Below are 40,840 nucleotides of genomic sequence, written 5' to 3'. Positions count from 1 at the left end.
CCAACATGGACGCCATCGGCCCCCACCACTTCCATATCGGGTCTTACCTGCGATTGAAAATTCATCGTCAGTATCCTTTCCCAAAGCCAGTGATCCACGGCATGTTCAGGAAACCAGCGGGCTGGGCGATTGTTCCGCGCCTCAGGCAAATGTGACTAATGGCCCCAGCCGCGCCTGTGGCGAACCGGGGCAGCCCGATCACTTGCCCCAGTCACTTACCCCAGTCACTTACCCCAGTTTTCGTCGCGCATTTCGTGCAGGCGGCTGGCGGTACGCTCAAACTCGAATGCGCCCTCGCCCTCGGCATACAGGTGGTCGGGGACATCGGCGGCGCTGGCAAACAGCTTGACCTTGGCTTCGTAAAGCGCGTCGATCAGCGTCACGAAACGCTTGGCCTCGTTGAAATTCGAGGCGCTCAACCTTGGGATCCCCTCGATCATGATCACATCCAAGGCCTCGGCAACCGCAAGGTAATCCGCCGGTCCCAGCGCACGTCCGCACAGATCCCAAAAGCCCACACGCCCAATGCGGCCGACATGTTTGGGGATCTCGACCTGCCGCCCCATGACCTCGATCAGCAAAGGCGTTGCGGGTTGGCCCTGCGTCAGATCAGCCCAGATCGCCTCCAGAGCCTGGTGGGCATCTTTATCGGCCGGTGCAAACCAAACCTGGCCACCTTCGTGGCGCCCCTGCCGGTGATCTTGGGTCGAGACCAGCTCGACCACATCCATACGATCGCGGATCATGGCAATGAACGGCAGGAAAAGCTGACGGTTCAGGCCGTTTTTATACAGATCCTCGGGCACGCGATTCGAGGTGGTGACAATGGTCACGCCGCGCTCGAACAGCACCTGAAACAGCCTGCCCACGATCATCGCATCAGCAATATCGGTGATCTGCATTTCATCGAAACACAAAAGCCGGACCTGATCTGCGATCTCATTGGCAACAGGGACCACCGCATCGGCCATGCCCTTTTGCCGCGCGCGGTTCAGGCCGGCTTGGACCTCTTGCATGAATTCGTGGAAATGGACCCGCCGCTTGGCCGACAAAGGGGCGCAATCCATGATCATATCCATGAGCATGGATTTACCGCGCCCGACACCGCCCCATAGATACAGCCCCCTTTGCGCGGCAACCACCGGCGGCGCGGCGCGCGTCAGGCGGGCCAGCCAGCCGCCTTTGGCGCTTGGCGCGGCTGGGGCGGACGCGGCAAGCCGGGCGACCAGCGCATCAAGAGCAGGAAGAACCGCGCGTTGCGCGGGATCAGGTTGCAGAGCGCCGGCGGCAACGCGGGCCTCATAGGCTTGGGTCACGCTTGTCATGCCTCCACCTGCCAAAGTGTGGCGCGACCTGCAAGGGGCGGCTTAGGGTTGCGCCAGCCTTTTCCTGCCCTGCCCTGCCCCGGCATAGAGGGGAAAGGCCAATGGAAAAGAGGCAAGGCCCGCTGGCCCCGCCCCTCTTTATTCTGCCTAAGCCCCGGCTCTTCAGCGCAAACCGGCTCGTCGGCCCAGCCTCGCCATTCAGCCCAGCCGGTTTGTGCTGACCAAATGGCCCTAGCCGATCGAGCGGTTGCGCGTCTCGACACCGATCAGCAAGGTCATGGCCGCGCCCAAGATCATCAGCGCAGCAAACAGGCCAATGGCCACGCCAAACCCCTGCGCGATCACCGAGCCCAGCAACGAGGGGGCAAGCAATCCCCCCACCCGTGCCACGGCCCCAGCCATGCCCATTCCCGAGCCGCGCAAGCCGGTCGGGTACAGCTCGGGCGTATAGGCATAAAGCGCGCCCCAGGTGCCCAGAAAGGCAAAGCTCATCAGCAAAAGCGATCCCGCAACCAAAACCGTGCTGCTGGCGATCGTGAACAGCAGACAACCCAGCGCCGACAGGATCAGGAACATCTGCAAGGTCGGACGCCGCCCCCAGGTCTCGACCCCATGCGCGGCCAGCGCATAGCCGGGGATCTGCGCCAGTGCCATCACCACCAAAAAGCCATAGCCGCGCACAAAGCCAAAGCCCGACCCCGCCAATTGCGGCGGCAACCAGACAAAGACCCCGTAGTAGGAAAGCGAGACCAGAAACCAAACCGCCAGGATGGCCAGCGTCCGCCGCCGCAGCACCGGGCCGAACAGGCCGCCCGGCGTGGTTTCTGTGGGTGTGGGGACGATCCGGACATTGGCGGGCAAGGGTTCGGCGCCGTTGACCTGCAACACGCGGTCAATGACCTCGCGCGCTTCGGCGTCGCGGCCCGTCTTGATCAGATACATCGGAGATTCCGGCACCCAAAGCCGCAGCCAGACCCCAATCAATGCGGGAACGGTGGAAACGGCGAAAATCCAGCGCCAGGCATCCGCCTCAAGGTAAACGCTGGTCAACCAGGCTGTGACGGCGACAATAATCGTGCCGATCGCCCAAAAGCCCTCTAGCCAGACCAACCAGCGCCCGCGGTTTTTGGGCGGCAGATATTCCGCCATCATGGCATAATCGACAGGCAGCGTGCCCCCCACGCCCATGCCGGTCAAAAAGCGCAGCACCAACAGCACGCCAAAGCTGGGCGCAAAGACCGATAGCACCCCAAAAAGCGCCTCGCAGGCGACGGTCAGCAACAAGACGTTGCGCCGTCCAACCCGGTCGGCGATCCGACCAAAAAGCGATGCGCCGACAAACATGCCCAGAAAAAACAGCGTACCGGTCTGAAGCGCCTGCGGCACGGTCAAATCAAAGCTGGCCGCGATCGAGGCGGCCGTAAAGCCAATGGCGATGACCTGCATCGCATCTGCGGTCCAGACCAGTCCGAAAATGCCCAAAAGCCTTCGCTGAAAGCGCCCCGCCCCCGCGCGCGCCAATGCGTCGTCGATCATTAGGTCCATCAAGCTTTCCTCCCGTTCGCGGCGACTGTGCGAGACTTGTAGGGTCCGCGATGATCTTGTCCAGAAAAGACTGGGCCATCTGGCCCTTTCGCAAGAAAAAAGCCGCCCCCGAAGGGACGGCTTCATGCGGCGCCAGGTGGCTGTGCCTGATCTAGCGCAGCCCCTCGCAAAAGCTTTTGATGCGGGCACAAGCATCCGCCAGCACCTCATCCGAGGTTGCGTAAGAGATGCGGAAATGCGGCGAAAGACCAAAGGCCGCGCCAAAGACCACCGCAACGCCAGTTTCGTTCAAAAGCGCGGTTGCGAAAGCCTCGTCATCCGAAATCACCGCCCCACCGGCCGAGGTCTTGCCAATCAGATCGCGGATCGAGGGATAGACATAAAACGCCCCCTCGGGTTTGGGGCAGATGATGCCGGGGCATTCGCTTAGTCCCGCAACGACCAGATCGCGGCGACGCTCAAAGACGGCGCGGCTTTGCGAAATGTAATCCTGCGGACCTTCCAGCGCCGCCAGCGCAGCATATTGGCTGATCGAGGAGGGGTTCGAGGTCGATTGCGATTGCAGCTTGCTCATGGCCTTGATCAGCACCTCGGGTGCCGCGCCATATCCAATGCGCCAGCCGGTCATGGCATAGGCTTTGGACACGCCATTCATCGTCAGCGTGCGCTCTTTCAGCTTGGGCTCGATCTGCGCGATGGTCGAGAATTTGAAATCGTCGAAAACCAGATGCTCGTAGATGTCATCGGCCAGAACCCAGACATTGGGGTGGCGCAGCAAAACATCGGCCAAGGCGCGCAGGTGATCCGCGCTATAGCCCGCCCCGGTCGGGTTCGAGGGCGAGTTCAGGATCACCCATTTCGTCTTGTCGGTAATCGCTGCCTCTAGCTGTTCGGGCGAGATGCGATAGCCGTGCTGCATCTCGGCCTCGATCGCGACAGGCGTGCCACCGGCAAGCAGCACCATATCAGGGTAACTTACCCAATAAGGCGCGGGAATGATGACCTCATCGCCCGGGTTGAGCGTCGCCATCAGCGCATTATAAAGGATCTGCTTGCCGCCGGTGCCGACGGTGATCTGCGCGGGGGTGTAATCCAGCCCATTCTCGCGCTTGAACTTGGCACAGATCGCCTTCTTGAGTTCGGGAATACCGTCGACAGCGGTATAGCGGGTATGGCCCGCATCGATCGCCGCCTTGGCGGCCTCGCGGATATGGGCGGGGGTGTCGAAATCCGGCTCTCCGGCCGAAAGGCTGATGATGTCACGACCTTCCGCGGCCAGTTCGCGGGCGCGGTTGGTGATGGCGATGGTCGGCGAGGGTTTGACGCGGGCGAGCGTCTGGGACAAAAAGCTCATCGGACATTCCTGCAACTGATGCGGCTTTCTTCTAGGCCGGTTGGGGGTGGCAGGCAACCGGGGTGAAAGATCGTGACTCAAGACGAAGCAAGACTGAAACGGCTGTCGATGCGCAGCTGGCGGCGCGGGACCAAGGAAATGGACCTGATCCTTGGCCCCTTCTCGGACAGCGAACTTGGCAAGCTGAACGACGCCGAACTTGAGCTATACGAGGGGCTTTTGAACGAAAATGACCAGGATCTTTATCCTTGGATCACCGCCAGATCGCGCGGCGAAGCCCCCGGCCCCACCGAATTTGTCGCGCTTTTGGATCGAATCGCAGCATTTTCACTAAATAGACTGCGCCGCTAAGCCGTATTTTCGCAGCAATTAACCGAAGATTGGGGAAATTATCGCAGATTGGTTCGTGAATGTTCTTTCACGGAAATGCAGATGTCCCGCAATATTGCTCAGGCCATGCGCCCTACTCTCGCCCACGACCGGGCTGGATCCTATATCGAAAGCCTTCAGATTCTGGAACGCCTGCACCGGCTGCTGCTTGATCTGGTCAAGGACGAATTCGAAAGGCTTGGTCGTGACGATCTGACCCCGGTTCAGGCATTGATCCTGTACAACCTCGGCACGGCAGAGGTATCGGCAGGCGAATTACGCTCGAGGGGGATCTATCAAGGTTCAAACGTGTCGTATAATTTGAAAAAGCTGGTGCAAATGGGCTTTGTCAGCCACGAGCGCAGCGAGGCAGATCGCCGTTCCGTCCGTGTGCGGCTGACGCCGCAGGGCGAATATATCCGCGACACGATCACCAACCTTTTCGCAAGCCATGCCGATGACCTAGAGGCGTCGGGCATCCTGGACAGCCCCGCGATCGAAGAGGTGAACCTGCAATGGCGCCGCATCGAACGCTTCTGGACCGAACGTATCCGCTATATTTACTGATCCAGCGCCCGCAGCCGTGCCAGGGCGGTCTCGTTCAGGCGAAAGTGCCCCGTTTGCGGATAGCGCATCAAGGCATCCTCTTCCCGGGTGCCGGCGCCGATGTTGTGAATGACCAAGGGATGCTCGCCAATACTGCGGTCGCTGACAATCATGATATGCGGCAGGTTGCCCGGCAGCACCGAAGTCACGATATCACCGGGAAGATATTGCGCATCCTGGGGCAGCTTGGCACCTATCCGCGTCAGAAATGTGATCAGATTGGGGACGCGGCGATGGTCGATATTGGCATCGGGACGCTTTAGGCCCCAGTTCGTTGGATAGCTGGCAAATGCAGCCTTCATATCGTGGTTCACGGCACGTTGCAGGTCGATTTGCGCGCCATCGCGCAAGGCGCGAATGACGACATCTGTGCAGACTCCGCGATCTCGGGGCACGTCACCACCGGGAAAGGCAAGGCTGGAATAGGCCGGGTCATAGCTGACCGTGACGCCAACCTGTCCCCGTGCGGCATTGATGGTCGAGCGCAGCCAGGGGCTGATCATTGCAGGCGCGGGCGGTTGATTGACCAAACCCAAATCCAGCGCAGGCTGGTCTTGCCCCCCGGGGCGCGCCATCGGCCTGACATCCTGAATGGCCCGCTCGGCTCCCGCAGCAAGGGGGCAAAGCAAGGCCAGAACTGCCAATCCTATAATGTGTCGCAATGACCCTCCTCCGAGATGATCACCAGTGCCCGGTATTGGCCATGCTGGCCCAGGGCTCTTGCGGCGGCAGGTGATCCCCCTCTTGCAGCAATTCGATCGAGATATTGTCGGGGCTGCGCACAAAAGCCATATGCCCGTCGCGCGGGGGGCGGTTGATGGTCACGCCCGCATCCATCAGCTTTTGGCAAAGCTCGTAAATATTCTCGACCCGGTAAGCGAGATGGCCAAAATGGCGGCTATCCGAGGGCAGCCCGTCATCGCCATCCCAGTTAAAGGTCAGCTCGACCGGGCAATCCGGCTGGCCGGGCGGTGCCATGAACACCAGCGAAAAGCGCCCCTTTTCATTGTCGATGCGGCGCGTCTCTTGCAGGCCCAGCAGGCTGTAAAATGCCATCGACTTTTCAAGATCCGCAACCCGGACCATCGTGTGCAAATAACGGATGTTCATCTTGCCCCCCTTGGCTTTGGCCAAAGACTGGCACAGCCCCTTGGTGGTTGGCAATGGCGGGGCCAACCGGCCCCTGCCTTAATTTTGACGCAGATATTCCGTCAAGACGCAGCCGGGATCTTGGGCACGCAACTCGACGCGACCGATCATGCGCCATTGCGCAGCAGGAAAGTCAGGGAAAAAAGCATCGGCCCCCTCGACGGCAAGATCGACCTCGGTGATCAGCAGCCGATCGGCGACAGGCAAAAGGCTGCGATAGATTTCGGCCCCCCCGATTCCATAGACGCGGCGATAGGCCGAAGCATAGGCGAAATCCACGGCTTCAAACGGGCTGGAAAAGACATGCTCGGTCAAGGTCCGGTCCCGCGAGATTACGCAATTCAAGCGCGACTTCAAAGGCTTGACCGGAAGGCTTTCCCAGGTCCTGCGCCCCATGATCAGCGCCCCGCCGGTCGTCTCGCGCTGAAACGAGGCCAAATCTTCGGGGGCAAACCACGGAATATCGTTATCGCGGCCGATCGCGCCATTGCGGTCACGCGCAACAATCAGGGTCAGTGTCATACCGCCACCGGCGCCTTGATCGCGGGATCGGGATCATAATCCAAAAATTCGAAATCCTCATATTTGAAATCAAAGATCGAGCTGACATCACGCGTCAGGCGCAGCCGCGGCAAGGGCTTGGGCTGGCGAGCAAGCTGGGTGTGCACCTGATCCAGGTGGTTGCTGTAAATATGGGCATCGCCGATGGAATGGATGAAATCGCCCGGCTCATAGCCCGTCACATGCGCCAGCATCACCTGCAACAGCGCATAAGAGGCGATATTGAAAGGAACGCCAAGAAACATATCCGCCGAGCGCTGATAAAGCTGAAGATGCAATTTACCGGCCAGAATCCGGACCTGCCACAGGGTATGGCAGGGCGGCAGTGCCATTTGCGGCACCTCGGCGGGGTTCCATGCCGAAACGATCAGGCGGCGGCTGTCGGGGCTTTGGCGGATCGCCTTGATCAGATCGTCGATCTGATCGACCTGATCGGCGAAATAAAGCGGGCGTCCATCCGTTTCTAGGTCGGTTTCGACCAGTTTGGGAAAATGGCGCCATTGATGGCCATAGACCGGGCCAAGATCGCCCTTCTCATCGGCCCATTCATCCCAGATCGACACACCGTTTTCTTTGAGATAGCCGATATTGGTGCTGCCCGACAAAAACCACAGCAGCTCGTGAATGATCGATTTCAGGTGCAACTTCTTGGTGGTGACCAGCGGAAAGCCATTCGCCAAGGGATAACGGCACTGCAATCCGAAATAGGAAATCGTACCCGTTCCGGTGCGGTCGCTTGACGGATGCCCCTGTTCCAGCACCGTGCGAAGTGCCTCGTGATATTGCTGCAATTGCTCACCCCGACTGTCTGAATTCGTCTTGCCTGCGCGACCGGTGGTACGCCACCGCGTTGATGTCATCGCATGATGGCCAGCCGGTGCGCCTGCCCTGCTTATCGCGTTTCTAGCAACTTCACCCGTCGCCTGAAACCCATCAGGTGAGGGGCCACGGCAAGCCATGTCTGCCTTGGTACCAAATCCGGCCACATGGTTGCGGACGCGGTCGAAAAGCCACCCCGCACAAAGCAGATGGCCGCCCCAAAAGGCGGCCATCTTGATCCGAAACCTATGGGCCTTTCGCCCGGCGCGCTACATTGCCGTCCAACCGCCATCGACCGAGATCGTCGTGCCCGTAATCTGATCGGCAGCCGAAGAGCATAAAAAGACCGCCGTGCCGCCGATCTGGCTGGTGGTGGCGAATTCTCCGGTGGGTTGGCGCTGAAGCATGACCTTGGCGACGACATCTTCGCGGCTCATGTTGTGGGTCTTCATCTGATCGGGGATCTGCTTTTCGACGATGGGGGTCAAAACATAGCCCGGACAGATGGCATTAGCGGTAATGTGATCGCGCGCACATTCCAGCGCCGTCGTCTTGGTAAAGCCGACGATGCCGTGCTTGGCGGCCACATAGGCAGATTTGAACTCTGACGCGCGCAGACCATGGGCGGACGCGATATTGATCACGCGCCCCCAGCCCGACTTGCGCATCATCGGCAATGCGACGGCCGTGGTATGAAAGGCCGAAGACAGGTTGATCGCAATGATCGCATCCCATTTATCGACCGGGAATGTGTCGATCGGCGCGACATATTGAATGCCCGCATTATTAACCAAGATGTCGCAGACCCCGGCCTTTTCGATCAGGGCGCGGCATTCGGCCCCCTTGGACATATCCGCCTGAATATAGCGGACATTGACGCCGTAATCGCTGGCAATACTTGCGGCCAGCGCGTGATCTTCGGCGGTGTCGGTAAAGCTGTTGATCACCAGATCGGCGCCTGCGCGGGCCAGCTCATGCGCAATGCCAAGGCCAATCCCAGAGTTGGAACCAGTCACGACCGCCGTTTTGCCCTTAAGGAATTTCTCGAACATCGCAAAGCCTCGCATCACGTTTGCACATGCAGCATAACCGCATTCCCAAGAGCGAAGTTCCAGATAAAAAAACGCCCGCACAAGGCGGGCGCTAAGTCATGAGGCAGGTTTCATACAGGCAAGAAACCTATCGAGCAGTGCCTTATCTATAAGCTTTTTCCCTTATGAGTCCAAGGAGGAAGTTTGCTACTGGGTTAAGCCGGGGTTAATCTGCCCTCTCAATCGAGCGAATTAAGAAAAACCGGACAGGACTCGGATGCGATTCTTTAAAATTTCTAACGAATCCGCGATTCTGCGCATTCTGGTGACAATTATCGGTGTTGCAGGGATGCCTCTGACAAGCCTTGCCGAACCATCCCATGCCATTGCAATCTTTGGAGAACCGGCCCTGAAGCCAGGGTTCGAATCCCTTCCCTATTCCCGGGCGGATGCCCCCAAAGGCGGCACGATTCGCTTTGCCGAGCCGGGTAGTTTCGACTCACTCAAGCCCTGGGTGCTAAAAGGCAACCCCGTCTGGGCGGTCGGGGTGCATGTCGCAGAAAGCCTGATGTATCGCTCGATCGATGAGCCTTTTACCCTTTATGGGTTGCTGGCCGAAAGCGTCGAGGCCGCGCCCGATGGGTCATGGGTCGAATTTACTTTGCGCCCCGAAGCGCGCTTTTCGGATGGCTCACCCGTCACGCTGGATGATGTGATCTGGTCTTATGAAACCCTGGGCACACAGGGACATCCGCGCTACCGCGCTGTCTGGTCGCGCGTGGCCAAGACCGAGGCCACAGGCCCCCGCACCGTGCGCTTTACCTTTACCGAGACGGACCGCGAGCTGCCCTTGCTGATGGGGCTACGCCCGATCCTGAAAAAAGCGCAATGGGAGGGCAAAGACTTTAGCCAGTCGGGCCTTGAGGTTCCCATCGGCTCGGGCCCCTATGTCATCGATCAGGTCGATCCCGGTCGCAGCATCACCTTTCGCCGCAATCCCGATTACTGGGGCAAGGATTTGCCGGTCAATCGCGGGCTGAACAATATGGACCGGCTGCGCTATGATTACTTCACCGATGCCAATACCATGTTCGAAGCCTTCAAGGCCGGCGAGGTCGATGTCTGGCGCGAGCTGGTAGCCGCCAAATGGGAGCGCGATTTCGACTTTCCTGCCCTGCGCGAGGGGCGCGTGGTCAAAGACGAAATCCCGCACCATCGGCCGTCGGGCATCATGGGATTGGTGATGAATACGCGCAATCCGCTGTTTCAGGACTGGCGCGTCAGGCAGGCCATGATCGAGGCCTTCAACTTTCGCTTCATCAACCAGACCCTGACCGGCGGAAAAGATCCACGGGTCAGCAGCTATTTCTCGAATTCGGATCTGGGGATGGATCATGGGCCCGCCCGCGGCCGCGAGGCCGAAATCCTTGCCCCCTTTGCCGCCGATCTGCCGCCCGGCACCATCGAGGGCTATACCCTGCCCGAGGGCGGCGTTCGCGCGCTGAACCGCGACGGCATCCGGCGCGCTTTGGCGCTGCTAGAAGAGGCGGGCTGGCGGGTTCATGAGGATGGCGTCCTGCGCAATGATCAGGGTGCGCCCTTTCGCTTCGAGATCTTGCTTAATCAGGCAGGCTCGGCGATGCGCACCAGTTCTGAAACACGTCAGATCGTCGATATCTATGCCGAATCTTTGCGCAATCTGGGGATCAGCCCCAGCGTCACCTTGCTTGATTCGGCCCAATTCATCGAGCGGACCAACAATTATCAATTCGATATGACCTGGTATGAACGCGCGCTTTCGCTGTCTCCGGGCAATGAACAGCGGCTTTACTGGGGTCACGATGGCGTGACTCAGCCGGGGACGAAAAACTGGATGGGGATGGATTCCCCCGCCGCCGAAGCCGCCATCAATGCCATGCTGAGCGCAGATTCACCCGAGAATTACCGCGCTGCGGTGCGGGCACTGGACCGTGTTCTGACGGCCGGGCGCTATGTTGTCCCGGTCAGCTATGCGCAGATTTCGCGCTTGGCCCATAGCGCTGACCTGCATTATCCTAAACGCATACCGCTTTATGGCGATTGGCCGGGGTTCCTGCCCGAACTCTGGTGGCAAGAGGAGAAGGAATGAAGAGAGTGTTCACCGCCGCAGTTCTGGCGACCCTCACACTGTCTGGATGCAATACGATTGCAGGCGTTGGCGAGGATATCACTGGCGCATCGCGCATGGTCCAGACCAATGTCGGCAGCGGAGGAGGCTATTGATGAAATGGCAGCAAGTTCAGGATAATTGGAGCGCTTTTTACGAGGCAATCGCCGAGAAATGGCCCGATGTCGATGAAACCGAGCTAGATGAAATCGACGGGGATCAGCGCGCTTTTATCACCTATATCGCCGAAGTCACCGAACAGGACCCGCGCGAGGCGCGCGAGGAGATCCGCGAATGGCTGTCGGGCGAGATCCCCTCGGACATCGTCATGGACCCCAGCCATGACAATCGCTCGATGGCGCTGTCGTCGAAATTCGTCCCCGAAGGCGAGGATGAATATGATGATGATGCGCGTTTTGGCGATGACGACGAGGATCCGGACGACGAGGACTGAGGCTCGGCCCTAGGTTCTGGCGCCAGGTTCTGGCCGTGAGCTGACGAAAGCTTATCTGCGTGGCGGAAGCCGCGAGGGGCAAGCCTATCCGATGCGCGGCCCTGTGCCATTTAAGGGCGCGAAGATCAGGCTTTGTGCCAAAGAAGCGCTTTTGCCTGGCTCAGGTGTCTTTGATGGAACGGCACTTGGGGCTGGGGGCTGACCGCCCCCATCAACCCCATGGGGTTGATCCCCCCGTGGATATTTAAAGTGGATATTTAAACATGAGAGACAGCACCTAGAGCCGGTGCTTGCACATCTTCAGGCTGCGAGTTCGACCCATACGGGGACATGATCGCTTGGCTTTTCCGCCGCGCGCTGATCGCGGTCCACGCCGGCATCCTGCATCAGATCAGCCGCTTGCGGGCTAAGAAACAGGTGATCGATGCGAATGCCATTGTTCTTTTCCCAAGCGCCTGCCTGATAGTCCCAGAAGGTGAAGGGCCCTTTGGCAAGGTCAAGGTTGCGGATCCGAAGGGCGTCGGTCCAGCCTTGATATTCAATGCGGCGCAAGCTGGCGCGGCTTTGGGGTAGGTAAAGCGCGTCGGTCAGCCATTTTTCCGGGAAGGCAACATCGGCAGGCTGTGGGATGACATTGTAATCCCCCAGCATCACCACCGGCATCTCGGTTTTGAGAAGCGCCTGAGCGTGTCGGTTCAGACGCTCCATCCAGGCAAGCTTGTAATCATATTTCGGCCCCGGTGCGGGATTGCCATTGGGCAGATACATCCCGGCAATGCGCACCGAGCGGCTGCCCGTGACTGTGGCCTCGATCCAGCGCGACTGAAGGTCGTCTTCATCGCCGGGAAGGCCGCGGGTGACGTCCTCGAGCGGCAGTTTTGACAAGATTGCAACGCCGTTGAAGCCCTTTTGGCCAAAGGTTTCAACGTTCCAGCCAAGATCCTCGAGCATTTCGCGCGGGAAGGTCTCATCCTGGGTTTTGATTTCCTGCAAGACAACGACATCTGGCGCAGAGGCTGCAAGCCAATCGGTCAATTGCTGGATACGGGCGCGCACGCCATTGATATTGAAACTCGCGATCTTCATGATGGCACCATATCCCGGAACCGGGGAGAGAGGCAAATGAAGTTCACAGAAACCGCTCCGGTTCTGCGCATCTTTGATGCGGGCAAGGCCTATGGATTTTATTGTGGTTTTCTGGGGATGAGCTGGGATTGGGAGCATCGCTTTCATGAACATGCGCCGCTTTATGTGCAGGTCAGCCGGGCGGGATTGGTCCTGCACCTAAGCGAGCATCACGGCGATGCCACACCCGGCTCAACGGTTTTCGTGCGTATGCTGGGCCTAAGCGATTTTCACGCCGAGATCATCGCCCGCGACTATCCGTTCAACCGGCCCGGCATCGAGACGATGCCCTGGGGCCGGATGATGACGGTGATCGATCCCTTCATGAACACGTTGCGCTTTAACGAGGATCCTGCACCGGATTAAGCGGGCCGTGCGGGGCTGTCACGATCAGCCTGTCGATGCGCATGGCGTCCATATCGGCGACCTCGAAATGCCAACCCGCGAATTCGAATGTGTCACCCGTGCGCGGGATCTGTCCAAGAATATTCAGAACCAGCCCTGCAACGGTCGAATAATCCCCCTCGGGCAGGGGCTGAGGAAAGCCAGTTTCGCTGGCAAATTCATCGGCACTTTCCGAGCCCGCCACCAGCCAACTGCCGTCGCTGCGCCGCACGATATCAGGCTCGTCGCCATCACCATCGTCGAAATCGCCCGCGATCGCCTCGAGCAGGTCCATCGTGGTGATCACACCCTGAAAATGGCCCAGCTCATCATAGACAAACACCATCCGCTCGGGGGTTTTGCGCATGATTTCGACCACCGACATCGCCTTGGCACTGTCGAGCACCATGGGCGCGTCACGCAAAAGGCCAAGAAGATCAGGCGCGTCGTTGCCGATCAGATCACGGATCGCGACGACACCGATGATATTATCCTCGGAACCGTCACAGACCGGCATGCGCGAGGCACGCGCATTGCGGGCCTTTTCTAAGATCACCTCGGGGCTGTCTTGCACATCGACGGTTTCGACATCGCGGCGCGGTGTCATCATGGCGCGGGCGGTACGATCGGCGACGCGCATCACCCCCGCGATCATGCCACGCTCATCAGGCAGCAGCACGCCCACGCGCGTGGCCTCGGCGATGGTCATGCGCACGTCTTCATCGGTGATGTCGTCGTCATCCTTCGCCTCGACCCCGATCAGCCGCAAAATAAGCTTGGTCGAGCCATTGAGCAGCCACACCAGCGGCGTGGCGATCTTGGCGATAATGCGCATCGCCGGGGCGACCCTTGCGGCGATTTCCTCGGGGCGGGCCATCGCGATCTGCTTGGGGACCAATTCGCCAACCACCAACGAAAGATAGGTGATTGCTGCAACCACAAGGCCCACGCCCAAGGGGCTGGCCAAGCTCAGGGGAACCCCCGCCCGGGCCAGCGCATCCGATGCACGCAAGCCCAGTGTAGCGCCAGAAACCGCGCCATTCAGAATGCCCACAAGCGTGATGCCAACCTGAACCGCAGACAGGAAACGGCCCGGCTCTTCGCGCAATTGCTGGGCGATCCGCGCACCCCGGCTGCCTTTTTCGACCATCGAGGCCAATCGCACAGGGCGCGACGAGACCACGGCAAGTTCGGCCATAGCCAAAAGGCCATTCACCACTGTCAGAACAAGGATGACGCCTATTTCAATCCACATCAGATCGAGAACGACGTCCCACAGCCGCAAGACGAGGTCGCATTGGGGTTCTCGATGGTAAAGCGCGCACCGATCAACTCATCTGCGAAATCGATCACTGCGCCAGTCAGAAAGGGCAGCGAGACCGGGTCGATCACGACCGATTGGCCTTGCTGCTGCAAGACCAGATCATCATCGGCCAGGTCATCCAGGCGGATGTCATATTGAAAGCCCGAGCATCCCCCACCCAAAACGGCGACGCGCAAAGGGCGCACCGGTCCGGTTTCGTTGATCTCGGCCAGCCGGGTAAAAGCCCGGTCTGTCACTTTTGGGGGCAAGTTGAGTGCCACGTTCATGAGGCGTTCCCATTTCCGTCTAGGAGACTCGAATATAGGCTTTGCAGTGAACAGCTGCAAGGAATGCCATGTCCGCAATCTATGCCTGCCAGCCCGATGACAGCCGCGGCCGCCGCTGGCCCGAGACGATTTCGACCTTTCGCAGCCCATGGCAGCGTGATCGCGACCGCATCATCCACTCCAGCGCGTTCCGTCGCCTCAAGCATAAAACCCAGGTGTTCGTGGAACATGAGGGCGATTATTACCGCACCCGGCTGACCCATACGATCGAGGTGGCACAGGTCGCGCGCACCATCGCGGGGGCGCTGCGCCTGAACCAAGACCTGGCCGAGACGGTGGCGTTGGCCCATGATCTGGGTCACCCGCCCTTTGGCCATACCGGCGAAGATGCGCTGGCCGCGTTGATGGCGCCCTATGGCGGCTTTGACCATAATGCGCAGGCCTTGCGTATCGTGACCAAGCTTGAGCGCCATTACGCCGATTTCGACGGGCTGAACCTGACGTGGGAAAGCCTTGAAGGGATCGCCAAGCATAATGGCCCCATCACCGGCCCCCTGCCCTATGCCTTGGCCGATGTGAATGCCGAATGGGATCTAGAGCTGCACACCAATGCCAGCGCCGAGGCGCAGGTGGCGGCTGTGGCTGATGATGTCGCCTATAACCATCACGATCTGCATGACGGGCTACGTGCGGGGCTCTTCACCGAGGATGATCTGGCCGAGCTGCCCGTGATTGGCGAGGCCTTTGCCCAGGTCGATGCCAGACATCCCGGCCTTGAGCCCATGCGCCGCCGCCACGAGGCGCTGCGCCGGGTTTTTGGCGTCATGGTCGAAGATGTGATCGCCGTGGCGCAAAACCGCCTTAGCAGCCTGCAACCGCAGTCCGCACAGGATATCCGCGATATGGAGGGGCCGATCATCCGCTTTTCCAAGCCGCTGTATCAAAACCTCAAGGCGCTCAAAAGTTTTCTGTTCAAACGCATGTACCGCGCCCCTTCGGTCGTGGTCGAGCGCCAGCGCGTCACCGAAATGTTGAACGGTCTGTTTCCGCTTTATCTGGAGGATCCGGGCAAGCTGCCACAGGATTGGCGCATCTTTGCCGATGCGGCGGCGGATCAGACCGAGCTGGCGCGGGTCGTGCTGGATTATGTCGCAGGCATGACCGACCGCTTTGCCATCCAAGAGGCCGAACGGCTGCTTGGCTAGGCCGCGCGGCGCAGTTACGGCTTGGGCAGTCTGCGATGCCCAAGCCCCTGCAGCCTCTTGGCGGGGACAGCCCTGGCGTGGATCTGGACTAAATAGCGGCGATTAAAGAAAAATCAGCCCCATGCCAGCCACGGCCAGCAATGCCCCTGCCCAAGCGATCAACGAGGGGCGCTGGCCAGTCACCACCCATAGAACCGGCAAAATCAAGACGGGTGACAGCGCCGATAGCGTCGAGACGATCCCGACATATCCGCCCTGCAGGGCAAACATCAGCATGGTCATCCCGATAACCATGGCGATCAGCCCCGACAGCGCGCTAAGGCCCAAAATGCGCGGTGTCACCGGTCCGCGCTGGCGGATGGCGGAAATCGGCAGCGTCATCAGCGCAGTGATGCAGACCACCGCCACCCCCACCCGGATCAGCGAGGCCACATAGGGATCAAACCCCGACGCCATGACCGGGCGGGCAATCAACGAGCCGACCGCTTGGCCGCTGGCCGCGATCAGGCCAAAGCCAACGGCCAACCAGATCGGACCATGCACGGCCTCGAAACGATGCCCGCCCGAGCGGCCAGTGCGGCCCAACACGGCCATTGCCACTCCGCAAGTGGTCAAAAACACGCCCAATACGGCCCGAAAGCTAAGATCCTCGCCCAGAACTGCCCAACCCAGTATGGCTGCGATCGGCGCATTCAGCGCGAAAAGCGCGCCCGACCGACGCGGTCCAAGCCGTACCAGCGCCACGTAAAGCATGGTATCGCCGATGAAGATGCCGATGACCCCCGACAGGGCCAGTCGCAGAAAATCCTCGCTGCTGACCCCGTGCCAGCGCCCGGTCGCGATCACGATCACCGCCAGCATCGCCGTGACCATGGCCTCGCGTAGACGGTTGAAACCAAATGGCCCCAGGGCATCGGCAGCGTCTTTGGATAGCATGCCCGTCACCGCCCAGCACAGGGCAGCCCCAAGGGCAGCAAGTTCGTAAATCGGCATCTGACAGCACCTCCGCGCGTTCCGATAGGCGCTTGAATGAACCCGCACAAGCCTGCGCGCGTTTGCCCTGTGATTCAGCTTTTGATGTGACAGGAGGAAATGATGATCACCAAGACAGGTTCAGCGCATTGGCAAGGCGATCTCAAGACCGGCAATGGCCAGATCTCGACGCAGTCAGGCGCATTGAAGGATCAGCCCTATGGCTTCAACACTCGCTTTGAAGGCAAGCCCGGCACCAACCCCGAGGAATTGATTGGCGCCGCGCATGCCTCGTGCTTTTCGATGGCGCTGGCCAATATGCTGACCGAAGCAGGGATCGGCGGCGTCAGCATCGACACCTCAAGTGCCATCGGCCTTGATAAGGATGCCAGCGGCTTTGTCATCAAGACCGCCCATCTGACCACGCGCATTCACGCCGATGCCGAGCCCGAGAAAATTCTGGAAATCGCCCGGCAGGCCAAGGCAGGTTGCCCGGTCTCTCGCGTGATGAATGCCGAAATTACCATGGATGCAACGGTGGTCTGATGCTGATCCGGTATGGCTACCGGATCTCGATCGAGACCACGGGGCCGCTTGCGCTGATTACCCAGATGACAGCCCGCCCCGAGCGGCGGATGGATCTGCGGCACGATGAAACGTTGCGCAGTTGGCCCGAGGTTGCCAAATCCACCTATACCGATGGATTTGGCAATCTTTGCACCCGAATGACGGCGCCGGGCGGGCTGTTCGTGATGGAAAGCGATGCGCTGATCGCTGACAGCGGCCTGCCCGATCCCATCGCGCAAGACGCCCAAGAGATCCCCGTTTCGCAGCTTCCTGACGAGGTCCTGATCTATTTGCTGGCCTCGCGCTATTGCGAAACCGATCTGATGGGTGATTTCGCCTGGGAGACGTTTGGCGCATTGCCCCCGGGCTGGGCGCGCGTTCAAGCGGTGGTGGATTGGGTCCATGCCAATATGCGGTTTGACTATCAAGCGGCCAATCCACGCCGCACCGCCTATGGCGCCTTGCAAGATCGCGCGGGGGTCTGTCGCGACTTTGCCCATCTGGCAATCACGATATGCCGCTGCCTGAATATTCCCGCGCGCTATGTGAATGGCTATCTGGGCGATATCGGCATCCCGCCCGAGCCCGTGCCGATGGATTTTGCCGCTTGGATGCAGGTCTGGCTTTCAGGCCGCTGGTGGACTTTTGATCCGCGCAATCACATCCCAAGGGTGGGCCGGATCGTCGTGGGCGTGGGTCGCGACGCCACCGATGTCGCATTGGTGTCCAGCTTTGGCCAGCATCGCCTCAAAGAATTCAAGGTCTGGACCGATGAGGTGACCGAGACCGCCCCATAGGCGATCCCGGCCAGAGGCTTAGACCATCATTTCCTTGGTCGCCGTCAGGCGCAGGTCCGGATAATCGCGCTGAACGCGGTCGATGTCCCACTGCAGTCGGGTCAGATAGACCATGTCGCCGTCGTGATCTTGCGAGATGTGCTGTTTGTTGGTGTTCACAAAGGCCTCGACCTTGTCCTTTGGTCCCGACAACCAGCGCGCCGAGGTGAATTGCGAGGGCTCGAAACGAACCGGCAGGCCGTATTCGATCTCGATCCGGCTGGCCAGAACCTCGAACTGCAATGCACCGACGACACCCACGATAAAGCCCGAACCGATCATCGGCTTAAAGACTTTCGCAGCCCCCTCTTCGGCAAATTGCATCAGCGCCTTTTCCAGATGCTTGGCCTTCATCGGATCGCCCGCACGCACGGTTTGCAGCAATTCGGGCGCAAAGCTTGGAATGCCGGTAAAGCGCAGGATCTCGCCCTCGGTCAAAGCATCGCCAATGCGCAGCTGGCCATGGTTGGGAATGCCGATGATGTCGCCGGCCCAAGCCTCTTCGGCCAATTCGCGGTCGGCGGCCAAAAACAGAACCGGGTTCGACACGGCCATCGGCTTTTTGGTCCGCACATGCAGCAATTTCATGCCGCGTTCAAAATGCCCCGAGGCCATGCGCACAAAGGCCACCCGGTCGCGGTGCTTGGGGTCCATATTGGCCTGAACCTTGAAAACGAAACCGGCAACGCGGCTTTCCTCCGGGTTCACAACCCGTTCGGCGGCCTTTTGCGGCTGGGGCGCGGGGCCAAAATCGCCGATCCCGTTCATCAGCTCGCGCACGCCAAAGCTGTTGATCGCCGATCCGAACCAGATCGGGGTCATATGCCCTTCAAGAAAGGATTGCGCGTTGAAGGCCGGCAAAAGCTCGCGGGCCATTTCGACCTCTTCGCGCAGCTTGGCCAGCATATCGGCGGGAATGTGTTCGGCGAGTTTTGGGTCATCAAGACCTTCGATCTTGATCGATTCCGCGACCTTGTTGCGGTCGGCCCGGTCCATCAGCTCGAGCCGGTCGTTCAAAATATCGTAGCAGCCCAGAAAATCGCGACCCGATCCGATGGGCCAGCTGGCAGGCGCCACGTCGATCGCCAGATTCTCCTGAATCTCATCGATGATCTCGAATGTGTCGCGCGCCTCGCGGTCCATCTTGTTACAGAAGGTCAGGATCGGCAGATCGCGCAGACGGCAAACCTCGAACAGCTTGCGGGTCTGCGATTCGACACCTTTTGCGCCGTCAATCACCATGATCGCCGCGTCCACCGCAGTCAGCGTGCGATAGGTATCTTCGGAAAAGTCGCTGTGGCCGGGGGTGTCGACCAGATTGAAGCGATATTGCCCGTATTCAAAGCTCATGGCCGAGGCCGAGACCGAAATGCCGCGGTCCTGCTCCATCTTCATGAAGTCCGAGCGCGTCCGTCGCGCCTCGCCTTTTGCGCGCACCTGTCCAGCCATCTGAATGGCGCCGCCGAAAAGCAGAAACTTCTCGGTCAGGGTGGTTTTACCGGCGTCCGGATGCGCGATGATCGCGAAAGTCCGGCGGCGGGCGATTTCGGGCGGGAGCGAGGCACGGTTTTCCATCTGCGCCCTTTAGCGCGCCGCGCGTCCAGCCTCAAACAAATTGTTCGCGGATCAGCCGTTCCTCAAGTCCGTGACCGGGATCAAACAGCAAACGGTGCTGAACGGTGTCATCAGAGCTGACCTCGACCCACAAAACCGAGCTGACCCCGCGCGAATCCGCATCCGCCATCACCGGGCGCTTTTGCGGGTCAAGCACATCAAAGCGCACCTTGGCCGCCTTGGGCAAAATCGCACCGCGCCAGCGTCTGGGACGAAAAGCCGCGATCGGGGTCAGTGCCAGCACATCCGAGCCGATCGGCAAGATCGGTCCATTGGCCGAATAGTTATACGCGGTCGAGCCCGCAGGCGTCGACAATATCGCACCATCGCAGACCAGCTCGGCCAGCCGCTCGCGGCCATCGATGGAAATCGCCAATCGCGCAGCCTGAGAGCCCGCCCTCAAAAGGCCGACCTCATTGATGGCCAGCCCGCGATAGATCTCGCCCTCAACCGTCTCGGCCGTCATCGCCAGCGGATTGATCACGGTCTCTTCGGCTTCGTGAATGCGGCGGGGCAGATCATCAATGTCGAATTCATTCATCAAGAAGCCGACGGTGCCGCGATTCATCCCGTAGACGGGAAGGCCGCCGTTTTGATGCATGACACTTAGCATCAGGCCATCGCCCCCCAAAGCCACGACGACATCGGCCTGATCCAGTGCCACATGACCATAGCGTTTCGACAGCAGGTAATTCGCCGCCTCGGCACTTTCGGTGCCGCTTGAAATGAAGTGAAGTTTCATAACGCCCCGCTTGCCCTCTTCCGCCCTGTAAGACCTAGGACGTGCCGGCCTAGTATCTACCGCTGACCCGTCGCAACCGTCCTAGCAAACTTGACCGAAAGCCGATAGAACCTCGACGAGCGAAACCGCAACCGCATCACGAGAGGATATAAGGGCGCGATGACCGATACCGGATTCTTCACCGAGGCACTAGAGACCCGCGACAACGCCATTTTCACCGCAATCGGCCAAGAACTTGGCCGTCAGCGCGATGAGATCGAGCTGATCGCATCCGAAAACATCGTCAGCCGCGCCGTGCTGGAGGCACAGGGCTCGGTTCTGACCAACAAATATGCCGAAGGTTATCCGGGCAAGCGCTATTACGGCGGCTGCCAATATGTCGACATCGTCGAGACGCTTGCGATCGATCGCGCCAAAGAACTGTTTGGCTGCGAATTCGCCAACGTTCAGCCCAACTCGGGCAGCCAGATGAACCAGGCCGTCTTCCTGGCGCTTTTGCAGCCGGGCGATACCTTCATGGGGCTGGACCTGAACTCGGGCGGGCACCTGACGCATGGCTCGCCGGTGAACATGTCGGGCAAGTGGTTCAATGTCGTCAGCTACGGCGTGCGTCAGCAAGACCAGCTTCTGGACATGGAAGAAGTGCGCCAAAAGGCCCATGCCTCCAAGCCCAAACTGATCGTTGCGGGCGGCACCGCCTATAGCCGCGTCTGGGATTGGGCCGAGTTCCGCAAGATCGCGGATGAGGTTGGCGCTTATCTGATGGTCGACATGGCCCATATTGCGGGTCTTGTTGCGGGTGGCCAGCACCCCTCGCCGTTGCCCCATGCCCATGTCGTGACCACCACGACCCATAAATCGCTGCGCGGTCCGCGCGGCGGCATGGTTCTGACCAATGACGCGGATATCGCGAAAAAGATCAACTCGGCGGTGTTCCCCGGCCTTCAGGGCGGTCCGCTGATGCATGTCATCGCCGCCAAAGCCGTGGCTTTCGGCGAGGCTTTGCGCCCCGACTTCAAGGATTATGCAGCTCAGGTCGTGAAAAACGCACAAGCCATGGCTGATGAGCTGATGAAGGGCGGCATCGATATCGTCTCGGGCGGCACCGACAACCACCTGTGCCTGGCCGACCTGCGCCCCAAAGGCGTGACCGGCAAAGCGACCGAGGCTGCTCTGGGCCGCGCTCATATCACCTGCAACAAGAACGGCGTGCCGTTTGACCCTGAAAAGCCGTTCGTGACGTCGGGTGTTCGCCTTGGCGCACCGGCCGGCACCACGCGCGGGTTCAAAGAAGCAGAATTCCGTCAGATTGCACGTTGGATCGTCGAAGTCGTCGACGGTCTGGCCGCCAATGGCGAAGCTGGTAATGCCGAGGTTGAGGCCAAGGTCAAAGCCGAAGTCGAAGCCTTGTGCCAGCGTTTCCCGCTTTATCAGGGCATGTAAGCCCATTGGGCCGGTCATTTCCGGCCCAAATACGACCCCTCTGTCGCGGCCTAGATCTGGCCGCGACGGATCATCACCCAAAGCGTGATGGCGCCGATCAATAGCAATGCCAGCGCAAGACTTGCGCCAAGGCTGATCGCCCGACCCTGCAAACGCGCACCCTTGCCGATTGGCTTCAAATAGCCGACCAAGGCAAGATACGCTTTCTCAACCTTTTGAAAATCTTGCTGTTTTCCTAGTTTCGGCTGGTTGATCCGCTGATCAGCCTGGGCCAGAACCTGTGCCTGCCTGCGCAATTTGCGTGGCAAGGCCCCGCCCCTTTTGCGCAGCATCACCGCCAGATCGGCGGATTGCCCCCGCCGCAATCCCCCAAAACGCGACGCCATCAGCGCCGCTACCTCATCGGCCTTGCTGCGGATATCTTCGATCACGGTCCCTGCCTTTCCCTTGTCGCGGGCAAAATAGCGCGACTGGTCCAGCGCCGCCAGTACCGCTAAATTGCCGAAAAAGGGGAAGCGAGATGCTGCATTTTTCAACGATGGGCGAGGCCACCGATCTGCCTCCGGTGCTGCTGGCGCATGGGCTTTATGGTGCGGGAAAAAACCTTGGCGGCATTGCCAGGCGGCTATCGGCTGACCGGCTGGTCATTTCGGTCGATATGCGCAACCACGGCGACAGCTTTCACAGTGCCGATCACTCTTATCGCGCCTTGGCCTCGGATCTGGCCGAGTTGATTGCTGCAAACGGCGGTATCGTCGATCTGGTCGGACATTCGATGGGCGGCAAGGCTGCGATGGTCACCGCACTGACGCGCCCCGAACTGATCCGCCGCCTTGTCGCGCTGGATATTGCGCCCGTTGCCTATGGTCACAGCCAGCTTGGCCTGATCGATGCAATGGAAGCAATGGACCTGAACCAGCTTAAGTTGCGATCAGAGGCTGATCGCCGCCTGGCCGCGCGGATCAAGGATCCCGGCGTTCGCGCATTTTTGCTGCAATCGCTGGATCTGAAGGTCGAGCCGGCGCAATGGAAAATGAACCTTGCTGCTTTGCGCGCCAATATGGATCAGATCGTCGGATGGCCGAATGGTCTTGTGCCCGGCGCCTTTTCCGGCCCGGTCATGGTCCTTGCGGGGGATCAATCCGATTATTGCCAGCCTGATGGTGTCGCGGCCATTCGCCATTATTTCCCCCAGGCCGAGATCGACTTCATCCAAGGCACCGGCCATTGGCTGCATGCAGAAAAACCAGAAATCATCGGTGAGCGTCTGGCCCGCTTTCTAAGCTGAGCCCTGCCCCTGATCACAGCGCAGCGACAATCGCGCTTCGGCTGTATCGCCGGGAATGCGGGTGCGCAGGCTGTTGGGAATGACCCGACAGCCTGTCGTCTGCTCGGCCGCCCGCTCCATCAGGGCGGGAACGGCTGCGCGCGCGCTGCGGGTCAAATAGCCAAGGCGGATCACCTCGGCATCGGCCCCCTTGTGAAAAACCGCGAATCGGATGCCCTCGAGCGTGATGTCGTGACGCACCGCCCCAAAAAATTCCGGTGCAGGAGAGGCGCAGGCCGCAAGCAAAAGGGTAAGGGCAAGATATCTGATCATGGCGCCAGATTATCACCCGCCAGTTAAGCCAAAGTTAAAGCTTTTGGGTCAACGTAAGGCACAGGCAAACATCTTGCCAAACCCTGACATGGGCAGCCCTGCCCCCTAAAACCGGAGCCAGACATGCGCGCCTTTTTATCCTGCCTTTTGGCCCTGTCCCTTGTGGGACTTGCGGCCTGTCAAACTGGGCAAGGGACGCAAGGCCAGCTGCAATCCGGGCACAAAGCCATAACCACGCCGGGGAAAACCTATAGTTCAGACCCGCGCCCCTAAGGGGATGGCCACCTGCCGCGCAAAAAGAAAGGGCGCCGAAGCGCCCCGTCTTAATTGTCCATCTTGAGCGCCTGAATAAAGGCAGTCTGCGGGATTTCGACCTTGCCGAACTGGCGCATCTTCTTTTTCCCGGCCTTCTGCTTTTCCAGCAGCTTCTTTTTACGCGTCGCGTCGCCGCCATAACATTTCGCGGTCACATCCTTGCGCATGGCCGCCAATGTCTCGCGGGCAATGACCCGGCCGCCGATCGCGGCCTGGATCGGGATCTTGAACATATGTCGCGGGATCAGGTCTTTCAGCTTTTCGACCATGACACGGCCACGCGCCTCGGCGCGGTCGCGGTGGACCATGATCGACAAGGCATCGACCGGCTCGTCATTCACAAGGATCGACATCTTGACCAGATGGTCCTCGCGGTATTCCGAGATCTGATAGTCGAAGCTGGCGTAACCTTTGGTTACCGATTTGAGACGGTCGTAGAAATCGAAAACGACCTCGGCCAGCGGCAGGTCATATACCGCCATCGCACGCGAACCGGCATAGGTCAGATCCAGCTGGATACCGCGACGGTCCTGGCACAGTTTCAAAACATCGCCCAGATACTCATCCGGGACCATGATCGTGGCCTTGATGCGCGGCTCTTCGATGTGATCGACATAAGTCAGGTCGGGCATGTCGGCGGGGTTGTGCAGATCGCGCACCTCGCCGTCTTTCATGTGCAACTTGAACACAACCGACGGCGCGGTGGTGATCAGGTCCAGATCATATTCACGCTCAAGCCGGTCGCGGATCACCTCTAGGTGCAGCAGCCCCAGAAAGCCGCAACGGAAGCCGAAACCAAGGGCTGCCGAGGTTTCCATCTCGTACGAGAAGCTTGCATCGTTAAGCGCCAGCTTTTCGATCGCATCGCGCAGATCGTCGAAATCAGCGGCATCGACAGGGAAAAGACCACAGAAAACAACGGGCTGTGCGGGTTTGAAGCCTGGCAACGGCTCGACCGCGCCTTTGCGTTCATGGGTGATCGTATCGCCGACACGTGTGTCACGCACCTGCTTGATCGAAGCCGTAAAGACGCCGATTTCACCCGGTCCAAGTTCGGCAATATCCTGCATCTGCGGGCGCAGAACCGCCAGCTTATCGATGCCATAGACTGCGTTGGTCTGCATCATCTTGATGCGGTCGCCCTTTTTGACCACGCCGTCCATGACGCGGATCATGACGACAACGCCCAGATAGGCATCATACCAGCTATCGACCAACATGGCCTTGAGCGGCGCATCGCGCTCGCCTTTGGGCGCGGGCAAACGGGTCACGATCGCCTCGAGGACATCGGGGATGCCCAGACCGGTCTTGGCCGAGATCTCGACGGCATCAGATGCGTCGATGCCGATGACGTCCTCGATCTGTTCCTTGACGCGCGCGGGTTCGGCCGCAGGAAGGTCGATCTTGTTCAGAACCGGCACGATCTCGTGGCCAGCATCAATTGCCTGATAGACGTTGGCAAGGGTCTGCGCCTCGACCCCTTGGGTCGCATCCACGACCAAAAGCGAGCCCTCGACCGCGCGCATCGAGCGCGAGACTTCATAGGCAAAGTCGACGTGGCCGGGGGTGTCGATCAGGTTCAGGATATAGCGCTTGCCATCCTTGGCGGGATATTCGATCCGCACCGTGTTGGCTTTGATGGTGATGCCGCGCTCACGCTCGATATCCATGCTGTCTAGCATCTGGGATTTCATGTCGCGTTCGGCGACCGTCCCCGTCAGCTGGATCAGACGATCGGCAAGCGTGGATTTCCCGTGGTCGATATGGGCCACGATCGAAAAATTTCGGATGAGATCAAGGTCGGTCATGGCGAGCCTATACAGGGCGAGAGGCGTTGCGGAAAGAGGTTTCGAGCAAAGTCAGCCCCGCGTCGTGACAAAGCCCGCCTCGCGCAATTTGCGCTGGCGAAGCTTGGCCTCGCGCCACATGGCATAACCGCCCGAACCCACGATGATCGTAGCGCCGATCAGGGTCAGAAGGTCGGGGTGTTCCCCGAAGATAATCACGGCCAGAATCAGGGCAAAGACCAGGCGCGCATAGCGATAGGGCGCCAAAGCCGAGGCCTCGCCGACGCGCGTTGCGGCAACAAGCATGGCATATCCGCCCACACCCACCGCCATACAGCCTGCAAATAGCAGGCATTGAAACGCCGTGGGCATCACGAATGTCTGCCCCAGAACAAAGCCAAGTGCCAGCGCAGCAAGGGTGATCGCCGCAAAGGCCGAGGCAGCAAGTTGATCGGAATGGATGGCTGCCGGAACATGGCGCGTGGCCAGATCGCGCAGCGCAAGTCCGACGACCGCCAAAAGCGCGAATAGCGATACCGGCTGGAACCCCTCCATTCCGGGGCGCACAACCAGCAAGACTCCCAAAAAGCCCAGGATGATTGCGGTCCAACGACGCCAACCCACGGGCTCGCCCATCAAGGCAGCGCCCATCACGATCGCCAAAGGCAGCGCCTGCATGATCGCCGAGGTCGTCGACAGCTCGGTTAGTGCCAATGCAACCACGATCCCGATCGAGCCGATCATTTCGCCGATATTGCGCACCACCACGATCGGGCGGACCAGATCGGTCGTCCACAGCTTGCCGCCCTTGATCTTGAGCATGGCTGTAAAGGACAAAAAGCCCAAGACGCCAATGATGGTCAAAACCTCGGCATAGGGCAGCTCTTGCGACAGCAGCTTGATGAACATGTCTTCGGCCGCAAACAAGATCATGGAAATGACCATCAGAATCGCGCCGCGGAAATTCTCGCTGACCATTTGCTTGCCTGAAACCTGAACGGGAGAAGATATTGCAGTTTGTATATCTTGCTGTGACGATAAGCGCATGTCCCGTCAAGGGATCGCATATCGAAAGGAGCCGTGATGAAGTTCATCGTGAACGACATGAGCTGCGGACACTGCACCGCCGCCATCGAAAAGGCCGTCGCCGAGGCTGGCGGCACCGCCAAGGCCGATCTGGGCACCCATACCGTCCAGGTCGAGGGGTTGGACCCCGCCGTGGCCGAGCAAGTGATTCGCGAGGCTGGATATTCCCCCCTGCCCGCATAAGGAAAGTCCTCGGGCCGCAGCGGAAAATCTTGGGCTTGACTCGTATAGGTTCAACGACTTGCACCCAGTCACGCTTTGATTGAGCGAGATTAACGCTTCTGTTATCTTATTCAGGTTACGAAAGGCGGAGCAAAGAGGGCGCAAGGCCCCTTCCGCTGGGGCTAGTCCGAGGAGACAGAGATGATGAACCGCCTGACGATTGCCGCGATTGCGGTGGTCCTGACAACGCCATTTGCCGTCGCCGGACCAATTGATTCCGCCTGTGTGAAATCCGATCGCGGCGCGCGCAATGCGCCGCTATGTGGCTGCATTCAGCAGGTTGCTGATATGACGCTGTCGCGCTCGGATCAGCGCCGTGCCGCGCGCTTCTTTGTCGATGCCCAACAGGCTCAAGACGCGCGCATGGCCAAAAGCGATTCTGAAAACGCCTTTTGGGCACGCTACAAGAACTTCGCCAATACGGCCGAAGCCTATTGCGCAAACTGATCTGTAATGCGGATCGCCGTTCTGACCGGGGCGGGGATTTCCGCTGAAAGCGGGCTGCGTACCTTTCGCGCAAGTGACGGCCTATGGGAGGATCACCGCATCGAAGATGTGGCAACCCCCGAGGCCTTTCAGCGCGACCCCGAACTTGTGCACCGCTTTTACAATCAGCGCCGCCAGGACGCCGCAGCCGCCCAGCCCAATGCCGCCCATCAGGCATTGGCCAAGCTGGCACGTCACGTCAACTTGACGCTGATCACTCAAAATGTTGACGATCTGCATGAACGTGGCGGCTCAGATCGCGTCATTCACATGCATGGTTCTTTGGCAGGTGCGCTTTGCGCGGGCTGCGATCATCGCTGGCCCGCCCCATTGACCATGCATCCTGCGGACCGCTGCCCCGCATGTGCCAAACCACTAACGCGGCCAGATATCGTCTGGTTCGGCGAGATGCCCTATCAGATGGAAACCATCTGGGAGGCCGTAGCAAAGGCCGATATTTTCGCAGCAATCGGCACCTCGGGGCAGGTTTATCCGGCGGCGGGGCTGGCCCAGCACGCACGTCGCTGCGGTGCCCATACGGTCGAACTGAACCTTGCAACCTCGGCAGTCAGTCGCGATTTCGACACCCATTACGAGGGGTTGGCCAGCATGGCCGTGCCCGAATGGGTCGAGACGGTCATTGCCATGGGACAGCGCTAGGCCCGCCCACCACGCCGCTGGCAGGCCACCGCAGCTGTAACGGGCTCAAGCATGCCCGCGTCAGGGGGCGTCAGGGCGCATCAGCAATGAGACACGCTCGGCCACGAACCAGGTAATGCCGTATTCGACCGGCACGCCACGCGGATCGGCATTGACCCCACGCGTCACAATCAGCGCCGCGCCTTCGCGCAAATGCAGCCGCGTGGCTTGGGCCAGGCTGGCTGTCTCGGCATCCAGACGCGTTTCAAACCTTGTGTAATCCGTGACCCCGACATGGGCCAACGCCTCGGTGACCGATGACAGGCGCCGCAACGCCTCGTCAAAGCCGGGCAATCGCGCCGCCGGAAAGGCCGAGCGAAAAGCCGCAATCGGCTCATCATCGGCGGTCGAGATCCCCTCGGCCACGAAGACCTGAGCGCCCGTTGGCAGGGCCAGGGCTTCTGCCTCAGCTTTGGTGGCCACTTGCAAGCGCACAAAATCCAGCCGCCTGCCCGGCAATCTGCCCGCCAGAGCAAGGTTTTGGTGAAAGCGCACGCGATTTCCCAACGGATATTCCACGGGCCGCATGGCCACAAACACCCCCGCCCCGCGCCGCGAGCGCACCAGCCCTGCCTCGTCCCCTTCAGCAACAGCGCGCCTGACCGTATGGCGATTGACCCCGAACCTCAGTGACAGCTCTGCCTCGGTCGGCAGCTGATCGCCCGGCCGCAAAGATCCCTCGGTCAGATCGATTTTCAGCGCATCTCGGATCGATTGCCAAATCGCAGGGCGTGGGGCTGTCATGTAAAATTCACAACTCTGTTGTTGAGAAGGGATGCGGCGCGGGTTAGTACTTGTCTAGTTGTATAGATAGCTGGACAGACTCACAAGATGTCTATTGCCCCTCAGATGACACGACGCGATTGGATGGGTCTGCTTGCGCGCAGCAAGCCCGCTCGTCTGACCGCACTCTTTCCCGAAATTCCCGCCCATAGCCTGACACGCGCCCCCGAAATTGGCACGGTCATGGTGCAGGGCCGCAGCGGAGGAACCGGCGCGCCCTTTAATCTGGGCGAGGTCACGGTCACGCGCTGCACCCTGCGCCTTGGCGATGGCCGCATCGGACATGCCTATGTGCAGGGCCGCGACAAGATGCATGCCACACGGGCCGCCGCGCTGGATGCCCTGCTGCAAGGCAACGAAGGCGCCGATCTGCACCGCGATGTGCTGGCGCCTTTGGCCCAGGATGAGGCCGATGCGCGGCAGGCCTTGGCCGAGAAAGCGGCAGCCACCCGCGTTGATTTCTTCACCCTTGTACGAGGAGAGGATGCATGAGCCTGCATGATAGCGCCCTAAGCGGCGGCTTCACTGACCCGGCATCGCAATCTGCCCGCGCCTTTCGCGAGGTTTTGCAGGCCCTGTCACGCCCCGGCCAACCCCGACTGATCGAGGGTGCGGCCCCGCCCGCCCCGCTTTCACCCTCAGGCGGCACCTTGGCCTTGGTGCTTTTTGACCGCACCACGCCTGTCCTTCTGGCGGGGACGCATGATTGCGCATCGCTGCGCGACTGGCTGACCTTTCACACCGGTGCACCCTTGACCCAAGACCCCGCAGAGGCCGCCTTCGCATTGGGTGATTGGTCGTCGCTGCACCCGTTGCTGGCCCGGTTTGCGATCGGCACCCCGGAATATCCCGACCGGGCAACCACGGTGATCGTGGATGGACCAATCGATGCGCGGCCCGTGACGCTGTCGGGACCGGGGTTGGCCGCTCCTTTGGCCTTTGCTTTGCCCGAGCCTGCATTTTTTGCCCAGAACGGGGCCCAGTTTCCGCTGGGGCTGGATTTCTTCTTTACCCAAGGGGCACAGGTCACCGGCCTGCCCCGCTCTAGCCGGATCGAGGTGCGCTGATGTATGTCGCAGTCAAAGGCGGCGAAAAGGCGATTGCCGCCGCGCATCGCTGGCTGGCCGATGAAACCCGAGGGGATCGGCAAGAGCCCCGCCTGAACCCCACACAGATCGCCGATCAGCTTGCGCTTGGCGTCGCCCGCGTCATGGCCGAGGGCTCGCTTTACGACCCCGAGCTGGCCGCGCTTGCCATTGCACAAGCGCGCGGCGATCTGATCGAGGCCATTTTCCTGATCCGTGCCTATCGCACGACCTTGCCGCGTTTTGGAAATTCAGCCCCGATCGATAGCGCGGAAATGGCCGTCAGCCGGCGGATCTCGGCGACGTTCAAGGATGTACCGGGCGGCCAGATTCTTGGGCCGACCTTTGATTACACCCACCGCTTGCTGGATTTCGCGGCAATGGCCAATGGCGATGTCGCGCCAGCCCAGCGCGAGGCAGCGACCCCCGCCACGGTGCCACATGTGCTGGATTTCCTGAACAAGGACGGGGTCATTCAAGATGAGCCGCGCGAAGACACCCCCCCTCCGGATCTGACGCGCGCACCCCTAGAGTTGCCGGCCAATCGCGCCTTGCGCCTGCAGGCCTTGGCCCGCGCCGATGAGGGATTCTTATTGGGCCTGGCCTATTCGACCCAGCGCGGCTACGCGCGCAACCATGCCTTTGTCGGTGAATTGCGCATCGGCGAGGTTGCGGTCTCGCTGGATATTCCCGAATTGGGTTTCGCCATCGATTTTGGCGTGATCGAGGTCACGGAATGCGAGACGGTCAACCAGTTTGGTGGCTCGAAAAAAGAACCGCCGCAGTTCACGCGTGGCTACGGGCTGAGCTTTGGCCAGACCGAGCGCAAGGCGATTTCGATCGCGCTGGTGGATCGGGCTTTGCGCTGGGAGGAACTGGGCGAGGATTTCGCCGGGGCGCCCGCTCAGGATGAAGAATTCGTTCTCAGCCATTGTGACAATGTGCAGGCAACGGGTTTTCTGGAACATATCAAACTGCCGCATTATGTGGATTTCCAGTCCGAACTGGAGCTGATCCGTCGTTTGCGGCGCGAAGCGCAAGAGGCCCTCAATGCGTGACGACGCCTATAACTTCGCTTATCTGGATGAAGATACCAAGCGCATGATCCGTCGTGCGATCCTGAAAGGGATTGCCATTCCGGGCTATCAGGTGCCCTTCGCCAGTCGTGAAATGCCGATGCCCTATGGCTGGGGCACAGGGGGCGTGCAAGTGACCGCCGCCTGCCTGATGCCTGAAGATGTGTTAAAAGTGATCGATCAAGGCGCGGATGACACGACCAACGCCGTATCGATCCGCAGCTTTGTCGCCCGGACGGCGGGGATTGCCACCACAGAGCATACCGCCGATGCCACCGTCATTCAGACCCGCCACCGCATCCCCGAACATCCGCTGAGCCAGGATCAGATCCTGGTTTATCAGGTGCCGATCCCCGAACCTCTGCGCTTTCTTGAGCCGCGCGAGACCGAAACCCGCCGCATGCATGCCTTGGAGGATTACGGGCTGATGCATGTGCGCCTTTATGAAGATATCGCGCGTCACGGCGCCATCGCCACCGCCTATGCCTATCCGGTAAAAGTGGCCGATCGCTATGTCATGGACCCTTCGCCGATCCCGAAATTTGATAACCCCAAACTGTCCATGAACCCCGCCGTGCAGCTTTTTGGTGCGGGCCGAGAGCAGCGCATTTATGCTCTGCCGCCCTTTACCAAAGTCGAGAGCCTTGATTTTGAGGATTACCCATTCGAGGCCAGCAAGGCCGAGCATGACTGCGCAATCTGCGGCGCGCGCGACAGCTATCTGGACGAAGTAATCACCGATGACACGGGCGGGCGAATGTTTGTCTGCTCGGATACGGATTACTGCGCCTCGCGCATGGAGGAACGGGCATGAACATGGCACTGGCCGGAGCCTCCGGCGGGGATATTTCAGGCATGAGAGAGGATGCGCGAGCCATGACAGATGAGACATCGCCTGCCCCATTGTTGCGGGTCGAAGGTGTGACCAAGCTTTATGGCGGCCGAGTTGGTTGCCGCGATGTCAGCTTCGATCTGTGGCCGGGCGAAGTCATGGGGATCGTCGGGGAAAGCGGCTCGGGGAAATCGACGCTGTTGTCTTGTTTGGCGGGTCATCTGACCCCAGACCACGGACGTGTGATTTATGGCGGGCGTGACACGCTGAGCATGGCCGAAACCGAGCGGCGCCACCTTGGGCGCACGGATTGGGCGTTTGTTCATCAAAACCCCCGTGATGGTTTGCGCATGGGCGTCAGCGCTGGGGGCAATGTCGGTGAGCGGCTGATGGCCATTGGTGCGCGCAATTACGGCGCCATCCGCAGCACCGCCGAGGATTGGCTGGGTCGGGTCGAGATCGATCCGGGGCGAATTGACGATCGGCCGCGACAGTTCTCGGGGGGGATGCAGCAACGGTTGCAAATCGCGCGCAATCTGGTGACTGGTCCGAAGCTGGTGTTTATGGATGAGCCGACGGGCGGGCTGGATGTCAGCGTTCAGGCGCGGCTTTTGGATCTGCTGCGCGGTCTGGTTCGGCGGATGGGACTTTCAGCGGTGATCGTCACCCATGACCTTGCAGTGGTTCGTCTTTTGGCCGACCGCATCATGGTGATGAAAGGTGGCCATGTCGTCGAGGCAGGTTTGACCGATCAGGTTCTTGATGATCCGCGCCACGCTTATACCCAGCTTCTTGTCTCTTCAGTCCTGCAGGTGTGACATGATCCAAATCTCTCAGGCAGGAAAAGAATTCATCCTGCACAATCAAGGCGGTGTCGTGCTGCCGGTTCTGGCCGGTGCCGATCTTTGCGTGAAGGCGGGCGAATGTGTCGGATTGACCGGGGCCTCGGGCTCGGGGAAGTCGACGCTGATGCGCATGGTTTGGGGCAATTACCGCACAGATCAAGGGGCGGTGGTTGTGGGCGATCTGGATCTGGCGACAGCCGAGCCGCGCCAGATCATTGCCTTGCGCCGCCAGACCCTGGGCTATGTCAGCCAGTTTTTGCGCGTTGTACCCCGCGTTCCCACCATCGAGGTCGTGGCCGAGCCCTTGTTGAACCTTGGCGTGGCGGAGCAGTCCGCACGGGATCGCGCGGCCGAGCTGTTGACGCGGCTCAACATTCCCGAGCGGCTTTGGTCGCTTTCGCCCACGACCTTTTCGGGTGGTGAGCAGCAAAGGGTCAATATTGCGCGCGGCTTTGCCCATCCCTATCCGGTCTTGCTGCTGGATGAACCCACAGCCAGCCTGGATGCCGCCAACCGCGAGACCGTGCTGACGCTGATCGAAGAGGCCAAGATGCGTGGCGCCGCGATTCTGGGGATCTTTCACGACGAGCCGGCACGGGCGCGCGTCTGTGACCATCTGGTCGATGTCACCGCCTTCACGCCAAGGCGCGCGGCATGAGCGCAGGTCTTGCCATAGCCGTCGTCGGGCCATCCGGCGCCGGCAAGGATACGTTGATGAGCGCGGCCGCCCAGGCCGAGCCAAAGCTGTATCCGGTGCGCCGTATCATCACCCGCGACGCTGATGCCGGAGGCGAGGATTTCGAGCCTGTCACCCAGGGCGAATTTCTGCGTCGAAAAGCGGCGGGGGATTTCGCTTTGTCTTGGGGCGCACATGGGTTGTTTTACGCCATACCCAATCATGCGCGTGATCTGGCCGCGTCAGGGACCGACGTGATGATGAACCTGTCACGCGGCGCCCTGGCTGAGGCAAGCGTGATCTTTCCGCGATTGCTTGTGCTTTACATCCAGGCCCGCCCCGAGATACTGGCCGCTCGGCTTGCCGCCCGCGGTCGAGAGACGGCGCAAGACATTGCTGCCCGAATTGAGCGCGCCAGCAAATGGGCAGATGGGCTGCCACTGCCTGTGACCACCATCGATAATTCGGACGGGTTAGAGCCCGCCCTGAACCAGTTTTTGACCGCCATCCGCAAGGCAAGACCATGACCCGCACCATCCTCGCCAATGCCCGCCTGATCCTGCCCGATGCCGTCGTAACTGGTGGTATCGTGATCGAAAATGGCCTGATCGCCGAGATATTCACAGGCTCTGCCCTGCCCGAGGGCGCGATTGATCTGGGGGGGGATTATCTTGCTCCGGGTATGGTCGAGCTGCACACCGACAATCTTGAGGGGCACCTGCAGCCCCGTCCGGGTGTGAACTGGCCCCATGCCAGTGCCATCCTGGCCCATGATGCCGAGCTTGCGGGCTGCGGCATCACCACGGTTTTCGATGCGATGCGCGTGGGCTCGATCACTTCGGAAAATCAGACCGATTACGCCAAATACGCCCGCGCCCTTGCGACCGAGCTGATGGAGATCCGTGGCAAGAATGCCCTAAGGATCAGCCATTTCCTGCATCTGCGCGCCGAGGTCTGTTCCGAGACGTTGATCGACGAGATCGACGAATTTGGCCCCGATGACCGCGTCGGCATCATCAGCCTGATGGACCATACCCCCGGACAGCGCCAATTTCGCGATGTCTCGAAGCTGGCGCAATATGTGAAGGGAAAGCACGGGCTGGATGACGCGGGCTTTGAGGCCCATGTCGCCCATCTGCAAGAGTTGCGGGCGCGCTTTGGCGATCTTCACGAGGCGCATGCCGTGGCCAAGGCCAAGGCGCTTGGCGCGGTTCTGGCCAGCCATGACGATACCACCAGCGAACACGTTGCGACCTCGGCCAGCTACGGCATCCAGCTGGCGGAATTCCCAACCACAGCCGAAGCCGCAAAGGCCTGTCACGATCATGGGATCATGGTGATGATGGGCGCGCCCAATCTGATCCGGGGTGGGTCGCATTCGGGCAACGTCTCGGCGGCGGAACTGGCGCGAAACGGGCATCTTGACGTGTTGTCGTCAGATTACGTGCCCGCAGGTCTGCTACCCGGGGCCATGATCCTGGCCAGGATTTGGGACGATCTGCCCCGTGCGATCGCCACCGTCAGCGCCAATCCTGCGCAGGCGACCGGGCTGACGGATCGTGGCCAGATCAAGACCGGTCTGCGCGCCGATCTGATCCGCTTTGGCATGTTGGAAGAAACGCCGGTTTTGCGTGAAACCTGGGTCAAAGGCTCGCGCGTCTAAATCAAAGGCAATGTCATGACGAAGGCCAGAGCGGCAATGCTCTGGCCTTTTTTATGTTGGCGGTAATTTGACATGACCCAAGCAAGGCGCGATCCGCCTGGCGCATTGGCACGGCTGCTTGGGTCAGATCCCCGCCTGTCTCCCGATTGGGACCGCAGCCGCGACCATCGCGACTGCTGTTATCGTCGCGATAGGTAGCCACCGGCGGGCAGCCGCTGCCCGAGCCATTTTTGCGATGCTCGCTTTTTTTGCGATCATGATCGCGACGGTCGCGGTCATGGCGGTCACGATCATGACGATGGTCGCGGTCACCCTTGTGGGCATGATCCTTGTTTTTGTTGTGCCCCTTGGCCCAACCGGGCCGGGTCACACAGCGGCGCTCGGTATGGTGGGCGCGTTTGGGGGAAACCTCACGGCCATGACGATCCACATGCACCGTATAGCATTCGCGGTGGTGGGGCTTGGATTGGTTATCCCGTGCCAGTGTCGGCGTCGCCATCGTCGCTAGAATAGTGGCCGTTAGGATCGAGATAAGGGCAAGTTTGCGTTTCACGACGCGGCCTTTCTGCTGTTTCAGTCTCCGTCTTATCATTTGCTCAGAGCAGCTATTTTTTGTGGTGACAATTGCGACAGCAGCCGTTGGCGCGCGAATTCCTGCCGACGGCCACAATCAGCCGATGCGTGCCTAGCGCCAAGATTTACCAAAAACTCCAAATATTTAAGCAATTCCGACACATAACCCGGGCTTGCGCCATTGCGCCCGCGCCACAACTAAAGGATGATCGCAGCCTTAATACGAGCCGGAGAAGTAAATTGACGATCGAGAAGCCCAGTGATGCAGTGCAACTTAGCGAACTGCTGCGGGCCGGATATGGCGTCGAGGATATCGCCCAGATCAAAGGTATCCCGGTCACCGAGGTCCGAATGATTGTCAGTATCCTGCGCGAGCGCGGAGAGCTGAAATCCATGATCAGCGCCGCCCATATCGCCAAGAGCAAAGCCGCAACCAAGGCCTGAATTGCGCGGCATGTGTCAGCCGATCATGCCCAACACCTTTGCATCCCCTGCCCTCTGCCTTGGCCACATATCGATTGTGGCTTGGGATCGCGATCACCTTGGCCGTGCGCACCGCCATGCGCGGACACAGCCCCCTTAAAACCGAAGGGTTTTTCGCCGGTCATTGCCTGCATTTGCAGCGCGCCGAGGTGGGCGATCTATCCAGACAGATAAAAGGGATAATTCGACGCGGCCATCCGCCCTTGGCGTTCATGTCGCAAGCGGTGATCCGTTTTGCGCGTCAGAGCCATCGACAAGGGACCATCAGTAATGCCCGGCCACAGGTCGCTGTTGCAGCGATCTGCCGGTCAGGCTTTTGGTCTTTGGTTTTAGGGGGACCATGGTAGCGGAGGAGGGTTTCAACCGATCCCCCCGCCTGCCCGATCCCGTGTTCATACTGCGTTACGCTGCATAACCTCAGATGGAGCGCATGATGCAGACCGCCCTCACCACGCCCCTCGCGGGCGACCGTCAACACGTCCCGACCGATCAGGCAGCGCCGGAGCGCGTGTTCATTGTATGGCCAAGTGACAACGGGTGCGGGCTCGCCTTCACTGTGCCTAGCAAATCTGGCCAAATGCGAACCGAATACATCCGCGCCGATCTCTCCGCCCCCCCTGCGCCTGCCCGCGAACGGTGCGGGAGCTGCGGCGCGTTTGGTCGCAAATGCTACGGCAATGGCCCGGAAGGCCCTGACTGCGACGAGTGGATCGGGGAAACAGACGGTCGAGCCTGCTGTTATGCGTGCTATGGGTCCGCCCCCGCGCCTGCCGAGGTCGAGGGGATGGTTGCAGCGCTGATCAAGGCGGATCGTGGCCATGATCCGGGCACGTTGTTCACCGAAGCCGCCACCGCCATGACCGCGCAGCAAGCCGAGATCGAGCGGCTGCGGGGTGAGGTAGCCGAGGAAAGTGCTATGCTTGAACAGTCGTTTCAGGCCTCTGAAGACCTTGCCGTCATGCTCGCCAAAGCCAACGCCCGCGCCGAGAAGGCAGAGGCCGAGCGGGATGAACTCATCGCGGCAATCGGAGATTGGGCGCGACCGACCGGATCCAACGGAATGACAACCCCGTCAGAGCATCACCCGCTCATAGTTGCCCGAGCGAAACTCAAGGGGGACGTGTGATGGTGGACGGCTTTGACGACGATATGACCCGTTGCCCGTGCTGTGATGGCGAAGGCTATTTTTACCATGGCGACGAACCGAAAAGCCCATGGGGTGACGCGGCCACCATCGCCCGCCTGACCGCAGAGCTTACCCAAGCGCGGGCAGAGGCCGTGGCGGCGTATGAGAGCGCTGTCTGGCAAGTCCGGTCATCAGTTCCGGGGCACATGCTTGTGGGTGATACCGAGCGCATTTGCGATGCCATCCGCGCCCTCGCCACCGAACCCGGCACCACCGCCCTTGCCGAGATCATCCGTCGGGCTGCCGCCGCAGAGACGCGGGCCTGTGCGGAGGTGGCCGCGAATTGGTGGATGAATCCACAATGTGAGCGACCGGACATCGCCATCCTCGCCCGCATCGACCAGCGCAAGGGGGCGGGCGAATGAGCATCCAAATTGATCTGTGGGCAGGAGAGTTACACCAGAGGCTCGCCTCTACCGCTTATACCGATAGCTGGTTGGAGGCGGCAGGTATCATTCAAGAGGCCGTGGAAGCGGGGATGCTCGCAAACGTCGTCCACTCAGATTTCATAGCCCCAGAACATAAACAAAAAGCTGCGCTTGCTGCTATAATCGCCAAGGAACTCCGCCAATGACCACCACCCCAACCGACGCCGCACGGGTAAGCGGCACGATCAAGGCGCTGGATCGCCCCAGCCCAGAAAACTCAACTTGGACCATTTGCCCTGAAACTCTGATCGCCATACGTGACGCTGCTGAGGGCCGGTGCGATGAACTGGACCTTGAGCACGTCGAGGCAATCGCTCTCGCAGTAGAGGCTAGAATCCTCGCCGCGATCCAGCCACACCCCGAGCCGAAAAACCCCGACGACGAGGCTGTTGATCGGTTCGCAGCGGCCATGAAAACCAAGCTGCGGAAAAAGCGCGCCGAAGGACGCAGCGGCTGGGATGGGCCGGAATGCGATGCGAATATCCTGACACGATTACTGCGCGAGCATGTCGAGAAAGGCGATCCACTGGACGTTGGCAATATCTCCATGATGCTGCACCAGCGCGGCGAGCGCATACAGACAGCCCCGGAGCCGCAGCCTGTGGCGTGGATTCACACCATGCACTATGAGCCGGGATGCGGTGAAATGGTGTCAGTGACGCTTGATCCAGATCACCCTTTCGGGGTTCCCGGTAAGGATTTCGGAGCCAGTTACGCAGTGACTTCGCAGCCCCTTTACGCCACCCCGTCCAGCGCGGGCACGGTGAGCGTCGAGGCTGCGATTGGGGCTATTTCAGGGGTTCCAACACTCAGAACTAATATGTTCGGCCCGAAATACATCTTGCGTGACGAGGCCTTTACCGCCCTGCGCGCCCTTGCTGGGGAGGGAGAGCGGTGACGGACGAGCATCACCTTGAGCCAATCAGCACCGTCGAGGTCGCGGCGCTGCTGGTCACCTGCGGCATGTGCGGCAGCGGCGTCCTGATCGAGTATGAGGCATTGGATACCGAGGCCGGTCGCGTGGAGCCAGAGCACGCTTTCGAGGACTGCCCTGAATGCGGGTTCGGCATGGACGCGACCGCCGCAACATTCTCGGCAATGCTGGCTGCGCGGGAGGGAGAGCGGTGAGCGAGATTGCTGAACCATACCGGACCATGTTCCGCAACGCCAAGATCCAGATCGCTATCAGGGAAGCCACGCAGCCGCACTATTCACGGATCATGGGACTGTTCATAAATGGAGAACACACGCCAATGACCCGCGATGATGTTGCCCGCGATTTCGGCGAGGCCGCTGCCACGAAATGGGAAGGCATCCGGGCCGCGATCGCTGAGTTCCTGGACGCGACAGAATGACCGCGCCAGCCCGCTACGGCAACCGGCGCGTGCCGAAGATGCTGGCCGAGATCAACGCCCTTCGCCGCGTCATTGCGGCCGAGGGCACGCCGAACATCCAAGACGCTTGGGACAAGGTCGAAGAGCATATCGACTTTGCCTATGGGCGGGTGGCACAGGGTACAACCAGAGGTGGTTCACCTGATTCCGACGGCTAGATATGTGTCAATTTGCGCAATAAATAGCTCAACAAACCTTCCATTTGTCTATCCATTTAGGCAGCTTCCTCAGCGCTAGATATGCGGGTTATACCTTAGTCGTAGTTGTAACGATCTAGTTGTTTTATTCAGTGCCGTGGTAACGAGTCGGCAGTGGACTACGCCTAAGAAACGCGTTTCAACTGACCGGCTTGTGTCTGCTGTCTGCGTAAGCCGGTCAGCCAAATCCGCCTTCACATTTCCGACACACCCGCCATAGAAGCCGCGCTTCAGGTTCCCTAACCTACGAGCGTGACCAGGTGCGGTATTGGCTTCCGCTGCGACGGCCGATGCACCGAGAGGATCTTTGTCGAAGTTAGCGCGCATCGAGGTACCGCCGCGTCAAAGAAGTCACAGCGAAGCTTCTTCAAATCCCGTTCCCTGAAAATCCATACAAATCAACGGACATATCTTGCATATTGATAATGTCTATATTAGTCCTCCCCCATCTGTCTGACTAATTGAAAGAGCTACGATGGTTGACAAAACGATAGATGCAAACGTCTTTGGATCATTTTACGAGAACGTGGGCAATAACGGCTCGGATGATCGTGTCACGGTAAATATTGGGCCCAACTTTAGTGGAACAATTACGGTTGACTCACAGCCTAGCGACGGCGAATACGACAGCACGATCATTAACATCCCCGAGGGCTGGACCCTCAAGATCGTAAACATTAACGAGGATAGCAGTACAGAGAACCCTTCCTACAAGGATTTCTCATACGAAGTCCTCAATGCAGATGGTCAGTCGGTCGGTACGTTGAGCATCCGCGCGAACAATATCCAGGGTGCGCCTTGTTTTGTGACGGGAACCCTGATCGAAACCTCAAGTGGTGCCGTCCCAGTTGAAGCAATCGCGGTTGGCCAGCACGTATGGACAAAAGATCGCGGTCTGCAGGAAGTTAGATGGATTGGTCGCCGACACATTTCCACGCAGTCGCTTGCTGCATGCCCAGACCTGCTGCCGATTCGTATTCAGGCTGGAGCGCTCGGTAACAACACCCCCACTTCTGACCTGCTGGTTTCCCCGCAACACCGCATCTTGGTTCGCTCCCAGATTGCTCAAAAGCTCTTTGCAACTGACGAGGTGCTCGTAGCCGCGAAGCAGCTACTGCAGGTCCAGGGCATCGATATCGCGAAAGATCTTAACGAGGTGGAATACTTCCACATTTTGTTCGAAAATCACGAGGTCGTTCTTTCCAACGGCGCCGAAACCGAGTCACTGTATACCGGTCCAGAGGCTCTCAAGCTCGTTGGCCCCGCTGCTCGTGCCGAGATTTTCAAGCTTTTCCCAGAGCTTGAAGACCGCGATTACACAACCGCCCCTGCGCGCCAGCTGTTGTCCGGCCGACAAGCTCGGAAGCTTGCTGTTCGCCATGTGCAACACGATAAACCTTTAGTCATGTAAAAGATGTTGAAGATGGGCCGCAGTCGCGGCCCATCTTTAGTCGAAAGCGCCGGCCCGCCCCAGCACACCGGACAGCTGATCCAGCCCCGCTCCTTTCGCAATTTCCTGCAGCTTGGCCTTCGCCAGATTTCCCAGCACCTCTGCCCGCGCATCAAGGCAGATCACCGCGTCGGGCA

The 40,840-nt window shown here is 59.9% G+C and carries 51 protein-coding genes; 31 read left to right on the top strand and 20 right to left on the bottom strand.

Going from position 1 to position 40,840, the window contains the following annotated elements; translation table 11 throughout:
* Window positions 1–224: 224 nt before the first annotated feature.
* From zapE to RTS12_RS07880, 3 genes are all read right to left on the bottom strand, one after another.
* On the bottom strand, window positions 225–1,325 hold the full coding sequence (zapE, locus tag RTS12_RS07890) for a cell division protein ZapE (protein ID WP_312527170.1): 1,101 nt from the start codon (window positions 1,323–1,325) through the stop codon (window positions 225–227).
* Window positions 1,326–1,556: 231 nt separating this feature from the next.
* The gene (locus RTS12_RS07885) at window positions 1,557–2,870 is read right to left on the bottom strand and encodes an MFS transporter (protein WP_312527169.1); all 1,314 of its coding nucleotides are present in this window, start codon (window positions 2,868–2,870) and stop codon (window positions 1,557–1,559) included.
* 151 nt (window positions 2,871–3,021) lie between these two features.
* The gene (locus RTS12_RS07880) at window positions 3,022–4,224 is read right to left on the bottom strand and encodes a pyridoxal phosphate-dependent aminotransferase (RefSeq protein ID WP_312527167.1); all 1,203 of its coding nucleotides are present in this window, start codon (window positions 4,222–4,224) and stop codon (window positions 3,022–3,024) included.
* A 69-nt stretch (window positions 4,225–4,293) separates the two neighbouring features.
* On the opposite strand from RTS12_RS07880, the gene RTS12_RS07875 reads away from it, so the two are divergent.
* Together RTS12_RS07875 and RTS12_RS07870 are read left to right on the top strand one after the other, a co-directional pair.
* Window positions 4,294–4,575, top strand: a complete 282-nt coding sequence (locus RTS12_RS07875) for a succinate dehydrogenase assembly factor 2 (protein ID WP_312527176.1) — start codon at window positions 4,294–4,296, stop codon at window positions 4,573–4,575.
* Window positions 4,576–4,656: 81 nt separating this feature from the next.
* Entirely contained in the window at window positions 4,657–5,160 is a 504-nt protein-coding gene (locus RTS12_RS07870) for a winged helix DNA-binding protein (protein WP_312527165.1), read from the top strand.
* Here the strand turns inward: RTS12_RS07870 and RTS12_RS07865 are convergent.
* The 5 genes from RTS12_RS07865 to RTS12_RS07845 all read right to left on the bottom strand — a co-directional run bounded on the left by RTS12_RS07865 (window position 5,154) and on the right by RTS12_RS07845 (window position 8,780).
* Window positions 5,154–5,861: a DUF1287 domain-containing protein gene (locus RTS12_RS07865; protein WP_312527163.1), complete on the bottom strand. Its 708-nt coding sequence runs from the start codon at window positions 5,859–5,861 to the stop codon at window positions 5,154–5,156. The genes RTS12_RS07870 and RTS12_RS07865 overlap by 7 nt on opposite strands.
* Window positions 5,862–5,880: 19 nt before the next feature.
* Entirely contained in the window at window positions 5,881–6,309 is a 429-nt protein-coding gene (locus RTS12_RS07860; protein ID WP_312527162.1) for a VOC family protein, read from the bottom strand.
* A gap of 78 nt (window positions 6,310–6,387) precedes the next feature.
* Window positions 6,388–6,870, bottom strand: a complete 483-nt coding sequence (locus tag RTS12_RS07855; RefSeq protein WP_312527160.1) for a dihydrofolate reductase — start codon at window positions 6,868–6,870, stop codon at window positions 6,388–6,390.
* Window positions 6,867–7,700 (bottom strand): thymidylate synthase, encoded by an 834-nt coding sequence (locus tag RTS12_RS07850; RefSeq protein ID WP_312527174.1) that lies wholly within the window; start codon window positions 7,698–7,700, stop codon window positions 6,867–6,869. The genes RTS12_RS07855 and RTS12_RS07850 overlap by 4 nt, the downstream gene beginning before the upstream one ends.
* Before the next feature lie 297 nt (window positions 7,701–7,997).
* Window positions 7,998–8,780 (bottom strand): 3-hydroxybutyrate dehydrogenase, encoded by a 783-nt coding sequence (locus RTS12_RS07845; protein ID WP_312527157.1) that lies wholly within the window; start codon window positions 8,778–8,780, stop codon window positions 7,998–8,000.
* 256 nt (window positions 8,781–9,036) lie between these two features.
* Between RTS12_RS07845 and RTS12_RS07840 the strand changes: the two genes are divergently transcribed.
* From RTS12_RS07840 to RTS12_RS07830, 3 genes are read left to right on the top strand one after another with little or no spacing between them, the layout of a single operon-like run.
* On the top strand, window positions 9,037–10,887 hold the full coding sequence (locus RTS12_RS07840) for an extracellular solute-binding protein (RefSeq protein ID WP_312527155.1): 1,851 nt from the start codon (window positions 9,037–9,039) through the stop codon (window positions 10,885–10,887).
* A complete protein-coding gene (locus RTS12_RS07835; protein WP_312527152.1) occupies window positions 10,884–11,021 on the top strand; it encodes a hypothetical protein in 138 nt (45 codons plus the stop codon). Before RTS12_RS07840 ends, RTS12_RS07835 begins: the two co-directional genes overlap by 4 nt.
* Window positions 11,021–11,359, top strand: coding sequence for a hypothetical protein (locus RTS12_RS07830; RefSeq protein ID WP_312527150.1), 339 nt, complete (start codon window positions 11,021–11,023; stop codon window positions 11,357–11,359). Before RTS12_RS07835 ends, RTS12_RS07830 begins: the two co-directional genes overlap by 1 nt.
* A gap of 300 nt (window positions 11,360–11,659) precedes the next feature.
* Here RTS12_RS07830 and xth read toward each other — a convergent pair whose 3' ends face one another.
* The gene (xth, locus tag RTS12_RS07825; RefSeq protein ID WP_312527147.1) at window positions 11,660–12,445 is read right to left on the bottom strand and encodes an exodeoxyribonuclease III; all 786 of its coding nucleotides are present in this window, start codon (window positions 12,443–12,445) and stop codon (window positions 11,660–11,662) included.
* A 36-nt stretch (window positions 12,446–12,481) separates the two neighbouring features.
* Here xth and RTS12_RS07820 point away from each other — a divergent pair, with 36 nt between their 5' ends.
* Window positions 12,482–12,850, top strand: a complete 369-nt coding sequence (locus tag RTS12_RS07820) for a glyoxalase superfamily protein (protein ID WP_312527144.1) — start codon at window positions 12,482–12,484, stop codon at window positions 12,848–12,850.
* On the opposite strand, the gene RTS12_RS07815 is transcribed toward RTS12_RS07820, so the two are convergent.
* Complete coding sequence (locus tag RTS12_RS07815; RefSeq protein ID WP_312527142.1) at window positions 12,825–14,123, bottom strand: hemolysin family protein; 1,299 nt, start codon at window positions 14,121–14,123, stop codon at window positions 12,825–12,827. The genes RTS12_RS07820 and RTS12_RS07815 overlap by 26 nt on opposite strands.
* Window positions 14,123–14,458, bottom strand: a complete 336-nt coding sequence (locus tag RTS12_RS07810; RefSeq protein WP_312527140.1) for an iron-sulfur cluster assembly accessory protein — start codon at window positions 14,456–14,458, stop codon at window positions 14,123–14,125. The genes RTS12_RS07815 and RTS12_RS07810 overlap by 1 nt, the downstream gene beginning before the upstream one ends.
* A gap of 68 nt (window positions 14,459–14,526) precedes the next feature.
* Here RTS12_RS07810 and RTS12_RS07805 point away from each other — a divergent pair, with 68 nt between their 5' ends.
* Window positions 14,527–15,663, top strand: a complete 1,137-nt coding sequence (locus tag RTS12_RS07805) for a deoxyguanosinetriphosphate triphosphohydrolase (protein ID WP_312527139.1) — start codon at window positions 14,527–14,529, stop codon at window positions 15,661–15,663.
* 102 nt (window positions 15,664–15,765) lie between these two features.
* Here RTS12_RS07805 and RTS12_RS07800 read toward each other — a convergent pair whose 3' ends face one another.
* Complete coding sequence (locus RTS12_RS07800) at window positions 15,766–16,656, bottom strand: DMT family transporter (RefSeq protein WP_312527137.1); 891 nt, start codon at window positions 16,654–16,656, stop codon at window positions 15,766–15,768.
* Window positions 16,657–16,755: 99 nt separating this feature from the next.
* On the opposite strand from RTS12_RS07800, the gene RTS12_RS07795 reads away from it, so the two are divergent.
* Window positions 16,756–17,181, top strand: a complete 426-nt coding sequence (locus RTS12_RS07795; RefSeq protein ID WP_409455676.1) for an OsmC family protein — start codon at window positions 16,756–16,758, stop codon at window positions 17,179–17,181.
* Complete coding sequence (locus RTS12_RS07790) at window positions 17,181–17,999, top strand: transglutaminase family protein (protein ID WP_312527133.1); 819 nt, start codon at window positions 17,181–17,183, stop codon at window positions 17,997–17,999. The genes RTS12_RS07795 and RTS12_RS07790 overlap by 1 nt, the downstream gene beginning before the upstream one ends.
* Before the next feature lie 18 nt (window positions 18,000–18,017).
* On the opposite strand, the gene RTS12_RS07785 is transcribed toward RTS12_RS07790, so the two are convergent.
* Both RTS12_RS07785 and RTS12_RS07780 read right to left on the bottom strand, forming a co-directional pair.
* Window positions 18,018–19,613 (bottom strand): peptide chain release factor 3, encoded by a 1,596-nt coding sequence (locus RTS12_RS07785; RefSeq protein ID WP_312527131.1) that lies wholly within the window; start codon window positions 19,611–19,613, stop codon window positions 18,018–18,020.
* A 31-nt stretch (window positions 19,614–19,644) separates the two neighbouring features.
* Window positions 19,645–20,394, bottom strand: a complete 750-nt coding sequence (locus RTS12_RS07780; RefSeq protein WP_312527129.1) for an NAD kinase — start codon at window positions 20,392–20,394, stop codon at window positions 19,645–19,647.
* A 159-nt stretch (window positions 20,395–20,553) separates the two neighbouring features.
* Between RTS12_RS07780 and glyA the strand changes: the two genes are divergently transcribed.
* On the top strand, window positions 20,554–21,837 hold the full coding sequence (gene glyA / locus RTS12_RS07775; RefSeq protein ID WP_312527127.1) for a serine hydroxymethyltransferase: 1,284 nt from the start codon (window positions 20,554–20,556) through the stop codon (window positions 21,835–21,837).
* A 50-nt stretch (window positions 21,838–21,887) separates the two neighbouring features.
* Here the strand turns inward: glyA and RTS12_RS07770 are convergent, their stop codons facing one another.
* A complete protein-coding gene (locus tag RTS12_RS07770; protein ID WP_312527125.1) occupies window positions 21,888–22,268 on the bottom strand; it encodes a hypothetical protein in 381 nt (126 codons plus the stop codon).
* An 89-nt stretch (window positions 22,269–22,357) separates the two neighbouring features.
* Here RTS12_RS07770 and RTS12_RS07765 point away from each other — a divergent pair, with 89 nt between their 5' ends.
* Window positions 22,358–23,125: an alpha/beta fold hydrolase gene (locus tag RTS12_RS07765; RefSeq protein WP_312527122.1), complete on the top strand. Its 768-nt coding sequence runs from the start codon at window positions 22,358–22,360 to the stop codon at window positions 23,123–23,125.
* On the opposite strand, the gene RTS12_RS07760 is transcribed toward RTS12_RS07765, so the two are convergent.
* The 3 genes from RTS12_RS07760 to RTS12_RS07750 all read right to left on the bottom strand — a co-directional run bounded on the left by RTS12_RS07760 (window position 23,117) and on the right by RTS12_RS07750 (window position 26,517).
* Complete coding sequence (locus RTS12_RS07760) at window positions 23,117–23,437, bottom strand: hypothetical protein (RefSeq protein WP_312527120.1); 321 nt, start codon at window positions 23,435–23,437, stop codon at window positions 23,117–23,119. The two genes, RTS12_RS07765 and RTS12_RS07760, sit on opposite strands and share 9 nt — an antisense overlap.
* A gap of 323 nt (window positions 23,438–23,760) precedes the next feature.
* Window positions 23,761–25,560 carry a translation elongation factor 4 gene (gene lepA / locus RTS12_RS07755; RefSeq protein WP_312527118.1) on the bottom strand — a complete coding sequence of 600 codons (1,800 nt, stop codon included), beginning with the start codon at window positions 25,558–25,560 and terminating at the stop codon, window positions 23,761–23,763.
* Between the two features lie 51 nt (window positions 25,561–25,611).
* Window positions 25,612–26,517 carry a DMT family transporter gene (locus RTS12_RS07750; RefSeq protein WP_312527116.1) on the bottom strand — a complete coding sequence of 302 codons (906 nt, stop codon included), beginning with the start codon at window positions 26,515–26,517 and terminating at the stop codon, window positions 25,612–25,614.
* Between the two features lie 105 nt (window positions 26,518–26,622).
* On the opposite strand from RTS12_RS07750, the gene RTS12_RS07745 reads away from it, so the two are divergent.
* From RTS12_RS07745 to RTS12_RS07735, 3 genes are all read left to right on the top strand, one after another.
* Window positions 26,623–26,808, top strand: a complete 186-nt coding sequence (locus RTS12_RS07745; protein WP_312527114.1) for a heavy-metal-associated domain-containing protein — start codon at window positions 26,623–26,625, stop codon at window positions 26,806–26,808.
* Between the two features lie 180 nt (window positions 26,809–26,988).
* The gene (locus RTS12_RS07740; RefSeq protein WP_409455675.1) at window positions 26,989–27,294 is read left to right on the top strand and encodes a hypothetical protein; all 306 of its coding nucleotides are present in this window, start codon (window positions 26,989–26,991) and stop codon (window positions 27,292–27,294) included.
* 6 nt (window positions 27,295–27,300) lie between these two features.
* Window positions 27,301–27,993, top strand: coding sequence for an NAD-dependent deacylase (locus tag RTS12_RS07735; RefSeq protein WP_312527112.1), 693 nt, complete (start codon window positions 27,301–27,303; stop codon window positions 27,991–27,993).
* A gap of 60 nt (window positions 27,994–28,053) precedes the next feature.
* Here RTS12_RS07735 and phnF read toward each other — a convergent pair whose 3' ends face one another.
* On the bottom strand, window positions 28,054–28,776 hold the full coding sequence (gene phnF / locus RTS12_RS07730; protein WP_312527110.1) for a phosphonate metabolism transcriptional regulator PhnF: 723 nt from the start codon (window positions 28,774–28,776) through the stop codon (window positions 28,054–28,056).
* Between the two features lie 87 nt (window positions 28,777–28,863).
* Between phnF and phnG the strand changes: the two genes are divergently transcribed.
* From phnG to RTS12_RS07690, 8 genes are all read left to right on the top strand, one after another.
* Window positions 28,864–29,307, top strand: coding sequence for a phosphonate C-P lyase system protein PhnG (phnG, locus tag RTS12_RS07725; RefSeq protein WP_312527108.1), 444 nt, complete (start codon window positions 28,864–28,866; stop codon window positions 29,305–29,307).
* Window positions 29,304–29,882 carry a phosphonate C-P lyase system protein PhnH gene (gene phnH / locus RTS12_RS07720; RefSeq protein ID WP_312527106.1) on the top strand — a complete coding sequence of 193 codons (579 nt, stop codon included), beginning with the start codon at window positions 29,304–29,306 and terminating at the stop codon, window positions 29,880–29,882. Before phnG ends, phnH begins: the two co-directional genes overlap by 4 nt.
* Window positions 29,882–30,958 carry a carbon-phosphorus lyase complex subunit PhnI gene (locus RTS12_RS07715; protein ID WP_312527104.1) on the top strand — a complete coding sequence of 359 codons (1,077 nt, stop codon included), beginning with the start codon at window positions 29,882–29,884 and terminating at the stop codon, window positions 30,956–30,958. The genes phnH and RTS12_RS07715 overlap by 1 nt, the downstream gene beginning before the upstream one ends.
* Entirely contained in the window at window positions 30,951–31,790 is an 840-nt protein-coding gene (locus RTS12_RS07710; RefSeq protein ID WP_312527102.1) for an alpha-D-ribose 1-methylphosphonate 5-phosphate C-P-lyase PhnJ, read from the top strand. Before RTS12_RS07715 ends, RTS12_RS07710 begins: the two co-directional genes overlap by 8 nt.
* Window positions 31,791–31,852: 62 nt before the next feature.
* The gene (gene phnK, locus RTS12_RS07705; RefSeq protein WP_312527098.1) at window positions 31,853–32,626 is read left to right on the top strand and encodes a phosphonate C-P lyase system protein PhnK; all 774 of its coding nucleotides are present in this window, start codon (window positions 31,853–31,855) and stop codon (window positions 32,624–32,626) included.
* Between the two features lies 1 nt (window position 32,627).
* A complete protein-coding gene (gene phnL, locus RTS12_RS07700; protein WP_312527097.1) occupies window positions 32,628–33,311 on the top strand; it encodes a phosphonate C-P lyase system protein PhnL in 684 nt (227 codons plus the stop codon).
* Window positions 33,308–33,856: a phosphonate metabolism protein/1,5-bisphosphokinase (PRPP-forming) PhnN gene (gene phnN, locus RTS12_RS07695; RefSeq protein ID WP_312527095.1), complete on the top strand. Its 549-nt coding sequence runs from the start codon at window positions 33,308–33,310 to the stop codon at window positions 33,854–33,856. Before phnL ends, phnN begins: the two co-directional genes overlap by 4 nt.
* Window positions 33,853–34,992 (top strand): alpha-D-ribose 1-methylphosphonate 5-triphosphate diphosphatase, encoded by a 1,140-nt coding sequence (locus RTS12_RS07690; protein WP_312527093.1) that lies wholly within the window; start codon window positions 33,853–33,855, stop codon window positions 34,990–34,992. Before phnN ends, RTS12_RS07690 begins: the two co-directional genes overlap by 4 nt.
* Before the next feature lie 13 nt (window positions 34,993–35,005).
* Here RTS12_RS07690 and RTS12_RS07685 read toward each other — a convergent pair whose 3' ends face one another.
* On the bottom strand, window positions 35,006–35,545 hold the full coding sequence (locus tag RTS12_RS07685) for a hypothetical protein (protein WP_312527091.1): 540 nt from the start codon (window positions 35,543–35,545) through the stop codon (window positions 35,006–35,008).
* Window positions 35,546–35,805: 260 nt separating this feature from the next.
* Here RTS12_RS07685 and RTS12_RS07680 point away from each other — a divergent pair, with 260 nt between their 5' ends.
* The 9 genes from RTS12_RS07680 to RTS12_RS07640 all read left to right on the top strand — a co-directional run bounded on the left by RTS12_RS07680 (window position 35,806) and on the right by RTS12_RS07640 (window position 40,664).
* A complete protein-coding gene (locus RTS12_RS07680; protein WP_312527089.1) occupies window positions 35,806–36,009 on the top strand; it encodes a hypothetical protein in 204 nt (67 codons plus the stop codon).
* 823 nt (window positions 36,010–36,832) lie between these two features.
* A complete protein-coding gene (locus RTS12_RS07675; RefSeq protein ID WP_312527087.1) occupies window positions 36,833–37,174 on the top strand; it encodes a hypothetical protein in 342 nt (113 codons plus the stop codon).
* Window positions 37,174–37,599: a hypothetical protein gene (locus RTS12_RS07670; RefSeq protein ID WP_312527085.1), complete on the top strand. Its 426-nt coding sequence runs from the start codon at window positions 37,174–37,176 to the stop codon at window positions 37,597–37,599. Before RTS12_RS07675 ends, RTS12_RS07670 begins: the two co-directional genes overlap by 1 nt.
* Window positions 37,596–37,808 (top strand): hypothetical protein, encoded by a 213-nt coding sequence (locus RTS12_RS07665; protein ID WP_312527083.1) that lies wholly within the window; start codon window positions 37,596–37,598, stop codon window positions 37,806–37,808. The genes RTS12_RS07670 and RTS12_RS07665 overlap by 4 nt, the downstream gene beginning before the upstream one ends.
* A complete protein-coding gene (locus tag RTS12_RS07660; RefSeq protein ID WP_312527081.1) occupies window positions 37,805–38,560 on the top strand; it encodes a hypothetical protein in 756 nt (251 codons plus the stop codon). Before RTS12_RS07665 ends, RTS12_RS07660 begins: the two co-directional genes overlap by 4 nt.
* Entirely contained in the window at window positions 38,557–38,790 is a 234-nt protein-coding gene (locus RTS12_RS07655; RefSeq protein ID WP_312527079.1) for a hypothetical protein, read from the top strand. Before RTS12_RS07660 ends, RTS12_RS07655 begins: the two co-directional genes overlap by 4 nt.
* On the top strand, window positions 38,787–39,017 hold the full coding sequence (locus tag RTS12_RS07650) for a hypothetical protein (protein WP_312527077.1): 231 nt from the start codon (window positions 38,787–38,789) through the stop codon (window positions 39,015–39,017). Before RTS12_RS07655 ends, RTS12_RS07650 begins: the two co-directional genes overlap by 4 nt.
* Window positions 39,014–39,214 carry a hypothetical protein gene (locus tag RTS12_RS07645; protein ID WP_312527075.1) on the top strand — a complete coding sequence of 67 codons (201 nt, stop codon included), beginning with the start codon at window positions 39,014–39,016 and terminating at the stop codon, window positions 39,212–39,214. Before RTS12_RS07650 ends, RTS12_RS07645 begins: the two co-directional genes overlap by 4 nt.
* 514 nt (window positions 39,215–39,728) lie before the next feature.
* Window positions 39,729–40,664: a Hint domain-containing protein gene (locus RTS12_RS07640; protein ID WP_312527073.1), complete on the top strand. Its 936-nt coding sequence runs from the start codon at window positions 39,729–39,731 to the stop codon at window positions 40,662–40,664.
* The last annotated feature ends 176 nt before the right edge of the window (window positions 40,665–40,840 follow it).

It is taken from the genome of Paracoccus sp. (in: a-proteobacteria) (assembly GCF_032007265.1).
Taxonomy (GTDB): Bacteria; Pseudomonadota; Alphaproteobacteria; order Rhodobacterales; family Rhodobacteraceae; genus Paracoccus.
This window is presented reverse-complemented; position numbering and strand designations above follow the sequence as displayed.

What these genes read in the sequence shown, in the direction of transcription:
- zapE (WP_312527170.1), bottom strand. Translation starts at nt 1,325, where the DNA reads ATGACAAGCGTGACCCAAGCCTATGAGGCCCGCGTTGCCGCCGGCGCT.
- RTS12_RS07885 (WP_312527169.1), bottom strand. Translation starts at nt 2,870, where the DNA reads ATGGACCTAATGATCGACGACGCATTGGCGCGCGCGGGGGCGGGGCGC.
- RTS12_RS07880 (WP_312527167.1), bottom strand. Translation starts at nt 4,224, where the DNA reads ATGAGCTTTTTGTCCCAGACGCTCGCCCGCGTCAAACCCTCGCCGACC.
- RTS12_RS07870 (WP_312527165.1), top strand. Translation starts at nt 4,657, where the DNA reads ATGTCCCGCAATATTGCTCAGGCCATGCGCCCTACTCTCGCCCACGAC.
- RTS12_RS07860 (WP_312527162.1), bottom strand. Translation starts at nt 6,309, where the DNA reads ATGAACATCCGTTATTTGCACACGATGGTCCGGGTTGCGGATCTTGAA.
- RTS12_RS07855 (WP_312527160.1), bottom strand. Translation starts at nt 6,870, where the DNA reads ATGACACTGACCCTGATTGTTGCGCGTGACCGCAATGGCGCGATCGGC.
- RTS12_RS07845 (WP_312527157.1), bottom strand. Translation starts at nt 8,780, where the DNA reads ATGTTCGAGAAATTCCTTAAGGGCAAAACGGCGGTCGTGACTGGTTCC.
- RTS12_RS07840 (WP_312527155.1), top strand. Translation starts at nt 9,037, where the DNA reads ATGCGATTCTTTAAAATTTCTAACGAATCCGCGATTCTGCGCATTCTG.
- RTS12_RS07835 (WP_312527152.1), top strand. Translation starts at nt 10,884, where the DNA reads ATGAAGAGAGTGTTCACCGCCGCAGTTCTGGCGACCCTCACACTGTCT.
- RTS12_RS07830 (WP_312527150.1), top strand. Translation starts at nt 11,021, where the DNA reads ATGAAATGGCAGCAAGTTCAGGATAATTGGAGCGCTTTTTACGAGGCA.
- xth (WP_312527147.1), bottom strand. Translation starts at nt 12,445, where the DNA reads ATGAAGATCGCGAGTTTCAATATCAATGGCGTGCGCGCCCGTATCCAG.
- RTS12_RS07820 (WP_312527144.1), top strand. Translation starts at nt 12,482, where the DNA reads ATGAAGTTCACAGAAACCGCTCCGGTTCTGCGCATCTTTGATGCGGGC.
- RTS12_RS07815 (WP_312527142.1), bottom strand. Translation starts at nt 14,123, where the DNA reads ATGTGGATTGAAATAGGCGTCATCCTTGTTCTGACAGTGGTGAATGGC.
- RTS12_RS07810 (WP_312527140.1), bottom strand. Translation starts at nt 14,458, where the DNA reads ATGAACGTGGCACTCAACTTGCCCCCAAAAGTGACAGACCGGGCTTTT.
- RTS12_RS07805 (WP_312527139.1), top strand. Translation starts at nt 14,527, where the DNA reads ATGTCCGCAATCTATGCCTGCCAGCCCGATGACAGCCGCGGCCGCCGC.
- RTS12_RS07800 (WP_312527137.1), bottom strand. Translation starts at nt 16,656, where the DNA reads ATGCCGATTTACGAACTTGCTGCCCTTGGGGCTGCCCTGTGCTGGGCG.
- RTS12_RS07795 (WP_409455676.1), top strand. Translation starts at nt 16,756, where the DNA reads ATGATGATCACCAAGACAGGTTCAGCGCATTGGCAAGGCGATCTCAAG.
- RTS12_RS07790 (WP_312527133.1), top strand. Translation starts at nt 17,181, where the DNA reads ATGCTGATCCGGTATGGCTACCGGATCTCGATCGAGACCACGGGGCCG.
- RTS12_RS07785 (WP_312527131.1), bottom strand. Translation starts at nt 19,613, where the DNA reads ATGGAAAACCGTGCCTCGCTCCCGCCCGAAATCGCCCGCCGCCGGACT.
- RTS12_RS07780 (WP_312527129.1), bottom strand. Translation starts at nt 20,394, where the DNA reads ATGAAACTTCACTTCATTTCAAGCGGCACCGAAAGTGCCGAGGCGGCG.
- glyA (WP_312527127.1), top strand. Translation starts at nt 20,554, where the DNA reads ATGACCGATACCGGATTCTTCACCGAGGCACTAGAGACCCGCGACAAC.
- RTS12_RS07765 (WP_312527122.1), top strand. Translation starts at nt 22,358, where the DNA reads ATGCTGCATTTTTCAACGATGGGCGAGGCCACCGATCTGCCTCCGGTG.
- RTS12_RS07760 (WP_312527120.1), bottom strand. Translation starts at nt 23,437, where the DNA reads ATGATCAGATATCTTGCCCTTACCCTTTTGCTTGCGGCCTGCGCCTCT.
- lepA (WP_312527118.1), bottom strand. Translation starts at nt 25,560, where the DNA reads ATGACCGACCTTGATCTCATCCGAAATTTTTCGATCGTGGCCCATATC.
- RTS12_RS07750 (WP_312527116.1), bottom strand. Translation starts at nt 26,517, where the DNA reads ATGGTCAGCGAGAATTTCCGCGGCGCGATTCTGATGGTCATTTCCATG.
- RTS12_RS07745 (WP_312527114.1), top strand. Translation starts at nt 26,623, where the DNA reads ATGAAGTTCATCGTGAACGACATGAGCTGCGGACACTGCACCGCCGCC.
- RTS12_RS07740 (WP_409455675.1), top strand. Translation starts at nt 26,989, where the DNA reads ATGATGAACCGCCTGACGATTGCCGCGATTGCGGTGGTCCTGACAACG.
- RTS12_RS07735 (WP_312527112.1), top strand. Translation starts at nt 27,301, where the DNA reads ATGCGGATCGCCGTTCTGACCGGGGCGGGGATTTCCGCTGAAAGCGGG.
- phnF (WP_312527110.1), bottom strand. Translation starts at nt 28,776, where the DNA reads ATGACAGCCCCACGCCCTGCGATTTGGCAATCGATCCGAGATGCGCTG.
- phnG (WP_312527108.1), top strand. Translation starts at nt 28,864, where the DNA reads ATGTCTATTGCCCCTCAGATGACACGACGCGATTGGATGGGTCTGCTT.
- phnH (WP_312527106.1), top strand. Translation starts at nt 29,304, where the DNA reads ATGAGCCTGCATGATAGCGCCCTAAGCGGCGGCTTCACTGACCCGGCA.
- RTS12_RS07715 (WP_312527104.1), top strand. Translation starts at nt 29,882, where the DNA reads ATGTATGTCGCAGTCAAAGGCGGCGAAAAGGCGATTGCCGCCGCGCAT.
- RTS12_RS07710 (WP_312527102.1), top strand. Translation starts at nt 30,951, where the DNA reads ATGCGTGACGACGCCTATAACTTCGCTTATCTGGATGAAGATACCAAG.
- phnK (WP_312527098.1), top strand. Translation starts at nt 31,853, where the DNA reads ATGACAGATGAGACATCGCCTGCCCCATTGTTGCGGGTCGAAGGTGTG.
- phnL (WP_312527097.1), top strand. Translation starts at nt 32,628, where the DNA reads ATGATCCAAATCTCTCAGGCAGGAAAAGAATTCATCCTGCACAATCAA.
- phnN (WP_312527095.1), top strand. Translation starts at nt 33,308, where the DNA reads ATGAGCGCAGGTCTTGCCATAGCCGTCGTCGGGCCATCCGGCGCCGGC.
- RTS12_RS07690 (WP_312527093.1), top strand. Translation starts at nt 33,853, where the DNA reads ATGACCCGCACCATCCTCGCCAATGCCCGCCTGATCCTGCCCGATGCC.
- RTS12_RS07675 (WP_312527087.1), top strand. Translation starts at nt 36,833, where the DNA reads ATGGTTGCAGCGCTGATCAAGGCGGATCGTGGCCATGATCCGGGCACG.
- RTS12_RS07670 (WP_312527085.1), top strand. Translation starts at nt 37,174, where the DNA reads ATGGTGGACGGCTTTGACGACGATATGACCCGTTGCCCGTGCTGTGAT.
- RTS12_RS07665 (WP_312527083.1), top strand. Translation starts at nt 37,596, where the DNA reads ATGAGCATCCAAATTGATCTGTGGGCAGGAGAGTTACACCAGAGGCTC.
- RTS12_RS07660 (WP_312527081.1), top strand. Translation starts at nt 37,805, where the DNA reads ATGACCACCACCCCAACCGACGCCGCACGGGTAAGCGGCACGATCAAG.
- RTS12_RS07645 (WP_312527075.1), top strand. Translation starts at nt 39,014, where the DNA reads ATGACCGCGCCAGCCCGCTACGGCAACCGGCGCGTGCCGAAGATGCTG.
- RTS12_RS07640 (WP_312527073.1), top strand. Translation starts at nt 39,729, where the DNA reads ATGGTTGACAAAACGATAGATGCAAACGTCTTTGGATCATTTTACGAG.